Below are 56,509 nucleotides of genomic sequence, written 5' to 3' on the forward strand. Positions count from 1 at the left end.
CCTCGGTGCGCAGGCTGTCCGCCGAAAGCGGCGTCGACGCTTCCACCGTTCCGGGCTCGGGCAAGGATGGCCGCGTGACCAAGGGCGACATGCTGGCTGCGATCGAGAAGGCCGCCTCGGCGCCGACCCCGGTCAACCAGCCGGCCGCCGCAGTGCAGGTTCGCGCGCCGTCGCCAGCTGACGACGCCGCACGCGAGGAGCGCGTGAAGATGACCCGGCTGCGCCAGACCATCGCGCGCCGCCTCAAGGACGTGCAGAACACCGCCGCGATGCTGACGACCTTCAACGAGGTCGACATGACCGAGGTGATGAAGCTGCGTGCCCTCTACAAGGACACATTCGAGAAGAAGCACGGCTCGAAGCTCGGCTTCATGGGCTTCTTCACCAAGGCGGTCGTGCAGGGGCTGAAGGACATTCCCGCCGTCAACGCCGAGATCGACGGCTCTGACCTGATCTACAAGAACTACTACCACATCGGCGTTGCGGTCGGCACCGACCGCGGCCTGGTGGTGCCCGTGGTGCGCGACTGCGACCACAAGTCGATCGCCGAGATCGAGAAGTCGATCGCCGATTACGGCCGCCGCGCCCGCGACGGCCAGCTCAAGATCGACGAGATGCAGGGCGGCACCTTCACCATCACCAATGGCGGCATCTACGGCTCGCTGATGTCGACACCGATCCTCAATGCGCCGCAGTCCGGCATCCTCGGCATGCACAAGATCCAGGAGCGGCCGATGGTGGTCGGCGGCAAGATCGAGGTTCGCCCGATGATGTATCTGGCGCTGTCCTACGATCACCGCGTCATCGACGGCAAGGAAGCGGTCACCTTCCTGGTTCGCGTCAAGGAGAGCCTGGAAGATCCGGCCCGCCTGGTGCTGGATCTCTGAGGTCATATCGCGCGCGGCGCCCGATCGGTTCGGGCGTCGCGATTCGTTGGGTGCTTACGTTTGGGGATCAATGTGACGGACAAGGTCGTTGTCATCACCGGCGGCAGCCGCGGCATCGGCCGCGCCACCGCACTTGCTGCTGCGGCGCGTGGCTACCGCATCGTGGTCGGGTATGCGTCCAACCAGGCTGCGGCCAACGAGGTCGTCGCCGCGATCGAGGCCAGGAATGGCAAGGCGATCGCGGTGAAGTGTGACGTCGGCAGCGAGCAGGACATCCTAGCGCTGTTCAAGGCGGCTGACGCGTTCGGCACGCTCGGCGCGCTCGTCAACAATGCCGGCATTGTCGGCAAGAGCGGCGTGCGCGTCGACGAGATGTCGGCCGAGCGCATCCAGCAGATGATGGCGGTCAATGTCACCGGCAGCATCTTGTGCGCGCGCGAGGCGGTGAAGCGGATGTCGACCAGGCACGGCGGCGAGGGCGGCGTCATCGTCAACCTCTCCTCGGTCGCGGCAAGGCTCGGCGCGCCCAACACCTATGTCGACTATGCCGCCTCCAAGGGCGCGATCGATTCTTTCACAATCGGACTCGGCTACGAAGTCGCGAATGAAGGCATCCGCGTCGCCGGCATCCGGCCAGGCCTGATCGACACCGATATCCATGCCGCGGGCGGCGAACCCGATCGCGCGCATCGGCTCGCCCATATGGTGCCAATGAAGCGCGTCGGCACCGCCGACGAAATCGCCAACGCCATCGTCTGGCTGATTTCGGACGAAGCCTCCTACGTCACCAGCGCGATCCTCGACGTCTCGGGCGGTCGCTAGAACACGATCAAGCGGGAAGCGGCCTTCCGATCGGATCGCGCGCGCCCAACTGCCACAGAGTTTAGCTACAGGACCTCTATCATGGCTTCTTACGATCTCGTTGTCATCGGCACCGGGCCCGGCGGATATGTCTGCGCGATCCGCGCGGCGCAACTCGGCATGAAGGTTGCCGTCGTCGAGAAGAACGCGACGCTGGGCGGCACCTGCCTCAATGTCGGCTGTATGCCGTCGAAGGCGCTGCTGCATGCCTCCGAGATGTTCGAGGAAGCCGCGCACTCCTTCGCCAAGATGGGCGTCAGCGTCCCCACGCCGAAGCTCGATCTGCCCGCGATGATGGAATTCAAGCAGCAGGGCATCGACGGCAACGTCAAGGGCGTCGAGTTCCTGATGAAGAAGAACAAGATCGACGTCCTCAAGGGCACCGGCAAGATCCTCGGTGCCGGCAAGGTCGAGGTCTCCGGCGACGGCAAGTCCGAGATCGTCGAGACCAAGAACATCGTGATCGCCACCGGCTCCGACATCGCGCGGCTGAAGGGCATCGACATCGACGAGAAGCGCATCGTGTCGTCGACCGGCGCGCTGTCGCTGGAGAAGGTGCCTTCGAGTCTTCTGATCGTCGGCGCCGGCGTGATCGGGCTCGAGCTCGGCTCGGTCTGGCATCGCCTCGGTGCAAAGGTCACCGTGGTGGAATTCCTCGACCGCATCCTGCCCGGCATGGACGGCGAGGTGGCGAAGCAATTCCAGCGCCTGCTGGAAAAGCAGGGTTTTGCCTTTAAGCTCGGCGCCAAGGTCACCTCGGTGGATGCCTCGGGCAAGACGCTGCAGGCCAAGATCGAGCCGGCCGCCGGCGGCGCTGCGGAGACCATCGAAGCCGACGTCGTGCTCGTGTGCATCGGCCGCGTGCCCTACACCGAGGGCCTCGGGCTGAAGGAAGCCGGCGTTGCGCTCGACAATCGCGGCCGCGTCGAGATCGACGCGCACTTCTCGACCAATGTGAAGGGCATCTACGCGATCGGCGACGTCGTGGCTGGGCCGATGCTGGCGCACAAGGCGGAAGACGAGGGTGTTGCCTGCGCGGAGATCATCGCGGGCCAGGCCGGCCATGTGAACTACGACGTCATTCCAGGTGTTGTGTATACCACGCCGGAAGTGTCGTCGGTCGGCAAGACCGAGGAAGATCTCAAGCAAGCCGGCGTCGCTTATACCGTCGGCAAATTCCCGTTCACCGCGAACGGCCGCTCCAAGGTCAATCAGACCACCGACGGTTTCGTGAAGGTTCTCGCAGATGCGAAGACCGATCGGGTGCTCGGCGTGCACATTGTCGGCCGGGAAGCCGGCGAAATGATCCACGAAGCCTGCGTCCTGATGGAATTCGGCGGTTCGGCCGAGGATCTGGCGCGCACCTGCCACGCACATCCGACCCGCTCCGAAGCGATCAAGGAAGCCGCGCTTGCGGTGGGCAAGCGCGCCATCCATATGTGATCGAACATCCCGCGCGCGAGCCGGGTAGAGATCATAGTGATGTTGCGCCGTCTGCTTCAGCCGTTCTGGGTCCTGCTTGCGATCATCTTCCTGATCGAGGCTTGGCTATGGGATCACGTCGAGCCGATCGTGGCCCGGGTGGTGGCGTGGATTCCGCTGCGCGCGCTCAAGCAATGGCTTGCCGAACGGGTCGATTCGCTGTCGCCGGCGATGACGCTGATCGTCTTCGTCGTGCCGCTGATCCCGCTGTTTCCGCTCAAGCTGGTCGGACTCTGGCTGTTGGCGAACCAATACTGGTTCAGCGCGGTCTCGCTGATCCTGTTCGCCAAGATCGTCGGCGTCGGCGTCACCGCTTTCCTGTTCGACGTGACGCGATCGAAACTGCTGGAGATGCCCTGGTTCGAGGCGCTCTATAATTTCGTGATGGCGCTGCGCGCCAAGGCCACCGAGCTGGTCGAGCCGGTCAAGCGGCGTATCCTCGAGATGATCAGTGGCGACGGTGACGGCTGGACCGCGCGCACGCTGCGCCTGATCGCGCGCTTCCGCAAAAGCGTTCACCAGACCAGCAAGGTTCTTTGAACAGGACTCTCAGTCCCGTCATCCTGAGGAGCGCGCCCTTGCGCGCGTCTCGAAGGATGCACGGCCCCGCCGGTGGCCGTCGATCCTTCGAGACGCCGCTACGCGGCTCCTCAGGATGACGGTCGCGCAGGGGAATCGTGCGCCTCAATGCAGATGCAGCAGATGCGGCTGGAACAGGCCGAGCAAGGTCATCACGACGCCGGCGAGCGTCACCAGGCCGGACACCCAGGCCAGCGCGGCGATGCCGGTGATGATGGTCGCGGACGCCAGCACGATGGCGATCTGGAAGGCGGCGGAGGCAAGCTCGAAGTGATGATATTTCGCGGTGGCCTCGTCGCGCTCATGCTCGGAGTGCTTGGCGCGTTCGGAGAGTTGCTCTGAACCTTCGCCGGTCTCCGGCTCCGAGCGGTAGCGTGCCGCGGTCTTCTGCCAGTCGTCGATCTGCTTCTGCAGCGCGGCCTTGGCCGCCTCGTCGGTGGTGGTCGCGAGGTTCAGCTTGCCCTGTTCGGCTGCGGTCTGCACCGCGGTGCGGCGGATGCTCTTGGCCTGGAAGAAGGCCCAGAGGTTGGAGGCTTCGACGTTCTTGCTGATCGATTCGGTCTGGGCGCCCTTGCCGAGCGTTTCGGACAGCGCCAGGCAGAGCGCGATCACGGCGATCAGGAGGGCGATCTTCTTGTTTTCGCTCGACGCATGCTCGGCATGCTCCGCGTGCTCCATACTTTCTTGTGCGCTCATGATTCCCCCTCCGGATGAGACCGCGCCACGATTGCTGAATGCGGCGCACAAGGCAAGTGCCGAGCGATTTGTGGCAGCCGTATGAATATGAACGGCGCAAGATGAACGGCGCATTGATGCCGGCCCCGCGCCGTATTTTGAACCCAGGTCCGGGTGCTCAGCCGCGCGGGTGCGCGGAGCGATAGACTTCCAGCAGGCGCTCACTGTCGATGCCGGTGTAGATCTGCGTGGTCGACAGCGATGCGTGGCCGAGCAATTCCTGGATCGCGCGCAAATCGCCGCCGCGGCTGAGCAGATGGGTGGCGAAGGAGTGCCGCAACGCATGCGGCGTCGCGCTGTCAGGCAGGCCGAGCGCGCCGCGCAGTCGCTCCATGGTGAGCTGGATGATGCGCGGGCTTAAGGGTCCACCGCGCGCACCGACGAACATCGGCCCGGTCGGGCTGAGCTGATGCGGACAGATCGCCGCATAGTCCGCGATCAATTGCAGGACGTTTTGCAGCACCGGCACCATGCGGGTCTTGTTGCCCTTGCCGGTGACGACAAGCACGTCGCCTTCGCCCGGCTTCGGCACGTCGCGCCGCTTCAGACCTAATGCCTCGGAGATACGCAGACCCGAACCATAGAGCAGCGCCATCACGGCGGCGTCACGCATCAGGATCCAGGTCTCGCGGGTTTCGCCGGCGCGCTCGTCGGCATCGGCAAAGCGTTTCGCCGCTTCCATATGGATCGGCTTCGGCAGGCTCTTCGCCACCTTGGGCGCGCGGATCGCCGAGAGCGCGCCGACTTTGCCCTTGCCTTCGCGTTCCAGGAAACGTCCGAACGAGCGCAGGCCGGCCAGCGCCCGCATCAGCGATCGCCCGCCGATTTCGTCGGCGCGGCGCATCGCCATGAAGGCGCGGACATCACTGGCCTCGAGCGCGGAAAATGCCGCAAGCGTCACGCGCGCGCCCCAGTGCCCGGCCAGGAAGGTCAGGCATTGACGCACATCGCGGGCGTAGGCCTCGAGCGTCTTCGGCGACAGCCGCCGCTCGGCGCGCAGATGCGACAGCCAGCGCGTCATCTCCTGCGTGACCGACACGTCGGCGCAGTCGAGCTCGAGCGGTGGCGTGGGCTGATCGGTCCGGGCCATGTCTTGAGCGGGCATGTTTTGAGCGGGCACGTCCTTAAGGGCTATTGGCGCTGCTAATCTCCTGATTATATCGCACTGCCTTCGTTTACCGTTCGCTAAGACCGCGCAGCGGTGCTAGCCCGGCGCAAAGCTCTGATTCAATGGACCACACCACACGCCCCAGCCCAGCCTCCGCATCGACGACCCGCGTCGTCGACGTGCTGGTGCCTGTCGCGCTGAACCAGACCTATTCCTACCGCGTGCCGCGCGGCATGGAGCTTGCGCCCGGCGACGTGATCTGTGTTCCGCTCGGGCCGCGCGAGGTCGTTGCGGTGGTGTGGGCCGAGAATGCCAAGCCGGATCCGCGGCTGCACAACCGGCTCAAGGACGTCAGCGAGAAGCTCGCTGTTCCGCCGCTCAGGGCCGAGCTGCGCCAGCTCGTCGACTGGGTCTCCACTTACACTTTGTCGGCGCGCGGCATGGTGCTGCGGATGACGCTGCGGATGGGCGAGAACCTTGGCCCGGAGCGGATGCGGCTCGGGGTCCGCCTGGTGGGCGAGCCGCCACGGCGACTGACACCGGCGCGCCGGCGGCTGATCGAGGTGCTGTCGGATGGCTTGCTGCACGGCAAGTCCGAGGCGGCGCGGGAGGCCGGCGTCAGCTCGGGCGTAGTCGACGGCCTGGTCGACGAGGGCACGCTGACGGTCGAGGCGATGCCGCCGCCCGCACCCCCACCCATTCCCGATCCGTCCTACGCGCAGCCGGATTTCTCGCGCGAGCAGCGCAGTGCGGTCGATATGATGCGGACGCTGGCGGCGAGCGGCAGCTTTCACGTCGCATTGCTCGACGGCGTCACCGGTTCCGGCAAGACCGAGGTCTATTTCGAGGCGATCGCGGAGAATATCCGCCGCGGCAAGCAGACCCTGATCCTGATGCCCGAAATCGCGCTGACCGGCCAGTTCCTCGACCGTTTCGCGCAGCGCTTCGGCGTGCGGCCGCTGGAATGGCATTCGGAGCTTACGCCGCGCACACGGGCACGAAACTGGGCCGCGATCTCCGAGGGCAAGGCGCCGGTCGTGGTCGGCGCCCGCTCCGCGCTGTTCCTGCCTTACGCCGATCTCGGTCTCATCATCGTCGATGAGGAGCACGACCAGGCCTACAAGCAGGACGAGGGCGCGCATTATCACGCGCGCGACATGGCGGTGGTCCGCGCCCATATCGCCAAGATCCCGATCGTGCTGGCGTCGGCCACGCCATCGGTGGAGAGCGAGGTCAACGCGCGCAAGGGGCGCTACCAGCGCGTGGCACTGCCGTCGCGGTTCGGCGGCCAGCACATGCCGCATATCGAGGCGATCGACATGCGCCGCGCGCCGCCGCCGCGCGGGCGCTTCATCTCGCCTGTTCTGGCCGAGCAGATTCGCCATGCGATCGAGCGCCGCGAGCAGGCGCTGTTGTTCCTCAACCGTCGCGGCTATGCGCCGCTGACGCTCTGCCGCGCCTGCGGCCACCGCTTCGCCTGCACGATTTGTGATGCATGGCTGGTCGATCACCGGTTCCGGCAGCGGCTGGTTTGCCATCACTGCGGCTTCTCGATGCCACGCCCGAACATCTGCCCGCATTGCGCGGCCGAGGAATCGCTGGCCGCCGTCGGTCCCGGCGTCGAGCGTCTGCAGGAGGAGGCAGCTCACATTTTTCCCGAGGCCCGCACCATGGTGTTGTCGAGTGATCTCATCACCTCGATCGAGACCATGCGCAGCGAGCTCAACGAGATTGCAGAGGGCCGCGTCGACATCATCATCGGTACCCAGCTGGTGGCCAAGGGACACAACTTCCCGCGGCTCAATCTGGTCGGGGTCATCGATGCCGATCTCGGCTTGAGCAACGGCGATCCGCGCGCCGCCGAGCGGACGTTCCAGTTGCTGAACCAGGTGGTCGGCCGTGCCGGCCGCGAGCAGGGCCGTGGCGTCGGCTATCTGCAGACCCATCAGCCGGAACATCCGGTCATCAAGGCCTTGATCGCGAACGATCGCGAGGCGTTCTACGCCAGCGAGATCGATATCCGTGAGCGCACTGGCTATCCGCCGTTCGGCCGGCTGGCGAGCCTGATCGTCTCCGCCGGCGACCGTCCGACAGCAGAAGGATTTGCGCGCAAGCTCGCCACGATGGCGCCGCTCGATGAGCGGATCCAGGTGCTCGGCCCCGCCGAGGCGCCGCTTGCCGTCATCAAGGGCCGCTACCGCTTCCGCCTGCTGGTGAAGTCGCTGCGCAATGTCGACCTGTCGCAATATCTGCGCGAATGGCTGGAGGCCGGTCCGAAGACCAAGGGCAATCTGAAGCTCGAGGTCGACGTCGATCCGCAGAGCTTCTTGTAATTTCCACACCTGTCATTCCGGGACGCGCCCCTTGGCGCGGGCCCGGAATCCATACTCACGATCGTGGTTATGGATTCCGGGCTCGTCGCTTCGCTCCGCCCCGGAATGACGAGAGGGGGCAAAGAAAAAGCCTGCCGTCATTCGCGACGGCAGGCCCTTTTGGCGCGAGGCAGGCCTCGCGGCCGTTACGCAACGCAACGCTTACTGAAGCGCTTACGAGACGACCTCGGCGGTGACGCGGCCGACGCCGGCACCGGTCAGGCCGATGGCGCGGGCTGCGCCGGTCGAGAGGTCGAGCACGCGGCCGCGGATGAAGGGGCCGCGATCGTTGATGGTGACGACGACGCTGCGGCCGCTATGGGTGACGCGGAGTTTGGTGCCGAACGGCAGCGAGCGGTGGGCCGCGGTCATGGCATTCTGGTTGAAGCGCTGGCCGGAAGCGGTGCGGCTGCCCGATTCATTGCCGTAGAACGAGGCCATCCCCGAGAACGCGTGGCCGCCGGACGGCTGGATCGATGCATTGGCGTCGCGCCAGGACGAACCTTCGGCGCGGGCCTGGTGATAATGGTGGTGGCGATGATGATGGTGCCTGGACTTCGCGGACGCCTCCGTCACGCTGCCCCCGACCAGGATAGTTGCGGCTACAAATGCAAGCGCCGTACGCGAGCGGGTTACATTGCCCGCCGGCTTCTTGATATTCAGCATTGATAAGACCCTCAGACAGTATTGCCACTAACGCGGCAAGTGGAACCCCCGTCCCTTCGTTGACCAAAGCCGTTTGGTTTCGCAATGAGGCACGAATTGGGCAGTAAATCCCGATTGTCTCGGGCTGAAATATCTTGTTACCGCTTTGGGCTACTCAATCGAGGTTCCGTAATCTTGGCCTTTAACTAATTTTTAACCATTAATATACTTACGAATATTGATTAATGGGCCAGCGGTAAGTTTTCAGTAAGTAATCGCCAAATGAAGCGGCGGCGCATTTCGGGTTCCTTGCGCGCTCGGCCTTAGGCCCATGCAAATTTCGCTGGAACAAATCCGCGGTGGCGCGAATCGGAGCCCGCGCGCCGAATTTCCGCGCGCCGAATTTTTCTGATTCGAGCGCCGGATGCGGTCGCCAAAAACCGCATGCGACAAGGCGGCTCGCACGATGCCGTCATGTTGCACCTGCGCGATTGCTATGTTAGCAAAGCCGCGATTTTAACGATCCCGGCACGTCCTGTGCCGGTCGAAAATCGAAGTCCCGCTTGAATTCCAAGGGCTTGGATCGCTAGGCGCTGCTTTGGTGGCGACGGTTTTTCCCTTGCGAATTTGACAGCAAAAAAGAGCGAGCTCGTGGCTGCTGAAGATCCGTCCGTTTCGGGAGTGTCCGGTCGTTACGCAACGGCCCTGTTCGAGTTGGCGCGGGACGAGCAGTCCGTCGATCAAGTCCGGGCCGACCTCGACAAATTCGAGGCCATGCTCGACGAGAGCGCCGATCTCAAGCGCCTCGTCCGCAGCCCGGTGTTTGCCGCCGACGCCCAGCTGAAGGCACTGGCCGCGGTGCTCGACAAGGCCGGCATCGCCGGCACGTCGGCAAAATTCCTCAAGGTGCTCACCGGCAATCGCCGGCTGTTTGCCGTGGCCGATGTGATCCGCGCCTATCGCGCGCTGGTGGCGAAGTTCAAGGGCGAGGCGACTGCGGAAGTCACCGTCGCCGAGCAGCTCAGTGACAAGAATCTCGACGGGCTGAAGGCCGCACTGAAATCAGTGACGGGCAAGGACGTCGCGCTCAACGTGAAGGTCGATCCCTCCATTATTGGTGGCCTGGTGGTCAAGCTCGGCAGCCGCATGGTGGATAGTTCGCTTCGCACCAAACTCAATTCGATCAAGAACGCGATGAAAGAGGCAGGCTGATGGACATCCGCGCCGCAGAAATTTCTGCGATCCTCAAGGACCAGATCAAGAATTTCGGCCAGGAAGCCGAAGTCACCGAAGTTGGCCAGGTGCTGTCGGTCGGCGACGGTATCGCTCGCGTCTACGGTCTCGACAACGTCCAGGCCGGTGAAATGGTCGAGTTCGAGAACGGCACGCGCGGCATGGCGCTCAACCTCGAAACCGACAACGTCGGTATCGTGATTTTCGGCGCCGACCGCGAGATCAAGGAAGGCCAGACCGTCAAGCGCACCCGCGCGATCGTGGACGCGCCGATCGGCAAGGGCCTGCTCGGCCGCGTCGTCGACGCACTCGGCAACCCGATCGACGGCAAGGGCCCGATCCAGGCCACCGAACGCAAGCGCGTCGACGTCAAGGCGCCCGGCATCATTCCGCGCAAGTCGGTGAACGAGCCGATGGCCACCGGCCTGAAGGCGATCGATGCGCTGATTCCGATCGGTCGCGGCCAGCGCGAGCTGATCATCGGTGACCGTCAGACCGGCAAGACCGCGATCGCGCTCGACACCATCCTGAACCAGAAGCCGCTGAACGCCCAGCCGGACGAGAACCTCAAGCTGTATTGCGTCTACGTCGCGATCGGCCAGAAGCGCTCCACCGTCGCGCAGTTCGTCAAGGTGCTCGAAGAGCAGGGCGCGCTGGAATACTCGATCATCGTCGCGGCCACCGCGTCCGATCCGGCGCCGATGCAGTACATCGCGCCGTTCACCGCCTGCACCATGGGCGAGTACTTCCGCGACAACGGCATGCACGCCGTGATCATCTATGACGACTTGTCCAAGCAGGCCGTCGCTTATCGCCAGATGTCGCTGCTGCTGCGCCGCCCGCCGGGCCGCGAGGCCTATCCGGGCGACGTGTTCTACCTGCATTCCCGCCTGCTCGAGCGCGCCGCCAAGCTCAACAAGGAGCATGGTTTGGGCTCGCTGACGGCGCTGCCGGTCATCGAAACCCAGGCCAACGACGTGTCGGCCTACATTCCGACCAACGTGATTTCGATCACCGACGGCCAGATCTTCCTGGAAACCGACCTGTTCTTCCAGGGTATCCGTCCCGCGGTGAACGTCGGTCTGTCGGTGTCGCGCGTCGGTTCGTCGGCGCAGACCAAGGCAACCAAGAAGGTCGCCGGCAAGATCAAGGGCGAGCTCGCGCAGTACCGCGAAATGGCGGCGTTCGCGCAGTTCGGCTCCGACCTCGACGCCTCGACCCAGCGCCTGCTCAACCGCGGCTCACGCCTGACCGAACTCCTGAAGCAGCCGCAGTTCTCGCCGCTGAAGATGGAAGAGCAGGTCTGCGTGATCTGGGCCGGCACCAACGGTTACCTCGATCCGCTGCCGCTCAACAAGGTGAAGGCGTTCGAGGACGGCCTGCTCTCGCTGCTGCGCGGCAAGAACGTCGAGATCCTCGACGCGATCCGCACCAGCCGCGATCTGTCCGACGACACCGCAGCCAAGCTCAAGACGGTGGTCGAGGGCTTCGCCAAGACGTTTGCGTAACAAGACGTTTGCGTAACAAGACGTTTGCGTAGGAAGACCTTCGCATAAGGGCATCGCCTGGCCGTTGGCCGGGCGATAGGAACAGAGAGGCTTGCGATCTGACCGTTGCGGTCGGATTGCCGGGGTGGACGAAGAATGGCGTCACTGAAAGACATGCGGGTCCGCATCGCCTCGACCAAGGCGACGCAGAAGATCACCAAGGCCATGCAGATGGTCGCGGCCTCGAAGCTGCGCCGCGCGCAGAACGCAGCCGAGGCGGCGCGGCCCTATGCCACCAAGATGGACGCGGTGATTTCCAACATCGCCGCCGCGACCAACGGCTCACCCGGTGCGCCGGCGCTGCTGGCCGGCACCGGCAACGACCAGGTGCACCTGCTTCTGGTCTGCACCGGCGAGCGCGGCCTGTCCGGCGCTTTCAACTCAGCCATCGTGCGTCTGGCGCGCGAGCGGGCGAACGCGCTGCTCGCGCAAGGCAAGGAAGTCAAATTCTTCTGCGTCGGCCGCAAGGGCTATGAGCAGCTGCGTCGGACGTTCGAGAAGCGGATTGTCGAGCACCTCGACCTGCGTTCGGTGCGGCAGATCGGTTTCGTCAACGCCGAGGACATCGCCAACAAGGTGCTGGCACGGTTCGAGGCCGGCGAATTCGATGTCTGCACGCTGTTCTATTCGCGCTTCCAGTCGGTGATCGCGCAGATCCCGACCGCGCAGCAGATCATCCCGCTCGAGGTGGCTACACCCGCGGCCAGCGTGGCTCCCGCGACCTCGTACGAATACGAGCCGGAAGAGGACCAGATTCTCGGCAGCCTGCTGCCGCGCAACCTCGCGGTGCAGGTCTTCCGTGCGCTGCTGGAGAACAACGCCTCGTTCTACGGCGCGCAGATGAGCGCGATGGACAGCGCGACGCGCAACGCCGGCGAGATGATCCGTAAGCAAACCCTGATTTACAACCGAACCCGTCAGGCCCAGATCACGAAGGAGCTGATCGAGATCATCTCCGGCGCTGAGGCGGTCTAAGGCAGATTTTCGAAGGAGAATAGTCCATGGCTACAGCAGCCAATCAGATCGGTCGCGTTACCCAGGTCACGGGCGCCGTGGTCGACGTGCAGTTCGAAGGCCACCTTCCGGCGATTCTAAATGCGCTCGAGACCAAGAACGGCGGCAACCGCCTGGTGCTCGAAGTCGCGCAGCATCTCGGTGAATCGACCGTCCGCACCATCGCGATGGATATCACCGAAGGTCTGGTGCGCGGCCAGGAAGTCACCGACACCGGCGAGCCGATCCGGGTGCCGGTCGGCGAAGGCACGCTCGGCCGCATCATCAACGTCATCGGCGAGCCGATCGACGAAGCCGGTCCGATCAAGTCCGAAGGCCTGCGCGCCATCCACCAGGAAGCGCCGAGCTATACCGACCAGTCGACCGAAGCGGAAATCCTCGTCACCGGCATCAAGGTCGTCGACCTTCTTGCTCCGTACGCGAAGGGCGGCAAGATCGGCCTGTTCGGCGGCGCCGGCGTCGGCAAGACCGTGCTGATTCAGGAACTGATCAACAACGTCGCGAAGGCGCACGGTGGTTACTCCGTGTTCGCCGGCGTCGGCGAGCGGACCCGTGAAGGTAACGACCTCTATCACGAGTTCATCGAATCGAAGGTCAACGCCGATCCGCACAATCCGGATCCGAGCGTCAAGTCGAAGTGCGCGCTGGTGTTCGGCCAGATGAACGAACCGCCGGGCGCCCGCGCCCGCGTCGGTCTGACCGGTCTGACGGTCGCCGAGCACTTCCGCGACCAGGGCCAGGACGTGCTGTTCTTCGTCGACAACATCTTCCGCTTCACCCAGGCGGGCTCGGAAGTGTCGGCGCTGCTCGGCCGTATTCCCTCGGCGGTGGGTTATCAGCCGACGCTCGCGACCGACATGGGCGCGCTGCAGGAGCGCATCACCACCACCCAGAAGGGCTCGATCACCTCGGTGCAGGCGATCTACGTGCCGGCCGACGACTTGACCGACCCGGCGCCCGCCACCTCGTTCGCGCATTTGGACGCCACCACGGTGCTGTCGCGCGCGATCTCGGAAAAAGGCATCTATCCGGCGGTGGACCCGCTCGACTCGACCTCGCGCATGCTGTCGGCGCTGGTCGTCGGCGAGGAGCACTACAACACCGCGCGTATGGTCCAGCAGATCCTGCAGCGCTACAAGTCGCTGCAGGACATCATCGCCATTCTCGGCATGGACGAACTGTCGGAAGAGGACAAGCTGACGGTCGCCCGCGCCCGCAAGGTCGAGCGCTTCCTGTCGCAGCCGTTCCACGTCGCCGAAGTCTTCACCGGCTCGCCGGGCAAGTTCGTCGACCTCGCCGACACCATCAAGGGCTTCCGCGATCTCTGCCAGGGCAAGTACGACCATCTGCCGGAAGCGGCGTTCTACATGGTCGGCACCATCGAAGAAGCCGTCGAGAAGGGCAAGAAGCTCGCCGCCGAAGCGGCCTAAGCTTTGGGATGTCGTCATCGCCGGACTTGATCCGGCGATCCATCGAACGAGAAGTATTTTGACTGATGGACCCGCGGGTCGAGCCCGCGGGTGACAGCGCAAAGAACGGAAAGACCATGGCCACCTTCCACTTCGATCTCGTCTCTCCCGAAAAGCTCGCCTTCTCCGGCGAGGTGGATCAGGTTGACGTCCCCGGTGTGGAGGGTGATTTCGGTGTGCTCGCCGGACACGCTCCCGTCGTCGCCACGATTCGTCCGGGTATCCTGACGATCACGACTGCGGGCAAGCGCGAGAAGGTGATCGTGCTCGGCGGCCTCGCCGAGGTGTCGGACAAGGGCCTCACCGTGCTCGCCGACGTCGCGACCGCGATTGCGGAGCTCGATCGCGCGAAGTTTGCCGAGACGATCAACGAGATGCAGGAGAAGCTCGCCGAGAAGGAGGGCTCCGAGCTCGACCACGCGATCGAGCGGCTCGACCACTTCAAGAGCATCCAGCACGAGCTCAACGCGACGGCTATGCACTGAGGCGCGATTACTGACCAGCGATCGCGCCATAGCGTCGAGTGAGCCGGCTTCTTTGTGAAATCGCTCACACCTTTCCAGTCATTGTCTGCCAGGACTTGAAGCATTCAACGCTCGCCGTATCCCGGCGGGCGTTGAATGCTTGTTGCGCCCGGAAGCGTCTGGCGGCATTCTGCCCGGCGTATTTGGGTTCCGGGGCTGGCACTCATGAAGCGCAAGATCGCAGCGATCTTTGCGGCCGATATTGCAGGCTATAGTCGATTGGTTGCCGAGGATGAGGAGGAGACGCTGCGGCGGCTCGCCTCCTATCGTCAGGTCACCGACGATTTCATTGCCAAATGCGGCGGCCGCATCTTCAACACCGCAGGCGATGCGGTGCTCGCGGAATTTCCCAGCGCCGTCGAAGCCGTGCGTTGCGCGATCGACATCCAGGAAAGCCTGCGCACGCGCAACATGGCCTATCCGCCGAGCCGGCAGATGTCGTTCCGGATCGGCATCACCATCGGCGACGTGGTCGAGCGCGACGGCGATCTGCTTGGTGATGGCGTCAATATCGCAGCAAGGCTCGAGGGCCTCGCCGAGGTCGGCGGCATCTGCGTGTCGCGCGCCGTGCACGAGCAGGTCGCCAACAAGCTGTCGGTGCAATTCGCCGATATCGGCGCGCAGGAAGTGAAGAACATCCCGACCCCCGTGCACGCCTACATGGTGGCGATGCCGCGCGAGGACGGCACCTACGCGACGCCGCAGCTCAAGAAGCCGATCAAGACCGCGGCCGCGGGCGCACCGGCCTGGATGTGGCCCGCTGCCATCACCGTGGTGCTGCTGGCCGCGATCGGTGTCGGCGGCTTCCTCTACTACACCAAGCTGGAAACGTCGGCGACGAAGCCTGCAGCCGTGGCCAGTTCTCCTCCGGCACCCACGCCCTTGGTATCAGCTTCACCGGCACCGTTGATCGCACCGTCGCCGCCGGCATCGAGCGTGCCGTCTGCGAAGCCCGCACCGCCTGTGCCGGCTGCACCGGCATCCTCGCTGCCGCCTCCGATCGCATCAGGCGACAAGCTCGCCACCGACATTGTTCCGTTCGTCAGCGACCGCACCCGCATCGCGCTCGCGACCGAGTATTTGCCGGCGGGCAACTCCAAGGCGATTGCCCTCAACATCAACGGCTTCGTCGGCTGGAGCGTGGCGCAGCCGAGCGAGGACGCGGCGAAGTCGGCGGCACTCGATCTGTGCCAGAAGCGCGCCGATAATGCAGGCTCGCCGCGCAAGTGCGAACTGTACGCGGTCGGCAATGCCATCGTGTATGCCCATGGCCAGCCTCCAGTGCCGCCCTTGCCGTGGGTCAAGCGTGATGCGCTGGTCGAGAAGCCGTACGCGACCAAGGACGTTCCGCTGCTGCGCGAGGCGGCCAGGACCCGGCTCGACAACCTGTTTGTGCCGGGGCGCAAGACGCGAACCATCGCGCTCGGTCCGGGCGGTCACCACTTCTTCAATTCGGGTATCGATTCGCTCGAGGAATCGGCGCGGCGCAATCTGCAGGCCTGCGGCGCGGTGGCGGGCGTGCCCTGCACGATCGTCGTGGTCGACGATGTCTTCGTGGTGCCGATTCCGGCCAGTTTGCGCGTGACCGGTTTCTTCAAGGCCGCGGACAGTCGGTCATCACGCCGGGCGAGCGGAGCGACGTCGCGCGGAAGCTTGCCGATGCGACGGCCGGCTGGAATGCGGTTGCGGTCGGGACGCAGGGGCGGCCGGGACTGGGATTGAAGGCGGAGAACGAGCAGAGCGCGGTCAACGCCGCGCTCGGTGACTGCGCCAGGCGCGACAGCGATTGCCATGTCATCGCGGTTGGTCCGTTCACGGTCGGCCCGAACTAGAGCATGATCCGGGAAATGTGAAGCAGCTTACAGCGGGGATCGTGCACCAATGACAAGCTGCGGCGCGATGACGAATTGGCCCAATCGCATCGTGATGCGACTTCGGATGTAACGGACAAGATGCTGTGCTGAATTTCTCCACCGATGCTCTCCGCCCGCAGGACCGTTTCGAGCACTGGTGCGACGTGCGCGGCAAAAACCTGTTCGGGGTCACGATCGAGCTCGAGCGCGACAGACGGCCCGATTTCCATGGACGCTTTTCCGCGACGCCGGTCGGCGATGCCGTGCTGGCGGAAATGTCGGCGTCGTCCTACCGCGTCAGCCGGACGTCATCCGACATCGGACGTGTTCCGAGCAACAGCCTGCATCTCGGCTGGCAGGTGCGCGGCCCGGGCCACCTGAATATCGGCCGCGATCGCATCCAATGGGTCGGCAACGGAGATATGGTGTTCGGCCATTCCAATCTTCCGTTTGCGTCGACGCCCGAACGGACCGACGGCTTTCGCTTCTTCAGCCTCAAGATTCCCGTCACCGACGAACTCGTGCTCGGTGCGCGGATCGAGGACGTGCCGCTGGTCGCGCTGGCACGTGATGCGAGCCTGACCCGGCTTGTCGGCGCCATGTTCCGCGCCATCGCGCGCGATCCGTCGCAAGCCGGGCAGTTCGCCGGCGAGGTCACGCATATGGTGCGGCTGGCGCTGCTTGCGCGCGGACGCTTGCGGCCACGCCAGGATGAGATCCGTGCCGCGCTGCATGCCGGCTACCTTCATGCCGCGCGCGAAATCCTGCTGCGCGATCTGCATCGCGCCTCGCTCACGCCGGCCGCGGTCGCCGTCGAGCTCGGCATTTCGCTCCGGCAATTGCATGCGCTGTTCGAGCCGACCGGCCTGTCATTCGCGCGAACGCTGACGGCAACAAGATTGAAGGAGGCGAGGCGGCTTCTCTCATCGATGCAGGAACGCGGCATCGATGAGATCGCGTTCTCGTGCGGCTTCGACAGCATCGCGACGTTCTATCGCGTGTTCCGCGCGACCTACGGCATGACGCCGGGTGATGCACGGCGCCTTCCGCCGCAGGATCAGCCGCCGAATTCCGCGAACCGGATCGCGACCGCGCGATAGACCTCGCGGCGGAACGGCACAACGAGATCGGCGACGCGATCGAGACGCTCCCAGCGCCATTGATCGAACTCGGCGGGTTGGCCGTTGCGCGGCGTCAATGGATCGATCTCCTCGTCGCGCCCCGTGAAGCGCAGCGCAAACCATTTCTGCCGCTGGCCGCGGAATTTGGCCAGCCGATGCGATGCCGGCCCGTCATAGTCCGGGAATTCGTAGGTCATCCAGTCGGTCTCACCGAGATAGTCGGCGTTGACCGCCCCGGTCTCTTCCCACAATTCGCGCATCACGGCCTGGCGCGGATCCTCGCCTTCGTCGATGCCGCCCTGCGGCATCTGCCATTCGAGGCCGGGCAGCACGATCTCCGGACCGTCGTCCTTTATCCGGTGGCCGATCAGCACGCGTCCGTCGCCGTTGAACAGCGCGATGCCCACATTGGGGCGATAGGGCTTATCTGATGACATCTCGACCGGTGCGCCGCGCGTTTGTCTGGCCGATCATATGGCCGTCTATTTGGCCGCCAGACCGGCGAATTCCTTCACGACGCGCTCATAGACCGGACGCTTGAACGGCACAATCAGCTCCGGCAGATTCTTCATCGGCTCCCAGCGCCAGGTGACAAACTCGGCCTTGTGACCGCCGCCGGGGTGGGCGACGTTGATCTCGTTCTCGTCGCCGGTGAAGCGCAGCGCGAACCACTTCTGCCGCTGGCCGCGATAGCGGCCCTTCCAGGCGCGGCCTGCGACGGTGCGCGGGATATCATAGATCAGCCAGTCCGAGACCTCGCCGAGCTTCTCCACCGACTTGACACTGGTCTCTTCATAGAGCTCGCGCCGTGCGGCCTGAAACGTATCCTCGCCGGGATCGACGCCGCCCTGCGGCATCTGCCAGACATGCGCGTCGTCGACATGCTCGATGCCGCCGGCGCGGCGTCCGATGAAGACCAGTCCCGCCGTATTCAGCAGCATGATGCCGACGCAGGTTCGATAGGGCAGGTCTTCATAACGTGCCATGCCGCCGCTACCTCGCACAGTTCCTGGCGCCGCCCGACCCGGCCCCCCGGCAAGGTCTTAGGTTGCACCAACAGATTGATCTCTAGCCCGATTTTGATTTCAGCATCGCCGTTGTCAATGGCACAAGCATGATGCCCTTGGAGTCCAGTGTCTTGAGCCAGGCGCCGAGCCGCTCGATCGAGACCGGCAGCGCCGAGGCGACGCCCACGGCCGTGCCGCGTTCCTTGGCGATCGTTTCCAGCTTGACCAGCGCGCGGTCGATTTCCGCCGATGTCGGCACCACGTCGATGGCGAAATCGGCCTTGGCGAACGGCAGCGATTGGCCGGCCGAGAGGCTCTGCGCGACGCTGCGAGGAGTGGAACCGTCGTCGAAAAAGCTCAGGCCGCGCTTGGCCGCCTCGCGCACGATGGGCTGCATCACGGGATCGGTCGCGACGAACCGGGCTCCCATGAAATTGGCGATCCCGGCATATCCCTGCAGGCGGCTGAGGTGCCAATAGAGACGGTCGAGGTTCTGCTCGCTGCTCAATGTGGTCAGCAGGGTCTGCGGGCCCGGATCGTTGTCGGGATAGTCGAACGGCTCCATCGGGATCTGCAGCAGGATCTCGTGGCGCTGCGTCCGGGCGCGTTCCGCGAGCTTGCCGGGGTCGGCGCCGTAGGGCGTGAAGGCCAGCGTCACGGCCGGCGGCAGCTTCATGATGGCGTTCGCGGTCTTGGCGGCGCCGACGCCGAGGCCGGCGACCACGATGGCGACCACAGGCATCCGGGCCGCCTTGGCGCGGTCGGCTTCGGCCGCATAGACCGTGAACGGCTTCAGGCCGTCGGCGACCACCGGGATCATGCCGTAGCGCGATTTTTCCAGCAGGCGCGGGTCGATCCCGGTCATCGCGACCGGCGGCGCATCGCCATCCGTCGTCTTTTCGGTCGGATCGCCGGCGCCGATCACCACGTCCTGGCGCTTGCCGCTGGAGCCGTCGATGATGGTGACGGTCTTGGAATCGCTGGCTGGGGCCGGGGCTTTGGCGGCGGATTTGACCACCGGTTCGGCCGGGGCGTGTTTATCGTCGGCGGCTGCGGGCGGGGGATTACGGAGCGTGATGCGGGCAATCGGTTCGCCGCCGAGCGGGTTGTCGTTGAACAGGGCGACGCCGGCGAAGCCGACCAGCACGAGGCCCAGCAGCACGGCGAGCGCCTGCATCGCCGTGAATGGCAAGCGGACACGGCGCGTCCTGCCCATGGTGTTCTGCCCAAGCGGCGTGCTCAGTTCGTCGGCCGCTTCTGCCATGACCCTCCCCGAATCAACAGCGCGAACGATAGCACGATGCGGTGCATTCCCGCGCGCCGGCCTCCCCGTCAAAGCACGGCTGGCGGTGGACGGCGAAAGCAGAAAGGGCGGCCCGAGGGCCGCCCTGTTCGCCTAAACCATTGGATGAGATCAGTTCGCGGCCTTGTTGCCGGGCTTGTCGACCGCGGCCTTGTCGCCGGGCGCGGCCGGTGCCGGCGTCGCGCTCGAGGTCGACTTGATGCCGTGCAGCAGGTCGTCCGCCATCTTCAGCGCCTTGTCGTCCTTGGCGTCCGGCGGGACGTAGGACTGCGAGCCGGTCTTCTCGTCGCCGTCGTTCTTCAGATGGCCGCGCAGCGAGGCCTCGCCCTTGGTGTCGGTGCGCGCCTTCAGCTCGTCCGGCACGTCCTGCAGCACCTCGATGTCGGGCACGATGCCCTTGGCCTGGATCGACTTGCCCGACGGCGTGTAGTAGCGCGCGGTGGTCAGGCGCAGCGCGCCGTTGCCAGAGCCGAGCGGGATGATGGTCTGCACCGAGCCCTTGCCGAACGAGCGGGTGCCGACCAGCGTCGCGCGCTTGTGGTCCTGCAGCGCGCCGGCGACGATTTCGGAGGCCGATGCCGAGCCGCCGTTGATCAGCACGATGACCGGCTTGCCCTTGGTCAGGTCGCCGGGGTGAGCGGCGCGGCGCTGGGTTTCCTCGGCATTGCGTCCGCGGGTCGAGACGATCTCGCCGCGCTCCAGGAAGGAGTCGGACACGGTGACGGCTTCTTCGAGCAGGCCGCCGGGGTTGTTTCTGAGATCGATGATGTAGCCCTTCAGCTTGTCGCCGATCTGGCTCTGCAGATTGGCAACCTCCTTCTTCAGGCCTTCGGTGGTCTGCTCGTTGAAGGTGGTGATGCGGATATAGGCGATGTCGTCGGCCTCGACGCGCGCACGCACCGAGCGGACGCGGATGTTGTCGCGCACCAGCGTGACGTCGATCGGATTGTCCTGGCCCTTGCGGATGATCTTGAGCTTGATCTTGGTGTTGACCGGACCGCGCATCTTCTCGACGGCCTGGTTCAGCGTCAGGCCCTGCACGGCTTCGTCGTCGAGATTGGTGATGATGTCGTTGGCCATGATGCCGGCCTTCGAGGCCGGGGTGTCGTCGATCGGCGAGACGACCTTGATCAGGCCGTCTTCCATCGTGACCTCGATGCCGAGGCCGCCGAACTCGCCGCGGGTCTGCACCTGCATGTCGCGGAAGCTCTTGGCATCCATGTAGCTCGAGTGCGGGTCGAGGCCGGACAGCATGCCCGAGATCGCGGACTCGACGAGCTTGCTGTCATCCGGCTTCTCGACATAGTCGCTGCGCACCCGTTCGAACACGTCGCCGAACAGATTGAGCTGGCGGTAGGTGTCCGACGTCGCGGCGCGCGCGCTCGATCCCATCAGCACAGCGCGGGGCTGCGTGACGAAAAGCGTCAGGGCCGCGCCGGTGGCGGCGCTAAGGAGAATTACCGAAGTCTTGCGCATCATCCGCGAACCTTTTCGCCTTCATTTGCGGCCCACCATGGACCTGGATCGATTGGAGTGCCGTCTTTCCGGAACTCGACATACAGCACTGGCTGGCTCGCATTGGTCGCGAGAATGGATGCAACCTGGGACGTCGACCCCATGGTCGCAACCGGCTCCCCCGTTAGCACAAACTGGCCGATGTTTACCGAAATACGCTCCATCCCGGCGATCAGGACATGATACCCGCCCCCGGCATTGAGGATCAAGAGTTGTCCGTAGCTGCGGAAAGGACCAGCGTAAACAACCCAGCCGTCACACGGGGTTGTGACCTGCGCGCCCGGTTTGGCGGCCAAAGAAATGCCCTTTTGTACACCCCCCGCGCCGTCGGAACCGCCAAATTCGCGAATCTTGGTGCCATTCACGGGATAGGAGAACAGGCCTTTGGCCGAGGCGAAGGCGACCGCCGGGCTCATGCGGGCCGGGTCCTTGAGCGCCCCCAGATTGGGCTTGCCGTTAACGGTCGCCGGGGCCCCCTGGAGGCTGGCCGTGGCGGCGGCCTTGGCCGCGCTCTTGAGATCCTGCTCCATCTTGGCGATCAGGCTCTGCAGATCGGCGGACTGCTTCGACAGCGCGATGGCGCGGGCGCCTTCGGCCTCCATGTCCTTTTCGGCCGCGCTTTGCTGGCGCTGCCGTTCGTCGACAAGTGCGGCGAGGCGGGTCTGGTCTTCCCTGAGTTTGTCGCGGTCGCCCGCCAGCGCATCGCGCTCGGTCGAGATGGTCTTGCGCAGCGCGACCAGTTCGCCGAGATCGGCCGCAAGCTTCTCGGCGCGGACGCGCAATTCCGGCACCACCGCGCCGAGCAGCATCGCGGTGCGCAGCGATTGCAGCGCGTCCTCGGGCCGCACCAGCAGCGCCGGCGGCGTGCGCCGCCCGGCGCGCTGCAACGCGGCCAGCACCTCGATCACTTCGGAGCGGCGTGAATCGAGCGAGCCGCGGATTTCGCGCTCGCGGCCGTCGAGCGGCTGCAAGCGTGCCTCGGCGTCGGCGATCCGCGTCTCGACGCCGCGCACCTGGCCGGCAATGTCGATCAGCTGCTGATTGAGCTTGCTGCGGTCCTGGCCGATCGTGGCGATGTCGGACTTCAGCTTCTCCTGCAACTCGGTCGCCTTGCGCTGCTGTTCGCGTGCGGCCTCGAGCTCCTGCTCGCGCTGCTTGATGGCGTCGGGCGACGTCTCCGCTGTCGCGGCCTGCTGTGCCGGCGGGGCGGACTGTTCCGCGGGTGGTGTCGCCTGCGCATGCGCCGCGGTCAGCAGATACGCGGCGAGCATAGCGATCGACAGAGGCAGGGATGCCGGCAACCAGCGGCGGAGCGCGGTGCCGCGATGCGAATCCGAAGCTGTGTCCCGCTTGTGTTGCATTCGCGTGCGTTCAGCGCTTTCGACTGTCCGTCACCGCGCCTCAGGCGCGATGGTAGGGGTGGCCGGCCAAAATGGTCGCGGCCCGATAAATCTGTTCCAGAAGCATGACGCGGACCATTTGGTGCGGCCAGGTCGCGGAGCCGAATGCAATACGCAACGAAGCCTTGCGCTGCAATTCAGGCGAAAGTCCGTCCGCGCCGCCGATCACGAAGACAGTATGCGCTGCCCCCTCGTCGCGCCAGCGGCCGAGCTGCTGCGCAAAGCTTGCGCTGTCGATGCTCTTGCCGCGTTCGTCGAGCGCGACCAGCATGTGCTTTTCCGGTAGCAGCGCCGCGATCGCCGCGGCCTCCTCGGCGATGCGCGCGGGCGTATCGCGCGCGCGGCTCTCCGCAATCTCATGGATGTCGAGGCCGCGAAAGCCGAGCTTGCGGCCGATATCTTCGAAGCGCTCGCGGTAACGCTCGGCGAGCTCCCGTTCAGGGCCCTGTTTCAGACGGCCGATGCAGATCACGACGAGACGCATCAACGCAGACTAGCTGCGCTGCAGCCGATTCGCATCGGCTTCGATACGCCTTAGACCGCCGCGACCGCCGGGTTCCGAGTCCACAACCGCTCGAGGTTGTAGAACTCGCGCACCTCAGGCCTGAACACGTGCACGATCACCTCGCCGGAATCGATCAGCACCCAGTCGCAATTGGGCAAGCCCTCGACATGGATGTTCTTGACCCCGTTTTCCTTGAGGCTCTTCGTCACATTTTCCGCGATCGCGCCAACGTGCCGGTTAACCCGGCCGGTGGTGACGATCATGTAATCGGAATATGCGGATTTGCCGCGAAGGTCGATGGTGACCGTCTCTTCCGCTTTCATGTCGTCGAGGCGGGAGAGGATCAGGCTCAGCGTCTTGTTGGCATCCGGTTTGTCGGCATCCGGTTGCGCCTGCAAGGCCGCGGTTTTCGTCGATGTTTTACGCGCAGTCTTGGGAACCTTGGGTAAAACAGACTTGGACAATACAGATGTGGCCAGGGACCATTCCTTTCACTGTATCGCGGGTGCCGAATCCTCGGCCCCACGCACCATATTACGCATGTGGGGTTAATGGTTTCAATATTCCAGTAACCCTTTTGCGCCTCACGCCGTTCTCCAGCTCCCGTCCGGGTTCCGCAGTCCGGTCGAAGACAAATTGGATTTCATTCCTGTCAGGAACACCCAGGCCGGCGCCTGCTGATCGGCCAGCCGTGTCGCCTGATTTTCAGGCAAGCGATAGCGCATGAGCGCCTGCGCCGCCGGTGCGGCAAGGGCGCGGAAACTCTGGGGCGGACGGTCGATCACGGCAATCGGCACATCGGACGCGATGCGCCGCCAATCTTTCCAGCGATGAAATTGCGCGAGATTGTCAGCGCCCATGATCCAGACGAAGTGCACGCCGGAGACACGGCGGCGCAAGTGGATGATCGTGTCGACAGTGTAGCGGACACCGATGACAGCTTCGAGACAAGAGATGTCGATGCGCGGATCGTCGGCAACGCGACGCGCGGCCGCAGCGCGCTCGTTGAGCGCATGCAGGCCGTCATGGTTCTTCAGCGGATTGCCCGGCGTCAGCAGCCACCACACGCGGTCGAGCTGCAAACGCTTGAGCGCAAACTGGCTGATGGCGCGATGCGCGGCGTGCGGCGGATTGAACGAGCCACCGAGCAGCCCGATGCGCATGCCGTTGGTATAGAACGGAAGCGCCTGGGCTGGGGATAACGGCACGGTGGAAGCTTGTTGCAATGGTTTACCGTGCGCGTGCGACAATGATCACGGCCGTGTCTGCCCGGTGCCGTGGACGCGGTACTTGAAGCTCGTCAGCTGCTCGGCGCCGACCGGCCCGCGGGCGTGGAATTTGCCGGTGGCAATTCCGATCTCGGCGCCGAAGCCGAACTCGCCGCCGTCGGCGAACTGGGTCGAGGCGTTGTGCAGCACGATCGCCGAATCGACTTCGTTGAGAAATCTCTGCGCGGCGGTGGCATCCTCCGTCACGATCGCATCGGTGTGATGCGAGCCGTGATCTTGAATATGCGCGATCGCTTCATCGAGACTGCCGACGATCTTCGCCGAGATGATCGCATCCTCATATTCGGTGTTCCAGTCCTCGTCGGACGCGGGCTTCACCCTGGCATCGGCGCCTTGCACGATGTCGTCGCCGCGTACCTCGCAACCGGCATCGATCAACAACTCGACCAGCGGTTTCAGCTTCGTTGCGGCAGCGTTGCGATCGATCAGCAGGGTCTCGACGGCGCCGCAGACACCGGGACGGCGCATCTTGGCGTTCAGCACGACCTCCTTGGCCATGTCGAGCCTGGCGCTGGCATCGACATAGATGTGGTTGACGCCTTCCAGATGCGCGAACACCGGAACGCGCGCCTCCGCCTCGACGCGCGCGACCAGGCTCTTGCCGCCGCGCGGCACGATCACGTCGATGCCGCCGTTCAATCCCGTCAGCATCAGGCCGACGGCCGTGCGGTCACGGGTCGGCACCAAGGTGATCGCGGCCTCGGGCAGACCGGCTTCACGCAGGCCCTGCACCAGGCAATCATGGATCGCGCGGCAGGATCGGAAGCTGTCGGAGCCACCGCGCAGGATCACGGCGTTACCGGACTTCAGGCACAGCACGCCGGCGTCGGCGGCGACGTTGGGGCGGCTTTCGAAGATCACGCCGATCACGCCGAGCGGCACGCGGACGCGCTCGATGGTCATGCCGTTCGGCCGCTGCCAGCGTTCGGTGACGGCGCCGACCGGATCGACAATCTCGCGCACGGTCGCCACGCCATCGGCCATGCCGGCGACGCGCGCCTGCGTCAGTGTCAGGCGGTCGACGAAGGCAGCGGTCATGCCGGCAGCGCGCGCCTCCGCGACATCCTCGGCATTGGCGGCGAGAATGGCCTCGGCATGCTCGCGGATCGCGCGTTCGATTGCGGCGAGCGCCCGATTCTTCTGCTCCGGCGGCGCCAGCGCCAGCACGCGCGCGGCGGCGCGCGCCTTGGCGGCGAGGTCGGTCATCAGGGCGGCGAGATCGGCGTTGCCGTCGATCGCCTTCAGGGGCGCGCTCATGGAAGTCCCAGTCTTGGATTAAGGCCATGTTCTAGCATGGCAATTGAGGGGTGGCGAGGCGCGGAACCGGCATGGCAGGTGGGCGGCCGCGCCCCGAGCCGTCGGCCGGGTAGGCTATCTGGGCCTACTTGGCCGGGATCGCCCCGGCCGGGCCGATCACGAGGTCGTCGCGGTGGATCATCTCGGAGCGGCCGCTGATGCCCAGAATGGCCATCACGTCGGGCGAGGAGCGGCCCTTGATCTTCTCGGCATTCTCGGCGTCGTAGGCGACCAGGCCGCGGCCGATCTCATGGGTGTCGGGGCCGCGCACCACCACAGCGTCGCCGCGGGCGAACTGGCCGTCGACCCTGACGACGCCGGCCGGCAGCAGGCTCTTGCCGGCGCGCAGCGCCGCCACCGCGCCGGCATCGATGGTCAGCGTGCCCTTCGGCTCGAGCGAGCCCGCGATCCAGCGCTTTCGCGCGGTGACGGGATTGGCCGGGGTCAGAAACCAGGTGCAACGGCCGCCATCGGCGATCGCCTGCAAGGGATGCTCGATCTTGCCGGAGGCGATCAGCATGTGCGTGCCGGCGGTGGTCGCGATTTTCGCGGCCTCGATCTTGGTGGTCATGCCGCCGCGCGACAGTTCGGAGCCGGCCGAGCCGGCCATCCCCTCGATCTCCGAGGTGATGCTTTCGACCACCGGGATTAGCTTTGCGTCAGGATCGACCGCGGGCGGCGCGGTGTAGAGGCCGTCGATATCGGAGAGCAAGATCAACAGATCCGCGCTCGCCATGGTGGCGACGCGGGCGGCGAGGCGATCATTGTCGCCATAGCGGATCTCGGTGGTGGCGACCGTGTCGTTCTCGTTGATGACGGGCACCGCGCGCCATTCCAGCAGCTTGGCGATGGTCGAGCGCGCATTGAGATAGCGGCGGCGCTCCTCGGTATCCTGCAACGTCACGAGGATCTGCCCGGCGCCGATGCCGTGATGGCCGAGCACCTCCGACCAGATCCGCGCCAGCGCGATCTGGCCGACCGCGGCGGCAGCCTGGCTCTCCTCGAGCTTCAGTGGACCGCGCGGCAGCTTCAGGCGGCTGCGGCCGAGGGCGATCGAGCCCGACGACACCACCATGACCTCGCAGCCTCGCTTGTGCAGCTTCGCGATATCGTCGACCAGCGCGGCGAGCCAGGATGCGCGGACTTCTCCGGCCTGCGAGTCGACCAGCAGCGACGAGCCGACCTTGACGACGATGCGGCGAAAGTTCTTGAGCGCGGGGCGTTTCATGGGTTTGGTCTGGCAGGAAAGTGGAAGCAAGAGGCGCCACGAAGTGGCTTAAGAAGTCGAGATGCCGCTCAACCCTGCGGCAGCGGCGTCGCCCACGGTTCCGACTGAGCCTTGGCCTTGTTGGACACCGGCGCTTCGCCGATCACCTCGACCAGCGCGCGGAGCGCGTCCTGCACGCCTTCGCCCGTCACGCCTGAGACCAGCAGCGGCGTCTTCTTCGCCGCCCGCTTGAGGCGATCCTTCTGCTTCTTCAACTCGTCCGGCCCCACCGCGTCGATCTTGTTGAGCGCGACGATCTCGACCTTGTCGGCGAGCTGGCCTTCATAAGCCTCGAGCTCGGTGCGTACGGTCTTGTAAGCCTTGCCGGCATGCTCGCAGGTCGCATCGACCAGATGCAGCAGCACGCGGCACCGCTCGACATGGCCGAGGAAGCGGTCGCCGAGGCCTGCGCCCTCATGGGCGCCTTCGATCAGGCCGGGGATGTCGGCGAGCACGAATTCGCGGCCGCCGACATTCACCACACCGAGCTGCGGATGCAGCGTGGTGAAGGGATAGTCGGCGATCTTCGGCCGCGCCGCGCTGACCACCGACAGGAAGGTCGATTTGCCGGCGTTGGGCAGGCCGACCAGCCCGGCATCGGCGATCAGCTTCAGCCGCAGCCAGATCCAGCGTTCCTCACCGGTCTGGCCCGGATTGGCATTGCGCGGCGTGCGGTTGGTGGAGGATTTGAAGTGCGCGTTGCCGAAGCCGCCATTGCCGCCTTCAGCGAGCACGAATTTCTCGCCGAGTTCGGTGAAATCGTGCAGCAGCGTCTCGCGATCCTCGTCGAATACCTGAGTGCCCACGGGCACCTTCAGCACGATGGGCTTGCCGTTGGCACCATGGCGGTCCTTGCCCATGCCATTGGTGCCCTTCGGAGCCTTGAAGTGCTGCTGGTAGCGGTAATCGATCAGCGTGTTCAAGCCATCGACGGCCTCGATGACGACGTCGCCGCCGCGGCCGCCATTGCCGCCGGAGGGACCGCCGAACTCGATGAACTTCTCGCGCCGGAACGCGACGCAGCCGTTGCCGCCGTCGCCGGAACGAATATAGACCTTTGCTTCATCGAGGAATTTCATGATCCGTACTAGTTAGGGCAGGGTTGCCGCGGCGGCAACCCGGAAAGGCCCTGACTTCGGCGAAAAGCCTTAATTTTCGGGCCTTTTTACGGCCCAAGTAACTAGGCGGGTCTGCGCCGGACCAGGAATTTCTGCATCCCCTCCAGCACCAGCTCGCGGCGCTGGTTGTGCACGGTCGAGCGCAGTGTCACGACGCCCGTGGTTCGGCTGGGTGACAGCTCGATCACCTCCAGCGCGGGGTAGATGGTATCGCCGGCATAGACCGGTTTCAGGAACTTGCTCGACTGTTCCAGGAAGCCGATCAGCGACTCCTCCACGACATAGGGAAACAGCCCGGCGCCGGGCGCGGTGTGCACCAGGGTTTGGAAGCCGTGCGCAAGCAGGTCCGGCATGCCCCGCGTGCGGCAATATTCGACGTCGTAATGGATCGGATGGGTGTCGCCGCTGGCGGTCTGGAACGCCGCGAACACGGCCGAGGTCTGGGTCCGGCTCGGAATCACGAAGCGCTCGCCGAGCACGAAATCCTCAAACCACCGCTGCGCGGGGACCATGCGATGCTGGGTGGGGTCGAATTCGCTCATGGGGCGTTTCCTGCTCTGCTTCTTGAATGGCTGCCCTACCGGTAGCGCAGGCGCCGCACTGCGACAATTGGTTCGATCTGCAGCGGCCGGGGTTGTCCTGCGCAACGACGTCGGTAAAACCGGCGACAGACCGGCCCGACTCAGAGGCGGCGACAACAAGAGAACAATGAGCCTGTTCGCAAAACTGTCCTCCTACGACGATCGATCGGCGCGGCTCGCCGGCATCGGGTTGATGCTGCTGTCGATCTTCATGTTCTCGTTCGGCGATGCGATGGGCAAATTCATCGTCGCCACCTATTCGGTCGGGCAATTGCTGTGGCTGCGCGCCTGCGCGGCGCTGCTGGTGCTGCTGCCGATCGTGTGGAAGCGGCGCGCGGATTTCCTGCACCTGGAGCGCCCGTGGCTGCAATTGCTGCGCGTCACGCTGTCGACGCTGGAAGTCGCGGCGTTCTTCCTGGCGACCGTCTATCTGCCGCTCGCCGACGTCATCACCTATTATCTGGCGGGACCGATCTTCGTCACCGCGATGTCGGGCCTCGTGCTCGGCGAACATATCGGCTGGCGGCGCTGGACCGCGATCCTGGTCGGCTTTTGCGGGGTGTTGATCGCGCTGCGGCCATCGGCGCAGACCATCAGCTGGCCGGCGATGATCGCGCTTGGCGGCAGCCTGTCGTTTGCGGTGTTGATGCTGATCACCCGCTCGTTGCGCGCGACGCCCGATATCGTGCTGGCGACATCGCAATTCGGCGGCACGTTCGTCCTGGGCCTCGTGCTCTCGCCGTTCGGCTGGGTGACGCCATCAGCCGGCAGCCTCGTGCTGTTCTTCACCGCCGGCATCATCTCGGTCGCGGCGCTGCTTTGCGTGAACCGGTCGCTGAAGCTCGCACCGGCGAGCGTGGTGGTGCCGTACCAGTATTCGATGATCGTCTGGGCGGTGATCTTCGGCTTCGTGGTGTTCGGTGACGTGCCGTCCTGGGCCACGATCATCGGCGCCGCGATCATCATCGCGGCCGGCCTCTACATCTTCGTGCGCGAACAGCAGCTCGGGCGCACGGATTCCGCGATCAATCCGCCGGCGTAACGGTGCGGGGTGGGCAAAGGCGCACCCGCATAACAGCTGTCGTCCCTGCCTAGTGCGCAATTGCGCACGGGAGCAGGGACCCATAACCACCGTTGCTTGTCGTCACCTACGCTGGAGCCACAGCTCGTCCGAGCAACGACCATTTGTGGTTATTGGTCCCCGCGTTCGCGGGGACGACCACCATAGTTACGGAGCGGTCGAGCCTCAGCTCTCCCGCCGGGTCGAGTTGTTCCAGCTCTTCAGCGAGGCCCAGACGCCGCGCGACAGCCGGAAGGCGTCCACCGGGCTCGATGAGCCCAGCGCCTCGAAGCGGTGCAGCTCGACGCCGCTCCACTGGAAGCCGCACTTCTCGAGGATGTTGCGCGACGACGGGTTGACGACGCGGGCGCCGCGATCAGCTGGTCGAGATCGAATTCCTCGAAGAAGTAATCGATCACCGCGCGCGCGGCCTCGGTGCCGAAACCCTGGCCCCAATGGTCGACGCCGAGCCAGTAGCCGAGTTCGGCCGCGGTCTCCTCGCGCCAGTCGATGCCGACCATGCCGATCGGCGTGTGATTGTTCTCGATCACGAAGACGGTTTCGCGTCCGCCGGCGCCGAGCGCGCGCACGAAGTCGATGGCGTCGTCCTGGGTATAGGGATGCGGCAGGCGGCGGGTGTTCTCCGCGATGCGGCGGTCATTGGCGAGGCGTGCAATTGCTTTTACGTCCGCGAGCGTCGGCTTGCGCAATGTCAGCCGTTCGGTCTCGAGGACGCAAGCTCTTGCTTCGCGCAAGGTCGGCGTCGGGATGTCCTGCAACATGTCGAGCTCCTGTGATGCGACAATCGGTACGCAACGCTTGGAACGTTGCGCGCGGTCGAACCGGATCGCGCGCAACAAAAAGGGGAGGCCGGTCATCCCGCCTCCCCTTGGAGCCCTTTGCGACTCCGCCGGTTCAACAGGACCCGGCGGACTCATGTGTGTCCACCGTCTACTCGGCCGCCTCTGCCATCGGAATAACCGATATGAATGTGCGGCCATTGGCTTTGGCACGGAACTCGACATGACCCTCGACCTTGGCGAAGAGAGTATGATCGGTGCCCATGCCGACATTAAGGCCAGGATGCCAGGTGGTGCCGCGCTGGCGCGCGATGATGTTTCCGGGGATCACGCGCTCGCCACCGAACGCCTTGATGCCAAGGCGCTTGCCCTTGGAATCACGTCCGTTGCGCGATGAACCGCCTGCTTTTTTATGAGCCATAGCTCGTCTCCGACTTCGCTTTGATCTCTAGATCAATTCCTTGACGGAATCATTTCACGTTTTGTCACGCTTCAAATCTGAAAGCGCGACGATCACTTCTTCTCGCTCTTGGCTGCGGCCTTCTTGGCCGGAGCCTTTTTCGCGGCCGGCGCCTTTGCGGGCGCCTTCTTCTTGGCCGCCTTCGGTGCTGCGTCCTCGCCATCGGCGGGCGCTGCGACCTTTTCCTTCTTCGGCCGCGGGCCGACGGTCGGCTTGGCGTTATCGGCGAGGATCTCGGTGATGCGAAGCACCGTGAGCTCGTCGCGATAGCCGCGCTTGCGGCGTGAATTCTTGCGGCGACGCTTCTTGAACGCGATCACCTTGGCGCCGCGCTTGTGCTGCAGCACTTCGGCCGCAACGGTGGCGCCTGCCACGGTGGGCGTTCCCAGCACCGGCGTGTCACCGCCGAGCACCAGAACTTCGCCTAGCTGCACGATCGTGCCGACATCGCCGGCGATCTTGCCAATCTCGAGTACATCATTCGGAACGACACGGTACTGCCGGCCGCCGGTTTTGATGACTGCGAACATCGTTTGATTCCTTCGTGTTCGGTTCCGGCCTCGGACGGTTAGCCCGGGTCGGCTTTTTGTTCAGTCGCTATGGGTTATGTGTTTCGCGCGAAGGGAATGAATTCCCAAACTGGATCGCACAAAAACAATCGGCGCGAGAAAACTCCGCGCCGGATGGGCGGACTTATAGCTGCTGACGGCGCGGAGTCAAGGTAAAGCAGGGCAAAAACCGGCCAAAAATGAAGGGTTTGGCGTGATTTTGGGCCGGATTGGTCGTCAAGCCGCGGTCTGCGCCGTAGCCCGCGCGTGCCGGCGGATGGTCTGCGGCGGCTGGCCCAGCACCCGTAAGAACGCCCGCCGCATCCGTTCCCGCTCGGCAAAGCCGGTCTCTACCGCAATTTCGTCCATCGAATGGCGGCCATCGCCGATCAATTCTCTGGCAGCCTCGACCCGGAGCTGTTCGATCGCCTTGGCCGGCGACTGGCCGGTCTCGGCGCGGAAGGCGCGGCTGAACTGGCGCGGGCTGAGCCGTGCCACCTCTGCCAATTCCTCGACCGAGAGCTCGTTGCGCAGATGCGCCTTGGCATAGTTGAGGGCGTTCTGGACGCGGTCGGATTTCGGGTCGAGTTCGAGCAGCGCCGAGAACTGCGACTGTCCGCCGGTGCGGCGATGATAGACCACGAGCTTGCGGGCCACCGAACGGGCGACCTCGATGCCCAAATCATGCTCGATCATCGCCAGCGCCAGATCGATCGTCGCGGTCATGCCGGCCGAGGTCCAGATCGGCCCGTCGACGATGTAGATGCGGTCCTGCTCGACCTTGAGCCCGGGAAATCGGGCCTGCAATTCCGGGGCGAATTGCCAGTGCGTAGAGACGCGCCGGCCGTCGAGCAGGCCGGCTTCAGCCAGTGAGAAGGCGCCGATGCAGGGCGCGGCGATGCGCTGCGATGTCGTCATGGCGCGTCGCATATAGTCGATCAACTTCGGGGATGCCGGATGAAGCTCGTGGCCGGCGCCGATGAACAGCGTGTCGAAGCCGCGCTCGCCAAAGGCTTCGGTTTCGACATTGAAGCCGGCCGAGGATCGCACCGGGCCGCCATTCTCCGACAGCAGCGTGACTTCATAGAAGGGCGCGCCTGCGATCAGGTTGGCGACCTCGAAGGCGGTGATGGCGGTGAAGCCCATCACTTGGAAATCCCTGAAGATGACGAAGCCGATCTCCTGCACGGAACCCTCCGACCGAGTCTATGTCCTAAAAAGGTGTATATATGACATTTGAGACATGCAAGGGGGCCTGTAAAACCTGAGCAGCGGCCAAATTCGGCCGTCCAAGGTCAAACAGGAGACCAACATGACCAAGTCAGCCAAAGGAACGGCGCTCGTTACCGGTGCGTCGTCCGGAATCGGTGCCATCTATGCGGACCGGCTCGCACGGCGTGGCTACGATCTGATCCTCGTTGCACGTAACCGCGAGCGCCTCGATGGGCTCGCCAAGCGTCTTTCGCAGGAGACAGGCCGATCGATCGAGATCGTTGCCGCCGACCTTGCCAAGCGCGGCGATGTATCGCGGGTCGAATCCATTCTGCGCAGCAATACCGGTATCAACGTGCTGGTGAACAACGCCGGCGTCGGCGCCACCGCACCGCTGCTCGCATCCGATGTCGATAAGATGAGCGACATGATCGCGCTCAATGTCGATGCGCTGATGCGACTGACCTATGCGGCGGTGCCGGGATTCGTCGCGCGCGGCGGCGGCACCATCATCAATATCGCCTCGGTCGTCGGCGTCCAGCCGGAACTGCTCAACGGTGTCTACGGAGGCAGCAAGGCCTTCGTGTTGGCGCTGACCCACTCGCTGCAGCACGAGCTGAAGGACAAGAACATTCGCATCCAGGCCGTGCTGCCGGGGGCTACGGCCACCGAGTTCTGGGACATCGCCGGCACGCCGGTCGAGCATCTGCCGGGCGAGATCGTGATGAAGGCCGAGGACATGGTGAACGCTGCGCTGGCCGGCCTCGACCAGGGCGAGGTCTTCACCGTGCCGTCGCTGCCGGAGGCGGCGGATTGGCAGGCCTATGAGGCGGCCCGCCAGAAGCTGATGCCGAACCTGTCACGTCGCGCGCCCGCGGCGCGTTACGGGGTCAAGGCCGCCTGAGACCATTCCGAGGCCTTTGCGAAATTGCGTCCCGCGCCGGCCAGGTGCCGCAGCGCGGGAGCAACCATTTGAGTTCCCGGCCGTTAGTGGTGGGAATCTCGAGCGGGCAGGCAAGGCGAATGGCCGAAGACACTGGACTGACCACGGGCATCGCGCACCACGGTGCCGTGCGGCTGCCATCCGTCGACATCGACAGCTTCAACATCGAGCTGAAGGATGACGAGGGCTTTCTCGGCGATCGCGCCTCCAAGGGTGCTTTCCGCAAGATCTTCGACCGCTGGCGCAAGCCGCTGCGTAAATCCGGCGAGGACCCGTTCGGCGACGAGCCGTCGGACAAGATCAGCAAGAAGACCCTGGATGAGATACTCGTCGGTGACGACACCGAGGCCTCCGCGGTCGTGCACAGCGCGATCGAGGAGTTCGCGCAGGAGCTCGCCTATGTGACGCGGCGCTTCCTCAGGACCAAGGACTGGGCCAAGACCGAACGCATCGTGGTCGGCGGCGGCTTCCGCGACTCCAGGCTCGGCGAGCTCGCGATCGCGCGCACCGACATCATCCTGAAGTCGGAGGATTTCAAGGTCGACATGGTGCCGATCCGTTTTCACCCCGACGACGCCGGGCTGATCGGCACGCTGCATCTGGCCCCGTCGTGGATCTTCGAGGCCCATGACGGCGTGCTCGCCGTCGACATCGGCGGCACCAACATCCGCTGCGGAGTGGTCGAGACGCGCTGGAAGAAGGCGCCCGATCTCTCCAAGGCGGCGGTCTGGAAATCGGAGCTGTGGCGCCATGCCGATGACGAGCCGACGCGCGAAGGCGCGGTGATGCGGCTGGTGAAAATGCTGAAGGACCTGATCGCCGCCGCCGAGAAGGAGAATCTGAGGCTCGCGCCGTTCATCGGCGTCGCCTGTCCCGGCGTCATCAACGAGGACGGCTCGATCGAGAAAGGGGCGCAGAACCTGCCGGGCAATTGGGAGAGCAGCAAATTCAACCTGCCGGCGAGCCTGGTCGAGGCGATCCCGGAGATCGGCGGCCATGACACCGCGATCGTGATGCACAATGACGGCGTGGTGCAGGGACTGGCCGCGGTCCCGTTCATGCAGGATGTTGCGCGCTGGGGCGTGCTGACGATCGGAACCGGGCTTGGCAACGCCCGCTACACCAATCGCAAGAAAGACAACGGCAAGGACGACAAGAAAGCCGAGAAAAGGGACAAGGACGACGAGGGCGACAAGGGCGAGAAAAAGGCCAAGAAAGCCAGGAAGGCCGACGCCTGAGTCGTCGGGATTCAGCGATCGCGCGGTAAGGTTGATCGGTTAGGTTAAGATCGGGTTCGCGTTGCCGTTTGGGCGCCGGCCGCTACCGTGGCCGCTGTCGCTCCCGCCGACCGGCGAAGCCGCACTTCCCGGCCAGCAATATTGAGAAGCGGCACGGGACCGCCAGTTTTTGTCGCGTCCTGGCGGTCCCACCACTTTCTACTTCCAATTGATCCGCGCGAAGAAGCCGGCGATCTCGGCGGCGGCGCGGTCGGGGTCCTCGCGATGCGGGAAATGCCCGACATCGGGGAACATCTTCAGGTCCAGATTGGAGAAGGTCTCGCCCAGTCGGTCGGTCCAGGCATAGGGAAACAGCGGGTCATGCTCGGCCCAGCGGATGCAGGTCGGCACCGTGATCGGCGGCAGCGCAGGCGCTTCGCCCTGCATCATCTTGACGCGCCCCGCATGCGACGCGCGATAATGCGCGAAGCCGCCGGCGAGGTTGCCGGGCTTGAAGAAGTTGTCGGCGAAGTCCTCGATCACATCGTCGAACGCGGCCTTGCGATGGGTCCAGTCGTGCAGGAAATGGCCGATATACGTGCGGCAGGTCTCGCGGCTGGCGCCGACCAGCGCGGGCGCCATCTCCATCTGGTGGAACGACTGGTACCAGATGTGATTCAGCCGGTCGGGCGCGGCCATTCGCGGGCCGACGCCGGGATAGACGAAATCGAAGAAAAACAGCCCGGCGATGCGCGCGGGCGCCTTGCGGGCGAGCGGCTGCATCACCGCGCCGCCGACGTCGTGGCCGACCACGCCGGCCTCCTCGATCTGAAGCGCGTCCAGCAGCGCCAGCATGTCGTCGGTATGCTGATCGGGGCCAAATGAGCCTTGCGGCTTGTCGCTGTCGCCGAAGCCGCGCAGGTCGGGCGCGATCAGGGTGTAGCGGTCGGCGAGGCGCGCCATCACGGGCTTCCAGGTCAGCCAGAATTCCGGCCAGCCGTGCAACAGCAGCAGCGGCCTGCCGCTCCCGGTCCGCGCGACGTGGAACGCCGCGCCGTTGGCTCGAATCGTCACATGCTCCATCGGCCGCTCCTGCTTCTTTTGCTTCACCCGCACGCCGCTCGAGCCCGAACCGCGCCGCTAGCGCGTTGTTTCCGCGCGCTTTCTTGCGCCGTCCCGGTGCTTTCGTGGCGCGCGGCGACGGCGACGGAAATATTATTGCAGCGCCTTGTCTGTCCCGCCATCCTCGCCTAGAACTCGCCCCGACCGCGGGTGGCGCAAATCACCCGGGCCATCGGAGAGGTGGCAGAGTGGTTGAATGCACCGCACTCGAAATGCGGCATAGGTGCAAGCCTATCGGGGGTTCGAATCCCTCCCTCTCCGCCAAATACGAATAGATCCGAGCCCGCCAAAGTCATCCGGCTGTGCCGGACCAGGAGAACGCGACTGGCCGTGCCCCCGGTCGGCCGCGCGTGACGACCAGCCAATGACCCCTGACATTCCAGCGATCAGAACCGCTCGCCTGGCACTCCGTCCACAAGCGTTCGACGACTTTTCCGCCTATCACGCGTTCCTGGCCTCCCCCGGTCCACCGGCATGGGCGGGCCGTTCGATACCCGCGCGGCGTGGGGGATGTTCTGCCACGACCTGGCGTGCTGGCGGTTGTTCGGCCATGGCGCGCCGATGATCGAGCTCACAGCCTCAAAGCAGTGCGTCGGCCAGGTCGGCATCAAGCATGGGCCGCTGTTTCCGGAGAAGGAGCTCGGCTGGCTGCTCTATGACGGATATGAGGGATGCGGCTACGTCACGGAAGCGGCGCTGGCATTGCGCGACTGGGCTTTTGCGACGCTGAAGCTGTCTTCGCTCGTCAGCTACATGGCGCCTGACAATGCGATGTCCGCCGCAATGTGGAGAGCTTGTCGCCGGCGTGTGCCCCCGAATTGGTGAAGCCGGCCGCGAGCTTGTCCTTCCACCGATAGCCTTTGGACATCACTGCACTTGAAGTTGATTCCTGAAAGGCTTTGAAGGCCGCGGACGCGGCGCCCATGTAGGTGGGCGTGCCGAAGATCAAGGCTTCCGCACTCATCAGTCTGTCCCAGTTCTGCTCCACGCTCTCGACAGGCACCAGAAGCGCCTCCGCGCCATCGACATCTCCAACGCCGGACCTGACGGCCTCCGCCTGACGCCGGGTGTGGCCGTAGACGCTATGATAGACGATCGCGATCAGGATGCGATCGCCGCCAGTTCCGATATGATGCATGGTGTCCTCTGCTGCTGCCATTGCAGAAGCTAAGACAAGGCAGCACGTCGAAGCGTGACATGCCCCCCGAACCTTCGTCCGGAGGATGTTGCTCCAATTGACCCCCACTCAGGCTGGAGCGGTGGCTGCCGGCTACTTTGCATGGGGTTGTTTTCGATGTTTTGGTGGAAGCCGCGCTCTTCGGGGCCGCGCCGGTAACCTTAATTTTCCGTTTCGATTGTCGATAAAGTTTTATTGATTATCCTTGTGACAGTTGAGCGGCGTGACGAACCGCACGATGAGAGGCAACAGCCGAGTGGCTTGACGACCTCTCTGGAATCGAAGGGTGGGCAGAGCGCAGTGCCAGCCACCTTTCGGGCTGTCCGGCGGCGGCCGGCGGGGCAAATCAATTTCTGAAGTGCATCGATTGCCAGGTTGCGGCGCATATCGCGCCGCATGATGCTTCTCAATTGGGATGTTCCAAGATGGCGTACCCGCATGTTTTGATCGCGGTCGGTGGCGGCTTTTTGCTGCTGGCAGGCTTCGTCGCATTTGCCCTTTGGAGAAACGCACTCCATTCGACGGCGCGGATTTAGCAACAGGCGAGATTTAGTTCCGACGGCCTCGCTCATGGGGGTGAGCGTGGCTGGCGGATGGCCGCACCGCCGCGCGGCCTGACAGCCGAGCACCGCGCCTACAACCTGCCCCAAGGCGACGCGTGCTCGGCTGTTCACTTCCTGACCAAGCTTCGTCGTTCGAAACATTGATCGTGACGGCAATTCCTCCAAACCTCCGCATCACCTTCACGAAGCAAGATCCAACCTGCGGGTGATTGCGATCGCCTCGAGGAAGGTTTCATCATGGCTCACAACCAGCAGCGCGCCGTCATAGGCGCGCAGTCCGGCCTCGACCGCTTCCATCGATTCGATGTCGAGATGGTTGGTGGGCTCGTCGAGGATCAGGAGCGGCGGCGGGTTCACACCACCCAGAACGCAGGCGAGGCCAGCGCGGAGCAACTGGCCGCCGCTGAGACTCGCGACCATTTGCAGGGCTGCATCGGCGCGAAACATGAACCGCGCTAGCGCGGCGCGACAGGCGTTCTCGCTGGCATCCGGATTGATGCGCCGGAAATTATCCAGGATGGAGACTGAGGCATCGAGCAGGCTGACCGCCTGATCGAACATGGCAAAGCGGGTCATCACCTCGACGGTGCCGCGCGCCGCGGTCAGATCGCCGCTGACGAGCTTGAGCAGCGTCGTCTTGCCGGCGCCGTTAGGACCGACAATCGCGACGCGCTCCGGACCCGACATGGAGAAGGTGAGATCACGCAGGATGGGCGCGTCCGCGGTGTAGCCGGCATCGGCGGCTTCGATCCGCAGCACCATCCGGCTCGCAGGCAGCTGCGTTGACGGCAGTTGCACCGAGAACGGTTGCAGCACCTCGATGCGCCGGCGCGCCGCGGTGGCCAATTCGAGCGCCTGCGTCCGCCGCCGCTCGGCGAGGCGGGCGTTCTCGCCCCCGGTGTCCTCGCTGCGATCCTTGCGCAGCCCGGCGGCGATGCGCGGCAGATCGCCCTTGGCGCGCTTCGTCGCGCCGGCGCCATCCTTGCGCGCTTGCCGTTCAGACGTTTCCGTTGCCTTGCGGTCGATCTCGGCGACGCGCTTCTCGGCATCGGCCAGATCGTGTCGTGCTGCCGACAGATCGATGGCCTTGCGCGCATGGTACTGGCTCCAATTGCCGCCGTAGCGTCGGGCTTCCAGCGAGGTCAGCTCGACGATCGCATCCATGGTCTCGAGCAGCTCGCGGTCATGGCTGACGATGATGGCGCCATGCCGCCAGTCCGCGAGCAGGTCGATCACCACCTGGCGTCCCGCGCGGTCGAGATTGTTGGTGGGCTCATCCAGCAGCAGAAAGTCCGGTTGCGCGAAGGTCAGTGCGGCGAGGCGCGCCCTGCTGGCCTGTCCGCCGGACAGCGTCGCCAGCGGGGCGTCGAGTACATCATTCAGTCCGACTCGCGCGAGCGCGGATGCGATGCGCGTATCGAGCATCCAGTCGATATCCGCAAGCTCTTCAGTGCTCGCAAGGCCCTGTTCGGCCCGGCGCAACGCAGCCAGCGCACCGCGTGCGCCGAACAGATCGACGACGCATTCGTCCGGCGTCACCTGAACGGACTGATGCAGCATCGCGACGCGTCCCTGAGCAGCGACCGTGCCGGATTGCGGCGCGCGCGTGCCTGCGATCAGGCCGAGCAGCGTCGTCTTGCCGACGCCGTTCCTGCCGACAAGGCCGGTCCGTTCAGGGCCGAAATTGAGGTCGATATTGGAAAGGAGAACCCGGCCGTCAGGCGCGGACAGGGTCAGATGGGAGAGCGTGATCGATGCAGGCATGACGATGGATATCCCGGTAGGCAAGGCTGATGGGCGTTGCGGTCCGGATGAAATCCATGGCTGTCGGCATCCTCTCGAATTGATGTTGAACTGATGTAGCCGCGTATTTGGCCGGGATCAAGGCGCGAAGCGAATCGTCACGCAGCTTCGGCGAAGGTCCAACGGTCGGGATCAGGCGTATGGCCGATCAAGGCGAGACCATAGGCGATCGATTCGAACTGGTCCGCCGAGGTCAGCCGCGCTTCGCCGAAACGCTCGGCAAACAGGCGCTGCACGGCCGGCACGAACGAGGTGCCGCCGGTCAGGAACACCTTCTCCACGTCGCGTGCGGTGATACCCGACTTTGCCAGCGCCTCGTCCACAGTTGCGCCGAGCCGCTCGATGTCGTCGGCGATCCAGGATTCGAAATCGTCGCGCGTCACGGTCGCGCCGATATCGATGCCTTGCCGGGCAAAGCGGAACTCGACGCGGTCGCGGCTCGACAGCGCGACCTTGGTGTCGGATACGGCGCGGTACAGCGCAAAGCCGAGATCATGGTCGACAATGGTGATGAAATCGTGCAGCGGCGCCGGATCGATCGCGGTGCGCGCGAGCTGCTGCAACTCGCGCAAATCGCCATTGCCCCTCATCATCGCGAGCTGATGCCAGCGCGCGAGGCTCGAATAATAGTGATTGGGGATTGGCAGCACCTTGTCGAACGAGCGGTAGTTGGTGCCCTTGCCGAGCCGCGGCGAGACGATGTGGTCGACGATGCGGTAGTCGAAGGTGTCGCCGGCGATGCCGATGCCGGAATGTCCCAGCGGCTCGGCGCGCAGCACGCCGCCCTTGCGGGAGAAGCGCATCACGGAGAAGTCGCTGGTGCCGCCGCCGAAATCGGCGACCAGCACGGTCGCATCGTGATCGAGGCTGCGCGCGAAGGAGAACGCCGCGCCGACCGGCTCGTAGACATAGCGCGCATGGCCGGCGCCGAGCCGCTCGAACGCGGCCCGATAGCGCTGCATCGCGAGCTCGTCGTTGGGATTGCCGCCGGCAAACTTCACCGGGCGGCCGACCATGATGGTCGGCGCGCCGAGGTCGAAGCCTTCGCCGGCATGGCGCGTCAGGGTGCGCAGGAACGCCGCGAGCAAATCCTCGAACTTGTAGCGCTGCCGGAAGATCTGGGTGGTGTTGAACGCCGAGCTTGCCGCGAAGGTCTTGAACGACTGGATGAAGCGATGGATCGTGCGGCCCTCGAGGAATTGCTCGATCGCCCACGGGCCGCCCTCGGCGCGCGGATGCAGGCCGGCGCCTGGCCGGTCCTCCCAGAAGCACAGCGCGGAGACATAGACGCTATGCGTGCGGCCGCCATGGTCGAAGCGAACAGCCTCGACACGGCCGTCGGCATCGGACAGCGCGACCACGGTGTTGCTGGTGCCAAAATCGACGCCAATCGAGACGGCGGGCGGGGCGCTCGTCATGTCATGCTCGGATTGTCTGTGAAAGGGGGCGGACCTTTAGCGGCTTTGGCCGGATTTGCCAACCCTTCCGGACGTCGCAAAGTTCACGATCCAGCGAATGACAACGGCGTCATGTGCGGTGTCAGAAATTCGCGACCGTCTTCAGGCCGAACACCAATGCGTTTGCGTTCCTGCTGGTCCCGCCGGGGTCGATCACGTACTGGATGTTCGGTCGCACCTGCAGGCCGGCGAGTGGCCGGTAGGTGTAGTAGAGTTCCATGACGTATTCATTGCCCTGGACGGCGACGGGACCGAGGCCGGCCAGATTCTGCAGCTCTTCCGACCAGGCGATGCGGCTGTTGACATGGGTGGTGCCGACCGCAAATCCGATATCGTCCTCGGGTCGCAACTGGAAGGGTCCGGTATAGGTCAGGCCGCCCGCGATTTGATAATCGGTGGTGGCCGTGCGGCGGTCGGCCATGGTCGCATTGAAGAACAGGCTGAGCATGCCCGCGGAACTCACTTGCGATGGCCGGATCACCTGCTGAACGAAGCTGACATACGCACCGTAACGCCCGCGGCTCTGCAACAGTGGTTGCCCGCTGAGGACGGCCGGGTTGCCGTTGACGTCGGTGACCACATCGGGGGCGGTCGACGTGTCGTACCAGCCGCCGAACTTGTAACTCCCCTGCAGGTTGCCGAACTTCGGCAGCCAGGCGAGCTCGGCCGGGATGAGCAGGCCGGTAGATCCCGAGTAGAATACCGGAAGCGCCGACTGCGACACCTTCAGATAATTGGGATTGGCGTCATAGACGCCGAACTGAAAATAGCCGAAGCCCGGCAAATTGAATTTCAGCCGAGTGGCCCATTGGCTGACGGGCCAGTTGTAGATGTAGTTGCCGACGAGGTTCCCGGGCTGCGCGCCGCAGAAGGTCAGGTTCTGGAAGTCGCACGCGAAGGATGCGAAATCCTCGCCGAAGGTGATGCGTCCGATCTTCCAGTCGACCAGGCCGTCGATGAATTTCTGGTCGTACCAGAACTGCGTGAGCCGCAGCGTCTGGCCGCGTCCGAACAGCTCCTGCACCTGCTGCAGCGTGCCGAGGCGCGCGTCGTCGCTCAGATTGCTGCCGTTGCGGTCGGTCCACGTGACCTGGATCGTGCCGCCGGGCACGACACCGAGCTTTGCAAGATCGAACGTGGTGCCGAAGGTCCATTGATCGGTGTAGGCGACCTGCTGCCGCTGGCCGCCCGTTGCATTGCCGGCAAGCTCGCTGGTGTAGCCGAACTGAAAATCGATGCCGGCATTCAACAGCCGGGTTCGCGCGCCGTCCCAATCGCCGAGCAGCCAGGGAATCGGTGCCGGCACCGGATTGGGCGCTGCGCCTTGAGCCGTCAGGTCGGCGGCATGTGCGACCTCACCGCCAGCGCAGACCAACATCGCCGCGAAACCCAGCCCGAGACAGAGCGCTGTCGGATGCTTCGTTCGGTCGCCGGATGACGCAAGCATGACGACGCTCCCGGATTCAATGCTTTAACGACTTCAATCCTTCAACGCGTAGGCGATCACATAGTCACCGCGCTTGGTGCCGAACGAGCCGTGGCCGCCGGCCGCGGTGACGACGTACTGCTTGCCGCCGGCCTCGTAGCTCATCGGCGTCGATTGCGCGCCGGCGGGCAAGCGATCTTCCCAGAGCACCTTGCCGTCGCGCACGTCATAGGCGCGGATCGTGTACTCATAGGTCCCGGTGTAGAATGCGACGCCGCCGGCGGTGGTGATCGGCCCGCCGAGCATCGGCACACCCATCTTGAACGGGAGCGGCAGCGGCGTGGTGTCCCTGATCGTGCCGTTGGGATGCTGCCAGACGATCTTCATCGTCCTAAGATCGATGGCGGCCATCGAGCCCCATGGCGGCCGGTAGCACGGCACAGATAGCGGCGACAGGAAGCTCGAGATATCCACCCCGAACGGCGTGCCGTACATCGGCTGGGTCCCGACCTCGCTGCCGACCGGCTTCTCGGCCGTCGGCGCCGGAGGGTTTTGCGGGCCGCGCGGAATGAGCCTTGAGGCGAACGGCAGCGACATCGGATTGGCGATGGCGATCTGCCTGACAGGATCGACCGCGATGCCGCCCCACTCGAACATGCCGAGATTGCCCGGGAAGACCAGCGTGCCCTGCAACGACGGCGGCGTGAACGTGCCCTCGTAGCGCAAGCGGTGGAACATGATCCGGCACAGCAGCTGGTCGAAGATCGTGCCGCCCCACATGTCGGCACCGGTCAGCTTTGCCTCCGGTCGGAACGTCAGTTCGGAAAACGGCTGGGTCGGTGCGGAGCGGTCGCCGGGCGCAGGGCCCTGCGGCACCGGACGTTCCGGCGCCGGCACGATCAATTCGCCGGTCCTGCGGTCGACCACGAAGATGTTGCCCACCTTGGTCGGCTGGATGATCGCGGGAACGACGCCCTTCGCCGTCGTCACATCGACCAGGCTCGGTTGCGAGGGAACGTCCATGTCCCAGAGATCGTGATGCACGGTCTGGTACGACCAGACGCGCTTGCCGGTGTTGACATCCAGCGCGACGATGGAGCTGGAATAGCGCTCGACCAATGCATCGCGATTGCCGCCCCAAATGTCGGGTCCGTTGTTGCCGGTCGGGATGTAGACCAGATTCAATTTCGGATCGAACGAGGCCGTGATCCAGGAATTCGGTGACCCGTTGGTGTAATGGCGCGTCGGCGACGGCAGTGCGTTCTCGTCGGCTGCGGCGGAGTCCCAGGCCCAGACCAGCTTGCCGGTGTAGACATCGAAGCCGCGGATCACGCCCGAAGGCACTTCGACGGCGTAATTGTCGATCACCGCAGCGGCAACGACCAGGATCCTGTCGCTGACGACCGGCGGTGAGGTCGGCTCGAAGAACCCTGCGGTCTTGATCCCCATCCCTTGCTGCAGGTCGAGGATGCCGTGATCGGCAAAGCCGTCGCAGAGCTTGCCGCTGTCGGCATCGAGCGCGATCATTCGGCCATCGTTGACGGGCAGAAAAATCCTGCGCGGGCATTCGGCGGGCGCAGGACCGCCGCTGCTGTCGACGGCACCAGCCGCGGTCTCGTGATAGGAGACGCCGCGGCAGGTCATGTGCTGGAACGTCTTGTTGTGCACAAGCTTGGGGTCGTATCGCCAGCGCTCGGTGCCGGTCGTGGCGTCGAGCGCGAACAGCACCTGGTGCTGCGAGCAGAGATAGAGCGTGTCGCGAACCTTGATCGGGGTGACCTCGAAGGTGGTCTCGCCGGAATCCTCCGGTGTCGGCACGTCGCCGGTGCGGAAGATCCAGGCGACCTTGAGGTTGCGGACATTGTCGGGGGTAATCTGCTTCAGCGGCGAATAGCGCTGACCGAATTGCGTGCGGCCATAGGCGCGCCAATCGCCATCGGGTTGCGGGTCGGCCTCGCTCTGCTGCACGGCAGGACCGGCTTCGGCAATCGTGCCATTGATGTCGTGATAGCTCGACAGCAGCCCGGCCACGAGAACAGCCGCAGCCGCCACGACGCCGACCCAGAGTGGCGCGGTAGCGCGCGTGTAGGACACCGGCTCGTTTCGGGCCAGCCCGCGAACCATCACCGGTGTCAGCAGCCAGAGCGCCATCGGGAAGATGATGTCGCCGCGCGCCGCGAGCGGCCACCAGTCGAATTGCACCTCGTAGACGGCCCAGGCCAGCGTGCCGACCAATACGATCGCAAACAGCCAGAGCGCGGAACGTCGCTGCGCCAGCAAGAGCGCAGCCGTGGCGAGAATGCCGACGCCGATCACAATGTAGGAGATTGAGCCACCCAGTGCGGCGAGCCAGATGCCGCCGCTCGCGAGGACCAAACCGATCAAGGCGTAGACGATACCCGTGACAAAGACGGCCCTGGATCGCGGCATGGCTGCACCAGTGCGGAAGAGGCACCGGGCTTGTCCTGCGCAAGCGCAACAGACCGCGTCCGCTTTCAAGAACTGTGGTTCAATCAACAGCAACTTGCAACCGGGAACTGCGGCGACGATGCAACACAAGCGTGCAAAGTTGCGATATCAATTCTTGCCGAAGCAGGATCATTCAAACTGCGCGCACTTTGTTCAACAAGGAGCAACGCCAGGTGCTTGGCGCTGACGCAGAGGTGGCGGGTCCTCAGCGAATCTTGACTCCACGCGCTCTTCCAGTTCTGCGCCGGCGCTGCTTTATACCGTTCCGCAGATCTGATCGCAGATGCCCGTCTCGCAGGAGAAGCACGAATGACATTGAACCCTACGGCCAGGAATTATCGTGTCGCGGTCGCCGCCTACGAGGCGGGCCGGCCTAGCTATCCGGCGGAGATCGTCGCCGCGCTGCCGCTGCAGGCCGCACGCTGTGTCGTCGATCTCGGAGCCGGTACCGGCAAGTTCACCCGCCTGCTGCTCCCGCATTTGTCCGAGACGGCGCGTCTGGTCGCGATCGAGCCGGTCGCCGAGATGTCGGCGAAACTCGCGAGCGAAGCAGGGATCGAGGTCACCAACACCCGCGCCGATGCGATCGGCCTCGAAACCGGCAGCGTCGATCTCGTGACCTGCGCGCAGGCGTTCCACTGGTTCGACAACGAGCCGTCGGTCGCCGAGATCGCGCGCCTCCTGCGTCCCGGCGGTACGCTTGCGCTGGTCTGGAACAACAGGGATGACCGCGCGCCATGGGTCGACGCGTTGTCGGTCATGATTGAGAAATACGCGGGAGACACACCGCGGCAACGCTCCGGGCACTGGCGCTGGATCTTGCAGGATCCCCGCTTCGTGCTCGAGAAGGAAATCGTGCAGAACCATCCGCATCGGATGCCGCGCCAGGGTGTCTATGAGCGCGTGGTGTCGACGAGCTATGTCGCCAATCTTCCCGACGCCGAAAAGGCGGCCCTTCGCGACAAGACCGACGCCATTCTGCGTGAGGCTGGCCTCGGTGATTCCGACGAGGTGGTGTTTCCTTATGTCACGCAGCTCTTCTTGCTGAAGCGGACCTAGAGCGCTTTCGAGACCTCGCTATAGCGCGGCGCGTCCCTGCTCGACGGCCTGCTTCAGGCGCGGCAGCGCCATGCGCCAATAGAATGCAACATGCTTCGCGCCGGAGTCGGCGCCGATTTCCCACCCGTTCCCGCGGCGGACCGGCGACGGCGGCACCTGCTGGATCACGGTCAGCACCGTCTCGCCGCCGCTAGTCGCGAGCGTCATCGTGACCGTTGCATAGGATTGCGGAACATCCGGCAGGCCGGAGACCTGCGACCAGTAGGAATATTCGAGCCGTGACGGCGGCTCGACATGGATGGTACGACCTTTGTCGCGATAGCGCTTCGCGCCGATCTCGGCCTCGATCTCGATCGATGCGCCAATCTGCCAATCGGTGTTGAAATGCGCGTTGCGCCATGTCTCGCCCGCTTTGGGATCCGTGATCGCGTCCCACACCTGCATTGGCTGCGCGGTGATCCGGATCGATTCGGTGACAGTCTGCAAGACCGAGGTTTCGTTCGTCATCAAATGCTCACTTGTCGCTTACGACTTTCCATTTCCCATCCGCACCACGCCGCAATGCCGGATCGCCGATGCGGATGTGTTGCGCGAGAAAGTCGATGAAGGCGCGCACCCGCGCCGGCAGCGGGCCGGCATGGCCGACATAGACCGCGTGGATGTCCTCGCGATCGCCGGGATTGAGGTTTTGCAGCACCGGCACCAAACGTCCGGCCTCGATGTCGGGACCGATATGGAACAGCGCCAGCCGTCCGAGCCCGATGCCGCCGAGCGTGAGTTGGCGCGCGGCTTCGCCGTCGCTGACGCGGGCGACCGGCGGCGGCAACGCCTCCTCGATTTTTTCGGCGCGGCGGAACGGCCAGCCGCGGATGCTGCGCGGAAAGGTCCAGCCGATGCCGCGATGGGCGGCGAGGTCCGCCGGGGTCTTCGGCGTGCCGAAGCGTGCGAGATAGGACGGCGCGGCGACCACCACCATGCGGCTGGTGCCGAGCTTGCGTGCGATCAGCCGCGAGGCGCCGAGCGGGCCGGCGCGGATCGCGACGTCGGCGCGCGCCTGCATCAAATCGACCAGCGTGTCGGTCAGCACGATGTCGAGCGTGATGTCCGGATGTTCGCGCATGAAGCGCGGCAGCAGCGGCATCACATGCAGCATGCCGAACGGGATGTTGCTGTTCACGGTGAGGTGGCCGCGCGGCACGCATGAGGCGGCCTCGCGTTCGGCCTCGTCGATGTCGGCGAGGATGCGTTGGGCGCGCTGATAGAAGGCCTGGCCCTCCTCGGTGAGCTGCAGCTTGCGGGTGGTGCGGTTGACCAGTCGCGTGCCGAGCCGCGTCTCGAGCCGGGAAACCAGCTTGCTGACGCCCGACGGCGTCTGGCGCAGGCTGTTCGCCGCAGCCGTGAAGCCGCCGAGATCGACGACGCGGACGAACACGTCCATCTCGCCGGAGCGGTTGGTGTCTGTTCGGGGCATCTTGAATTCACGTCACAAATGATTGGATTGCGGTCATTCTAATCCTTATCGGTCCGGACCGCTATGTCGCATTGCGGAATCCTTCCATCCGGAGCGACACATGCCCGCTGCAGTCCTTGCCTTGACCGCCGGTGCCTTTGGCATCGGCACCACCGAATTCCTCATCATGGGGCTGTTGCTGCAGGTCGCCGCCGACATGCAGGTGTCGGTCTCCGCGGCGGGCCTGTTGATCTCCGGCTACGCGCTCGGCGTGTTCGTCGGTGCGCCGATCCTGACGCTGGCCACGCGGCGGATGCCGCGCAAGGCGGTGCTGCTGGCGCTGATGGCGATCTTCACGCTCGGCAACGCGGCCTGCGCGCTGGCGCCGAACTACGAGTTGCTGATGGCGGCGCGCATTTTGACCTCGCTGGCGCACGGCACCTTCTTCGGCGTCGGCTCGGTGGTCGCGACAAGCCTCGTGCCGGAGGACAAGCGCGCGTCGGCGATCGCCACGATGTTCATCGGCCTGACGGTCGCGACCTTGCTCGGCGTTCCCTTCGGCGCATGGTTCGGCCTGATGCTCGGCTGGCGCGCGGCGTTCTGGGCCGTGGCGGTGATCGGCGTGATCGCGTTCATCGTGCTGGCCGTGCTGGTCCCCGGCCATGTCGGAGCCAACGACAAGCCCGTGCAACTGCGCGAGGAGCTTGCCGTGCTCGGCCGCCCGCAGGTCCTGCTCGGGCTTGCCATGACGGTGTTCGGCTTCGGCGGGCTGTTCGCGGTCTTCACCTATGTGCAGCCGATCCTGACCTGGCTCACCGGATTTTCCGACGCCGCGGTGTCGCCGATCCTGCTGGTGTTCGGTGCCGGGCTTGCGATCGGCAATGTCGCGGGCGGACGGCTCGCCGACAAGGGAGTTGCGCGTGCGCTGCTGGTGTCGCTCGGTGGCCTCGCCGCCGTCCTCGTCGCGCTGGCGGTGGTGATCTCGATCAAGGCGTTGGCGGTCGCACTGTTGTTCGTGCTCGGCATCGCCGCGTTCGCGACCGTCGCGCCGCTGCAGCTCCGCGTGCTCGAAGCCGCCGGCGTGGAAGGGCGGACGCTGGCTTCCAGCCTGAACATCGCGGCCTTCAATCTCGGCAACGCGCTCGGCGCTTGGGTCGGCGGCGTCACCATCGATCGCGGTCTTGGTCTCGGCGCGCTGCCGCTGGTGGCCGCCGTCATCACCGCGGTCGGGCTGCTGCTCGCGCTGTGGAGCCTGCGCCTCGACCGGCCAGTCGTCCTCGCCACGCAGTGCCCTGCCGAATGAGCCGGATCAAAGGAGTATGACCATGGAATATCGCAATCTCGGTGCGTCCGGCCTCAAGGTCCCGGTGCTCAGCTTCGGCACCGGCACGTTCGGCGGCCAGGGACCGTTGTTCTCGGCCTGGGGCCGCAGCGGCGTCGACGAAGCGCGACGGCTGATCGACATCTGCCTCGAGGCCGGCGTCAATTTGTTCGACACCGCCGATGTCTATTCGAACGGTGCGTCGGAGGAGATCCTCGGCGCCGCGCTCAAGGGCCGCCGCGACAAGGTCTTGATCTCGACCAAGACCGGCCTGCCGATGGGCGACGGTCCGCTCGATGCCGGCACGTCGCGATACCGCCTCGTCGCTTCGGTCGACGCAGCGCTGAAGCGGCTCAACACCGACTATATCGACCTCCTGCAGCTGCATGCCTTCGATGCCTTCACGCCGATCGACGAGGTGCTATCGACCCTCGATGCGCTGGTGCGCGCCGGCAAGCTGCGCTATGTCGGCGCCTCGAATTTCTCCGGCTGGCATTTGATGAAATCGCTCGGCATCGCCGAGCGGCACGGCTGGCCGCGCTATGTGGCGCACCAGATCTATTATTCGCTGGTCGGCCGCGACTATGAATCCGAGCTGATGCCGCTCGCGCTCGACCAGGGCGTCGGCGCGCTGGTCTGGAGTCCGCTCGGATGGGGCCGGCTCACCGGCAAGATCAGGCGCGGGCAGCCCTTGCCGAAGAACAGCCGCCTGCACGAGACCGCGCAGTTCGGGCCGCCGGTCGACGACGAGAAGCTTTACGCGATCGTCGACGCGCTGGACGTCGTCGCCACCGAGACCGGCCGCAGCGTGCCGCAGGTTGCGATTGCCTGGCTGCTGGCTCGGCCGAGTGTCTCGTCCGTGATCATCGGCGCGCGCGACGAGACGCAGCTTCGCGACAATCTCGGCGCAGTCGGGTGGTCGCTCTCGGCGGACCAGATCGCGCGTCTCGACAAGGCAAGCGCGGTGATGCCGGCTTATCCCTACTACCCTTACCGAATCCAGGAAGGTTTTGCGCGGCTGAACCCGCCGCCGGTGTGAGCCGGCCGCGGGCCTACCGGCGTCACGGTCTCACGCTTGTGTGGAATGTTCGCAGACCTGCCGGCGATATTCCGCCGGCGTGACGTTCATGTGCTGTCGGAACACGCGATTGAGGTGGCTTTGATCGGCAAAGCCGCTCAGCAGCGCGATCTCCTTCAGCGCAACGCGGTCCTTGCGCAGATGCTGGCACGCGTGCTCCACCTTGCGCCGCAGGACATAGGCATGCGGCCGCGTGCCGTAATGCACGCGGAACTTGCGGGCGAACTGGATCGGCGTGCAATTGCAGATGTTCGCGAGCTCTTCCAGCGTGATGTTCCGGAAGATGTTCTGCTCGATATAGTCCTCGATCAGCCGGGCGTGCGCCGGGCGAAAGCGTCCTTGCGCGCACGGCGTCTTGAATTCGATCGCCGCATACTTCCGCAGGATGTGCACGCTCGCCTGCAGCGCCAGCGCGTCATAGCAGAGGCGTCCGCCCGGACCGCCTGCGGCAACCTCCTGAACCATCTGGTCGTTGATCCAGGTCAGCATCGGGTCTTCGGCCTTGAGCAGGTCGTGAAGCTCGATCGCCTCGGCGTCGCGGTCGAAGGCATCGCTCGCGGTCTTCATCATGAGCGCTGGAGCGATATAGAAATGGGTGACTTCGATGTCGTTCTTCCAGTGCCAGCTTGATGGCTCGGCACGGGTCAGCAATGACGTGACGCCGCGACCGACGTGATCTTGCTTCCACGCGCCGGTGACGCGGCGGTTCATCGACGTCACGCCGTCTCGATAGAGTACGAGCAGGAAGTTTTCCGACGGGGGAACCCAGATATCCGATGGTTCATAGCGAAAAATCCGCAGCCGGAAGTCGCTCCTCCCGACTGAGGCGCTGTCCAGCTTCAGCTCACCGGGCGCATAGCGCGGCAGTTCCTCGACCGTGATCAATTGGCCCATCGCGCGAGCCTCCTCCGTGGAATCTGTGGCGCGGTTGACCGCATCTTCTTGGCCGAACGTCTGAGCGCAGGATAGGCCGCTTTCGCCGTTTGCCAAGGCGACCAACGGCCGATGGCTCGATTGCACGGCCGCGTTCCAGAGATTGTCGGTTTCATCCAAGCCGCTCGGTCGCACGGCACGTAGCCTGCTCTGCGTCCCGGCGACAGCGCCAGCGGCCGAGATCCAATTGACGCAACGCACCATCACCCGGCGACACGGCGGGTATGAGCGCGTGCGAAGCAACACAACAGGAGGAAACGATGACCGAGACCGTCACAAGGTCGAGTGGAAGCAATGGTGCGCGCGCAACGACCAAGCTCGACGCCGTGGTCGTCGGCGCCGGCGTCGCCGGTCTTTACCAACTGTTCCGTCTGCGCGAGCAGGGGCTGAGCGTGAAGGCGATCGATGCCGGTTCAAGCGTCGGCGGCACCTGGTACTGGAACCGCTACCCCGGCGCACGCTTCGATTCCGAAGGCCACACCTATCAGTACCTGTTCTCCGAAGAACTCTACAAGGGTTGGAGCTGGAGCGAGCGGTTCCCGGGCCAGCCGGAGATCGAGCGCTGGCTGAACTACGTCGCCGACCGCCTCGACCTCAGGAACGACATCCAGTTCGGCACCACGGTCAAGAGCGCGCATTTCAATGAGGCGACGCAACGCTGGCTCGTGACGACCGACCAGGGCGACGTGGTCGATACCCAATTCCTGGTCACCTGCTGTGGCATGCTCTCGGCGCCGCACGTATCCTTTCCGGGACAGGAGACATTCAAGGGCGAGCTGTTCCACACCGCGCGCTGGCCCAAGGGACCGATCGAGCTCGCAGGAAAGCGTGTCGGCGTGGTCGGCAACGGCGCGACCGGGATCCAGGTGATCCAGTCGATTGCCGGCGAGGTCGGCCATCTCAAGGTCTTCATCCGCACCCCGCAATACATCATTCCGATGAAGAACCCGAAATGGGATGCGACGGATGCCGAGGCCTACAAGTCGAAATTCAAGTTCCTTACCGAACGGCTGCCGAAGACGTTCACCGGATTCGAGTTCGACTTCGAGCACGTCTGGGCTGACCTGACGCCGCAGCAGCGCCGCCAGGTGATCGAGGACTGCTGGAATGACGGATCGCTCAAACTGTGGGTTTCGTCCTTCGCCGAACTGTTCTTCGACGAAGCCATCAACGCCGAGATCACCGAGTTCGTGCGCGAAAAGATGCGGGAGCGGATCAAGGACCCCAAGCTGTGCGAGCAGCTGATTCCGTCCGATTACGGTTTCGGCACGCACCGGGTGCCGCTGGAGAGCAATTTCCTCGAGGCCTTCCACCGGCCCAATGTCGAGATCGTCAGCGTCAAGGACAATCCGATCGCCCGCATCACACCCGAAGGCATCCAGACCGCCGACGGCACGGTGCACGCGTTCGACGTCATCATTCTGGCCACCGGCTTCGACGCCGGAACGGGGGCGTTGACGCGCATCGACATCCGCGGTCGCGAGGGGCGATCGCTGAAGGACGATTGGGGCAGGGACATCCGCACCACGATGGGCTTGCAGGTCCACGGCTATCCGAACCTGTTCACGACAGCGGTGCCGCTCGCGCCCTCGGCCGCGCTGTGCAACATGACCACCTGCCTGCAGCAGCAGGTCGAGTGGATCGCCGATTGCATCAAGTATCTGCGCGGCAAGAACCTTAACGTCATCGAGCCGACCAGGGATGCCGAGGATCAGTGGGTGGCGCATCACGACGAGACCGCCAACGCAACGCTGATCGCCAAGACCAACTCCTGGTACCTCGGCTCGAATGTCGAGGGCAAGCCGCGCCGGGTGCTGTCCTATTGCGGCGGCGTCGGCACCTACCGCCAGAAATGCGACGAGGTCGCCGCGAACGGCTATCAGGGCTTTGCCATGCAATAGCGCCTGATCGCGATCCGGCGCCGCGGTCTTCGCTGACCGCGCCGCCGCTCACGATTGATCACATCACAAAGCAGTATATGGGAGGACGACAATGAGCATGAATTTTGGTGCGGCGGCTGATGCGATTCTCGACGGCGTCGTGACATCCAACCCGCGCGTTCCCGGCGTCGTTGCCATAGTGACCGACCGCCATCGCAACATCTACGAAGGCGCCGCCGGCAAGCGCCGTCTCGACCAGGCCGCGGATATGACCACCGACAGCGTGTTCGCCATCTTCTCGACCACCAAGGCGATCACCGGGACGGCGGTCCTGCAACTCGTCGAGGAGGGCAAGCTCGATCTCGACGCGCCGGCCAAGACCTATGCCCCCGACCTCGGCAAGCTCCAGGTCATCGAGGGTTTCGACGACAAAGGCGAACCACGGCTGCGTGCACCGAAGCGCGACATCACCACGCGTATGCTGATGGTTCACAGCGCAGGCCTGGGCTACGACTTCATCAATCACACCTACAATCGCCTCGCGCAGGAGAAGGGGCAGCCCAGCGTGATCACGGCGTCCAAGGCTTCGTTGATGACGCCGCTGCTGTTCGATCCCGGCGAGCGATGGGAATACGGCACCAACCTGGATTGGTGCGGCCAGATCGTCGAGACGATCGCCGGCCGTCGGCTCGGCGAGGTGTTCAAGACACGGATCTTCGAGCCGCTCGGAATCCAGGACACGGCATTTGAGCTCACCGACGCGATGCGCCGCCGGCTCGCCGGCATTCACGCCCGCAACGCCGACGGCTCGCTCACGCCGATGGATTTCGAGCTGCCGGCCAATCCGGAGATCCATATGGGCGGCCACGGGCTTTACGGCACCATCGGCGACTACATGCGCTTCATCCGGATGTGGCTGAACGACGGCGCCGGCGAGCATGGCCGGATCCTGAAGGCCGAAACCGTGCGGATGGCGGAGAAGAACCATCTCGGCAACAACAAGGTCACCGCCATCACCGGCGTGATCACCTCGCTCGCCAACGACGCCGAGTTCTTCCCCGGCCAGTCGAAATCCTGGGCGCTCAGCTTCATGATCAATGACGAGCAGGCTCCGACCGGCCGCCCCGCCGGCGCGCTCGGCTGGGCCGGCCTCGCCAACCTGTTCTACTGGATCGATCGCCAGAACGGGTTCGGCGGATTCTGGGCGACGCAGATCCTGCCGTTTGGTGATCCGACATCCTTTATCGGCTACATCAATCTCGAGACCGCATTCTACGAGGCCCTGAAACTGCGCAAGGCGGGCTAGAACATTTTTGAACGGCCTGGACGCAGCTTCGCGTAAAGAAAACGCGCCAAAGCAAGAAACGAGAGCGCCGTTCCGATTCCATCGGAGCGGGCTCTTGCTTCGCGGCGCGCCGCGGCTAGTTCCGGTCGATCAGCACGCCGGCTGAGCCTTCGGAAACACCATGCGCATGCAGGCGCCGCCGGACGGCGTCTGATCGACCTCGATCCGGCCGCCGTGCAGACGCATGATGCTCTGCACCAGATCGAGGCCGAGGCCGGCGCCGCGCCCGCCCGGATGCAGCCGGCGGAACGGCTCGAAGATCTGCTCGCGCTCGTCGGGCGGAATGCCGTCGCCGTCGTCGCAGACCTCGATGCAACCGATTGTCGTCACCCGAACCAGGATCGTGCCACGCCGCTGTCCATGGTCGATGGCGTTCTGCACGAGATTGGTGAGGGCACGTTCGAGTGAGGTCTGGTCGCCGCTCACCACAATCGTCCCGTCCTTCTGCTCAAAGGACATTTCATATCCTGCCGCGAAGGCGAGTGGCGCGAGGTCGAGCACGACCTGTCGGGCAACGCCGATGAGATCGACGGCGGTGAACACGTCGGTCTGCTGATCGAGCCGTTGCAGGTCGAGCAGCTGGCCGGCCATGACGCTGAGGCGAGTCGCGTCCTCGAGCAGATAGGTCTTCTCCGGGCCCGCCTGCAGTGAGGCGACTCGTGTTGAAAGAATCGCGATCGGAGTCCGGAGCTCGTGTGCGGCATCGGCGAGGAAACGCCGGTGGCGCTCGTAACCCTTGTCGAGGCGTTCGAGCGCGGCGTTGATGGCCTTGACCAGCGGGGCAATCTCGATCGGCACCTCGTCGAGCGGCAACTGCGCGCCGCGCCGATCGATGTCGATGCGTTCGGCCTGCGCGGCGACTTGGCCAAGTCCCTTCATTGCCCGGCGTACCACGAATGGGGTCGCGACCAACGTCGCCAGCGTCATCAGCACGACGATCGGCAGGATCATGTTGAGGAACAGCTGCGGTGTGATCTCCAGCGCTCGCCACATCGAGAGCTCGCCGTATGTTCCGGTCAGGATCTGGATCCGTCCAGCCGACGTGTCGACCGATTTGACGAGACCACCGGGGCGCGGGGCCTCGGCGGCGTCCCACTTGAGTACCGCCTCGCTGACATGTTCGAGGGCCGATGCGATCGGTGCGAACTGCGCGGGCACCGTGCCCTCGGAGATTTGGTGACCGTCAGCGTCGCGGATGATGAACCAGAGATCGGCGTGCTCGGCGCGCAGGGCGGCCAATTCCGGTGTCTGGCGCAGCGTCAGTCCGCCCGCTTCATCGCGGGTGACGGCGTCCCTCAGCGTATCGAGGGTGCTGCCTTGGTACTCGCCGATCAGCAGCCCTGCCCACAGCAGCCCGATCGCGGCGGCCCCGATCAGCAGAATCAGGAGGGTCAACGCAACGGCCTGCAGACCCGCGAGGCGTCCGACCAGGCGCCAGGTGAGGGATCGCGGTCGCAGCACGCTCACGGTGTCTCTCGCAACACATAGCCGAGGCCACGAACGCCGTTGATGGTGACGCTGGCGTCGGCCTCGGTGAGCCTGCGGCGCAAACGCGACACATGGGTGTCGAGCGCATTGGGCTGCACCTCGTCGTCGAGGCCGTAGACCGCCTCCATCAGCGCGGAGCGCTGCACCATGCGTCCCATCCGATGCAGCAGCGTTTCGAGCACCAGCCGCTCGCGACGCGGCATCTCGAGGGGACGTCCGTCGACGCTGGCCTCGCGATGGGTGAAGTCGAACGACAGGCGGCCGATCCGCGCGGCATGCTCCTGCACGCTCGCGGGCCGGCGCAACAGCGCCCGCAATCGTGCCAGCAGCTCCTCGAACGCAAACGGCTTGCCGAGATAGTCGTCGGCACCGCTGTCGAGGCCCGAGACCCGGTCCGCGAGCTCGCCGCGGGCGGTCAGCACCAGCACCGGCACGGTGTTGCCGCTCGCGCGCAATTTCGGAATCAGCGACAGCCCGTCGCCGTCAGGCAACTGGCGATCCAGCACGATGGCGTCGTAACTTCCCGCAGCGGCAATCGCCTCGGCTTCCAAAAGATCAGGCGCGTGATCGACCAGCATGTCGTGGCGCGCGAGTGCCGCACGCAGCGCCGCGACCATGTCCGGCTGGTCTTCCACCAACAGCACGCGCATTCGTTGTCCTTATCCCTGCATTGGTTCGCCATTCGATCCGCCGGCTTTATGCCCGATTCATTGCGGCAACCTTGCGGTTTTCTCCGTGCGAATGCGTCGCGGACCGAAATTTCGCACACGCGCGCATTCGCGACATGCTGACGCAAGCTTCGCATGAGACAGAGGCGTGCATCGGGACGGTCGAATCGTCTCGACACCGACCGACACTGCTCAACCGGCGGGAGCCTGCCACACAAGATGGTGGGCACCCGCAATGCGAAAGACACGCGAATGGCCTTGTTAATGAATCCGTGGCGCCAGACCGATTGCGCGCTTATCGTGCGGGAGCTCCGGCATG

At 64.8% G+C, this 56,509-nt stretch carries 50 protein-coding genes, 1 tRNA gene and 3 pseudogenes (1 of these 54 cut by a window edge); 23 read left to right on the forward strand and 31 right to left on the reverse strand.

The window, feature by feature from the left end:
- The 4 genes from odhB to H8B02_RS08370 all read left to right on the forward strand — a co-directional run.
- On the forward strand, positions 1-887 hold an 887-nt coding region (gene odhB, locus H8B02_RS08355; RefSeq protein ID WP_229165764.1), incomplete at its 5' end, for a 2-oxoglutarate dehydrogenase complex dihydrolipoyllysine-residue succinyltransferase.
- Positions 888-959: 72 nt separating this feature from the next.
- Positions 960-1,709, forward strand: coding sequence for an SDR family oxidoreductase (locus H8B02_RS08360; RefSeq protein WP_229165765.1), 750 nt, complete (start codon positions 960-962; stop codon positions 1,707-1,709).
- 81 nt (positions 1,710-1,790) lie between these two features.
- Positions 1,791-3,191: a dihydrolipoyl dehydrogenase gene (gene lpdA / locus H8B02_RS08365; protein ID WP_229165766.1), complete on the forward strand. Its 1,401-nt coding sequence runs from the start codon at positions 1,791-1,793 to the stop codon at positions 3,189-3,191.
- A gap of 39 nt (positions 3,192-3,230) precedes the next feature.
- Positions 3,231-3,770: a hypothetical protein gene (locus H8B02_RS08370; protein WP_229165767.1), complete on the forward strand. Its 540-nt coding sequence runs from the start codon at positions 3,231-3,233 to the stop codon at positions 3,768-3,770.
- A 144-nt stretch (positions 3,771-3,914) separates the two neighbouring features.
- Here H8B02_RS08370 and H8B02_RS08375 read toward each other — a convergent pair whose 3' ends face one another.
- Both H8B02_RS08375 and H8B02_RS08380 read right to left on the reverse strand, forming a co-directional pair.
- Positions 3,915-4,505: a DUF4337 domain-containing protein gene (locus H8B02_RS08375; protein ID WP_229165768.1), complete on the reverse strand. Its 591-nt coding sequence runs from the start codon at positions 4,503-4,505 to the stop codon at positions 3,915-3,917.
- 157 nt (positions 4,506-4,662) lie between these two features.
- Positions 4,663-5,634, reverse strand: coding sequence for a tyrosine recombinase XerC (locus tag H8B02_RS08380; RefSeq protein ID WP_229165769.1), 972 nt, complete (start codon positions 5,632-5,634; stop codon positions 4,663-4,665).
- 140 nt (positions 5,635-5,774) lie between these two features.
- Between H8B02_RS08380 and H8B02_RS08385 the strand changes: the two genes are divergently transcribed.
- Positions 5,775-7,985 carry a primosomal protein N' gene (locus H8B02_RS08385; RefSeq protein WP_229165770.1) on the forward strand — a complete coding sequence of 737 codons (2,211 nt, stop codon included), beginning with the start codon at positions 5,775-5,777 and terminating at the stop codon, positions 7,983-7,985.
- 213 nt (positions 7,986-8,198) lie between these two features.
- Here H8B02_RS08385 and H8B02_RS08390 read toward each other — a convergent pair whose 3' ends face one another.
- On the reverse strand, positions 8,199-8,690 hold the full coding sequence (locus H8B02_RS08390) for a septal ring lytic transglycosylase RlpA family protein (RefSeq protein WP_229165771.1): 492 nt from the start codon (positions 8,688-8,690) through the stop codon (positions 8,199-8,201).
- Positions 8,691-9,320: 630 nt separating this feature from the next.
- On the opposite strand from H8B02_RS08390, the gene H8B02_RS08395 reads away from it, so the two are divergent.
- The 7 genes and pseudogenes from H8B02_RS08395 to H8B02_RS08425 all read left to right on the forward strand — a co-directional run bounded on the left by H8B02_RS08395 (position 9,321) and on the right by H8B02_RS08425 (position 17,409).
- Positions 9,321-9,881, forward strand: coding sequence for a F0F1 ATP synthase subunit delta (locus H8B02_RS08395; protein ID WP_229165772.1), 561 nt, complete (start codon positions 9,321-9,323; stop codon positions 9,879-9,881).
- Positions 9,881-11,410, forward strand: a complete 1,530-nt coding sequence (gene atpA, locus H8B02_RS08400) for a F0F1 ATP synthase subunit alpha (protein ID WP_092121635.1) — start codon at positions 9,881-9,883, stop codon at positions 11,408-11,410. Before H8B02_RS08395 ends, atpA begins: the two co-directional genes overlap by 1 nt.
- 135 nt (positions 11,411-11,545) lie before the next feature.
- A complete protein-coding gene (locus tag H8B02_RS08405; RefSeq protein WP_229165773.1) occupies positions 11,546-12,424 on the forward strand; it encodes a F0F1 ATP synthase subunit gamma in 879 nt (292 codons plus the stop codon).
- 26 nt (positions 12,425-12,450) lie between these two features.
- Positions 12,451-13,893, forward strand: a complete 1,443-nt coding sequence (atpD, locus tag H8B02_RS08410) for a F0F1 ATP synthase subunit beta (protein ID WP_092121637.1) — start codon at positions 12,451-12,453, stop codon at positions 13,891-13,893.
- A 116-nt stretch (positions 13,894-14,009) separates the two neighbouring features.
- A complete protein-coding gene (locus H8B02_RS08415; RefSeq protein ID WP_229165774.1) occupies positions 14,010-14,417 on the forward strand; it encodes a F0F1 ATP synthase subunit epsilon in 408 nt (135 codons plus the stop codon).
- A 204-nt stretch (positions 14,418-14,621) separates the two neighbouring features.
- Positions 14,622-16,288: pseudogene (locus tag H8B02_RS08420) on the forward strand (adenylate/guanylate cyclase domain-containing protein).
- Between the two features lie 125 nt (positions 16,289-16,413).
- Positions 16,414-17,409, forward strand: coding sequence for a helix-turn-helix transcriptional regulator (locus H8B02_RS08425; RefSeq protein ID WP_229165775.1), 996 nt, complete (start codon positions 16,414-16,416; stop codon positions 17,407-17,409).
- Here H8B02_RS08425 and H8B02_RS08430 read toward each other — a convergent pair.
- From H8B02_RS08430 to H8B02_RS08485, 12 genes are all read right to left on the reverse strand, one after another.
- Positions 17,367-17,867 (reverse strand): RNA pyrophosphohydrolase, encoded by a 501-nt coding sequence (locus tag H8B02_RS08430; RefSeq protein WP_229165776.1) that lies wholly within the window; start codon positions 17,865-17,867, stop codon positions 17,367-17,369. The genes H8B02_RS08425 and H8B02_RS08430 overlap by 43 nt on opposite strands.
- Before the next feature lie 45 nt (positions 17,868-17,912).
- The gene (locus H8B02_RS08435; protein WP_097675902.1) at positions 17,913-18,416 is read right to left on the reverse strand and encodes an RNA pyrophosphohydrolase; all 504 of its coding nucleotides are present in this window, start codon (positions 18,414-18,416) and stop codon (positions 17,913-17,915) included.
- An 82-nt stretch (positions 18,417-18,498) separates the two neighbouring features.
- Positions 18,499-19,701 (reverse strand): divergent polysaccharide deacetylase family protein, encoded by a 1,203-nt coding sequence (locus H8B02_RS08440; protein ID WP_229165777.1) that lies wholly within the window; start codon positions 19,699-19,701, stop codon positions 18,499-18,501.
- Positions 19,702-19,851: 150 nt separating this feature from the next.
- Complete coding sequence (locus H8B02_RS08445) at positions 19,852-21,219, reverse strand: S41 family peptidase (protein WP_229165778.1); 1,368 nt, start codon at positions 21,217-21,219, stop codon at positions 19,852-19,854.
- Positions 21,216-22,616, reverse strand: coding sequence for a murein hydrolase activator EnvC family protein (locus H8B02_RS08450; protein WP_376711622.1), 1,401 nt, complete (start codon positions 22,614-22,616; stop codon positions 21,216-21,218). The genes H8B02_RS08445 and H8B02_RS08450 overlap by 4 nt, the downstream gene beginning before the upstream one ends.
- 40 nt (positions 22,617-22,656) lie before the next feature.
- Positions 22,657-23,139 carry a 23S rRNA (pseudouridine(1915)-N(3))-methyltransferase RlmH gene (gene rlmH / locus H8B02_RS08455; RefSeq protein WP_229165809.1) on the reverse strand — a complete coding sequence of 161 codons (483 nt, stop codon included), beginning with the start codon at positions 23,137-23,139 and terminating at the stop codon, positions 22,657-22,659.
- A gap of 50 nt (positions 23,140-23,189) precedes the next feature.
- The gene (gene rsfS / locus H8B02_RS08460; RefSeq protein ID WP_229165779.1) at positions 23,190-23,558 is read right to left on the reverse strand and encodes a ribosome silencing factor; all 369 of its coding nucleotides are present in this window, start codon (positions 23,556-23,558) and stop codon (positions 23,190-23,192) included.
- Between the two features lie 186 nt (positions 23,559-23,744).
- The gene (locus H8B02_RS08465) at positions 23,745-24,368 is read right to left on the reverse strand and encodes a nicotinate-nucleotide adenylyltransferase (protein WP_176534335.1); all 624 of its coding nucleotides are present in this window, start codon (positions 24,366-24,368) and stop codon (positions 23,745-23,747) included.
- Positions 24,369-24,413: 45 nt separating this feature from the next.
- Positions 24,414-25,706 (reverse strand): glutamate-5-semialdehyde dehydrogenase, encoded by a 1,293-nt coding sequence (locus H8B02_RS08470; protein ID WP_229165780.1) that lies wholly within the window; start codon positions 25,704-25,706, stop codon positions 24,414-24,416.
- Between the two features lie 124 nt (positions 25,707-25,830).
- Positions 25,831-26,973, reverse strand: a complete 1,143-nt coding sequence (gene proB / locus H8B02_RS08475; RefSeq protein WP_229165781.1) for a glutamate 5-kinase — start codon at positions 26,971-26,973, stop codon at positions 25,831-25,833.
- A 68-nt stretch (positions 26,974-27,041) separates the two neighbouring features.
- Positions 27,042-28,091 carry a GTPase ObgE gene (gene obgE, locus H8B02_RS08480; protein ID WP_229165782.1) on the reverse strand — a complete coding sequence of 350 codons (1,050 nt, stop codon included), beginning with the start codon at positions 28,089-28,091 and terminating at the stop codon, positions 27,042-27,044.
- A gap of 101 nt (positions 28,092-28,192) precedes the next feature.
- Positions 28,193-28,672: a MaoC family dehydratase gene (locus H8B02_RS08485; protein WP_229165783.1), complete on the reverse strand. Its 480-nt coding sequence runs from the start codon at positions 28,670-28,672 to the stop codon at positions 28,193-28,195.
- A 166-nt stretch (positions 28,673-28,838) separates the two neighbouring features.
- On the opposite strand from H8B02_RS08485, the gene H8B02_RS08490 reads away from it, so the two are divergent.
- Positions 28,839-29,753 carry a DMT family transporter gene (locus tag H8B02_RS08490; protein ID WP_229165784.1) on the forward strand — a complete coding sequence of 305 codons (915 nt, stop codon included), beginning with the start codon at positions 28,839-28,841 and terminating at the stop codon, positions 29,751-29,753.
- A 204-nt stretch (positions 29,754-29,957) separates the two neighbouring features.
- On the opposite strand, the pseudogene H8B02_RS08495 reads toward H8B02_RS08490, so the two are convergent.
- The 4 genes and pseudogenes from H8B02_RS08495 to H8B02_RS08510 form a co-directional block, all read right to left on the reverse strand.
- Positions 29,958-30,553, reverse strand: a pseudogene (locus tag H8B02_RS08495) (GNAT family N-acetyltransferase).
- A 169-nt stretch (positions 30,554-30,722) separates the two neighbouring features.
- The gene (rpmA, locus tag H8B02_RS08500; RefSeq protein WP_024583287.1) at positions 30,723-30,992 is read right to left on the reverse strand and encodes a 50S ribosomal protein L27; all 270 of its coding nucleotides are present in this window, start codon (positions 30,990-30,992) and stop codon (positions 30,723-30,725) included.
- Between the two features lie 92 nt (positions 30,993-31,084).
- On the reverse strand, positions 31,085-31,561 hold the full coding sequence (gene rplU / locus H8B02_RS08505) for a 50S ribosomal protein L21 (RefSeq protein WP_229165785.1): 477 nt from the start codon (positions 31,559-31,561) through the stop codon (positions 31,085-31,087).
- A 255-nt stretch (positions 31,562-31,816) separates the two neighbouring features.
- Complete coding sequence (locus H8B02_RS08510; RefSeq protein WP_229165786.1) at positions 31,817-32,767, reverse strand: GlxA family transcriptional regulator; 951 nt, start codon at positions 32,765-32,767, stop codon at positions 31,817-31,819.
- A gap of 124 nt (positions 32,768-32,891) precedes the next feature.
- Between H8B02_RS08510 and H8B02_RS08515 the strand changes: the two genes are divergently transcribed.
- Complete coding sequence (locus H8B02_RS08515) at positions 32,892-33,695, forward strand: SDR family NAD(P)-dependent oxidoreductase (protein ID WP_229165787.1); 804 nt, start codon at positions 32,892-32,894, stop codon at positions 33,693-33,695.
- A 119-nt stretch (positions 33,696-33,814) separates the two neighbouring features.
- Complete coding sequence (locus tag H8B02_RS08520) at positions 33,815-34,972, forward strand: ROK family protein (RefSeq protein ID WP_229165788.1); 1,158 nt, start codon at positions 33,815-33,817, stop codon at positions 34,970-34,972.
- Between the two features lie 198 nt (positions 34,973-35,170).
- Here the strand turns inward: H8B02_RS08520 and H8B02_RS08525 are convergent, their stop codons facing one another.
- Positions 35,171-36,034, reverse strand: coding sequence for an alpha/beta fold hydrolase (locus tag H8B02_RS08525; RefSeq protein WP_229165789.1), 864 nt, complete (start codon positions 36,032-36,034; stop codon positions 35,171-35,173).
- Between the two features lie 213 nt (positions 36,035-36,247).
- Between H8B02_RS08525 and H8B02_RS08530 the strand changes: the two genes are divergently transcribed.
- Positions 36,248-36,337, forward strand: a tRNA-Ser gene (locus H8B02_RS08530).
- A 100-nt stretch (positions 36,338-36,437) separates the two neighbouring features.
- A pseudogene (locus H8B02_RS08535) lies at positions 36,438-36,898 on the forward strand (GNAT family N-acetyltransferase).
- Here the strand turns inward: H8B02_RS08535 and H8B02_RS08540 are convergent.
- From H8B02_RS08540 to H8B02_RS08565, 6 genes are all read right to left on the reverse strand, one after another.
- Positions 36,819-37,211 (reverse strand): flavodoxin family protein, encoded by a 393-nt coding sequence (locus tag H8B02_RS08540; RefSeq protein WP_229165790.1) that lies wholly within the window; start codon positions 37,209-37,211, stop codon positions 36,819-36,821. The pseudogene H8B02_RS08535 and the gene H8B02_RS08540 sit on opposite strands and share 80 nt — an antisense overlap.
- A gap of 200 nt (positions 37,212-37,411) precedes the next feature.
- Complete coding sequence (locus tag H8B02_RS08545) at positions 37,412-37,822, reverse strand: hypothetical protein (protein ID WP_229165791.1); 411 nt, start codon at positions 37,820-37,822, stop codon at positions 37,412-37,414.
- Positions 37,823-37,993: 171 nt separating this feature from the next.
- A complete protein-coding gene (locus H8B02_RS08550; protein ID WP_229165792.1) occupies positions 37,994-39,577 on the reverse strand; it encodes an ABC-F family ATP-binding cassette domain-containing protein in 1,584 nt (527 codons plus the stop codon).
- 137 nt (positions 39,578-39,714) lie between these two features.
- Complete coding sequence (locus H8B02_RS08555; RefSeq protein WP_229165793.1) at positions 39,715-41,034, reverse strand: Hsp70 family protein; 1,320 nt, start codon at positions 41,032-41,034, stop codon at positions 39,715-39,717.
- A gap of 121 nt (positions 41,035-41,155) precedes the next feature.
- Positions 41,156-42,520, reverse strand: a complete 1,365-nt coding sequence (locus H8B02_RS08560) for a carbohydrate porin (RefSeq protein ID WP_229165794.1) — start codon at positions 42,518-42,520, stop codon at positions 41,156-41,158.
- A 33-nt stretch (positions 42,521-42,553) separates the two neighbouring features.
- Positions 42,554-44,929 (reverse strand): glucose/quinate/shikimate family membrane-bound PQQ-dependent dehydrogenase, encoded by a 2,376-nt coding sequence (locus H8B02_RS08565; RefSeq protein ID WP_229165795.1) that lies wholly within the window; start codon positions 44,927-44,929, stop codon positions 42,554-42,556.
- 348 nt (positions 44,930-45,277) lie between these two features.
- On the opposite strand from H8B02_RS08565, the gene H8B02_RS08570 reads away from it, so the two are divergent.
- Positions 45,278-46,027, forward strand: a complete 750-nt coding sequence (locus tag H8B02_RS08570; RefSeq protein WP_229165796.1) for a class I SAM-dependent methyltransferase — start codon at positions 45,278-45,280, stop codon at positions 46,025-46,027.
- Positions 46,028-46,045: 18 nt separating this feature from the next.
- Here H8B02_RS08570 and H8B02_RS08575 read toward each other — a convergent pair whose 3' ends face one another.
- Positions 46,046-46,534, reverse strand: a complete 489-nt coding sequence (locus H8B02_RS08575; protein ID WP_229165797.1) for an SRPBCC family protein — start codon at positions 46,532-46,534, stop codon at positions 46,046-46,048.
- A 7-nt stretch (positions 46,535-46,541) separates the two neighbouring features.
- On the reverse strand, positions 46,542-47,498 hold the full coding sequence (locus H8B02_RS08580; RefSeq protein ID WP_229165798.1) for a LysR family transcriptional regulator: 957 nt from the start codon (positions 47,496-47,498) through the stop codon (positions 46,542-46,544).
- 100 nt (positions 47,499-47,598) lie between these two features.
- On the opposite strand from H8B02_RS08580, the gene H8B02_RS08585 reads away from it, so the two are divergent.
- Both H8B02_RS08585 and H8B02_RS08590 read left to right on the forward strand, forming a co-directional pair.
- Positions 47,599-48,780, forward strand: coding sequence for an MFS transporter (locus H8B02_RS08585; protein ID WP_229165799.1), 1,182 nt, complete (start codon positions 47,599-47,601; stop codon positions 48,778-48,780).
- 22 nt (positions 48,781-48,802) lie between these two features.
- Entirely contained in the window at positions 48,803-49,837 is a 1,035-nt protein-coding gene (locus H8B02_RS08590; protein ID WP_229165800.1) for an aldo/keto reductase, read from the forward strand.
- Positions 49,838-49,867: 30 nt separating this feature from the next.
- On the opposite strand, the gene H8B02_RS08595 is transcribed toward H8B02_RS08590, so the two are convergent.
- The gene (locus H8B02_RS08595; protein ID WP_229165801.1) at positions 49,868-50,770 is read right to left on the reverse strand and encodes a helix-turn-helix transcriptional regulator; all 903 of its coding nucleotides are present in this window, start codon (positions 50,768-50,770) and stop codon (positions 49,868-49,870) included.
- 299 nt (positions 50,771-51,069) lie between these two features.
- Here H8B02_RS08595 and H8B02_RS08600 point away from each other — a divergent pair, with 299 nt between their 5' ends.
- Positions 51,070-52,710, forward strand: a complete 1,641-nt coding sequence (locus tag H8B02_RS08600) for a flavin-containing monooxygenase (RefSeq protein ID WP_229165802.1) — start codon at positions 51,070-51,072, stop codon at positions 52,708-52,710.
- A gap of 91 nt (positions 52,711-52,801) precedes the next feature.
- Positions 52,802-53,995, forward strand: a complete 1,194-nt coding sequence (gene acmB, locus H8B02_RS08605; RefSeq protein WP_229165803.1) for a methyl acetate hydrolase AcmB — start codon at positions 52,802-52,804, stop codon at positions 53,993-53,995.
- A 129-nt stretch (positions 53,996-54,124) separates the two neighbouring features.
- Here the strand turns inward: acmB and H8B02_RS08610 are convergent, their stop codons facing one another.
- Both H8B02_RS08610 and H8B02_RS08615 read right to left on the reverse strand, forming a co-directional pair.
- Positions 54,125-55,492 (reverse strand): sensor histidine kinase, encoded by a 1,368-nt coding sequence (locus tag H8B02_RS08610; RefSeq protein ID WP_229165811.1) that lies wholly within the window; start codon positions 55,490-55,492, stop codon positions 54,125-54,127.
- Positions 55,493-55,497: 5 nt separating this feature from the next.
- Entirely contained in the window at positions 55,498-56,172 is a 675-nt protein-coding gene (locus H8B02_RS08615; protein ID WP_229165804.1) for a response regulator transcription factor, read from the reverse strand.
- Between the two features lie 334 nt (positions 56,173-56,506).
- On the opposite strand from H8B02_RS08615, the gene H8B02_RS08620 reads away from it, so the two are divergent.
- Positions 56,507-56,509, forward strand: partial view of a class I SAM-dependent methyltransferase gene (locus H8B02_RS08620; protein WP_229165805.1) — the start only. Its footprint extends 576 nt past the window's final position; the window shows 3 of its 579 coding nt (coding positions 1-3); the start codon lies at positions 56,507-56,509; the stop codon falls past the right edge of the window.

Origin of the sequence: Bradyrhizobium altum (genome assembly GCF_020889705.1) — a bacterium.
Classification (GTDB): domain Bacteria; phylum Pseudomonadota; class Alphaproteobacteria; order Rhizobiales; family Xanthobacteraceae; genus Bradyrhizobium; species Bradyrhizobium altum.

What these genes read in the sequence shown, in the direction of transcription:
- rpmA (WP_024583287.1), bottom strand. Translation starts at nt 30,992, where the DNA reads ATGGCTCATAAAAAAGCAGGCGGTTCATCGCGCAACGGACGTGATTCC.
- rlmH (WP_229165809.1), bottom strand. Translation starts at nt 23,139, where the DNA reads ATGCGTCTCGTCGTGATCTGCATCGGCCGTCTGAAACAGGGCCCTGAA.
- atpD (WP_092121637.1), top strand. Translation starts at nt 12,451, where the DNA reads ATGGCTACAGCAGCCAATCAGATCGGTCGCGTTACCCAGGTCACGGGC.
- H8B02_RS08540 (WP_229165790.1), bottom strand. Translation starts at nt 37,211, where the DNA reads ATGCATCATATCGGAACTGGCGGCGATCGCATCCTGATCGCGATCGTC.
- H8B02_RS08595 (WP_229165801.1), bottom strand. Translation starts at nt 50,770, where the DNA reads ATGGGCCAATTGATCACGGTCGAGGAACTGCCGCGCTATGCGCCCGGT.
- H8B02_RS08450 (WP_376711622.1), bottom strand. Translation starts at nt 22,616, where the DNA reads ATGCAACACAAGCGGGACACAGCTTCGGATTCGCATCGCGGCACCGCG.
- H8B02_RS08490 (WP_229165784.1), top strand. Translation starts at nt 28,839, where the DNA reads ATGAGCCTGTTCGCAAAACTGTCCTCCTACGACGATCGATCGGCGCGG.
- H8B02_RS08615 (WP_229165804.1), bottom strand. Translation starts at nt 56,172, where the DNA reads ATGCGCGTGCTGTTGGTGGAAGACCAGCCGGACATGGTCGCGGCGCTG.
- H8B02_RS08370 (WP_229165767.1), top strand. Translation starts at nt 3,231, where the DNA reads ATGTTGCGCCGTCTGCTTCAGCCGTTCTGGGTCCTGCTTGCGATCATC.
- H8B02_RS08565 (WP_229165795.1), bottom strand. Translation starts at nt 44,929, where the DNA reads ATGCCGCGATCCAGGGCCGTCTTTGTCACGGGTATCGTCTACGCCTTG.
- H8B02_RS08600 (WP_229165802.1), top strand. Translation starts at nt 51,070, where the DNA reads ATGACCGAGACCGTCACAAGGTCGAGTGGAAGCAATGGTGCGCGCGCA.
- H8B02_RS08380 (WP_229165769.1), bottom strand. Translation starts at nt 5,634, where the DNA reads ATGGCCCGGACCGATCAGCCCACGCCACCGCTCGAGCTCGACTGCGCC.
- H8B02_RS08390 (WP_229165771.1), bottom strand. Translation starts at nt 8,690, where the DNA reads ATGCTGAATATCAAGAAGCCGGCGGGCAATGTAACCCGCTCGCGTACG.
- H8B02_RS08585 (WP_229165799.1), top strand. Translation starts at nt 47,599, where the DNA reads ATGCCCGCTGCAGTCCTTGCCTTGACCGCCGGTGCCTTTGGCATCGGC.
- H8B02_RS08435 (WP_097675902.1), bottom strand. Translation starts at nt 18,416, where the DNA reads ATGGCACGTTATGAAGACCTGCCCTATCGAACCTGCGTCGGCATCATG.
- proB (WP_229165781.1), bottom strand. Translation starts at nt 26,973, where the DNA reads ATGAAACGCCCCGCGCTCAAGAACTTTCGCCGCATCGTCGTCAAGGTC.
- H8B02_RS08555 (WP_229165793.1), bottom strand. Translation starts at nt 41,034, where the DNA reads ATGACGAGCGCCCCGCCCGCCGTCTCGATTGGCGTCGATTTTGGCACC.
- H8B02_RS08520 (WP_229165788.1), top strand. Translation starts at nt 33,815, where the DNA reads ATGGCCGAAGACACTGGACTGACCACGGGCATCGCGCACCACGGTGCC.
- H8B02_RS08385 (WP_229165770.1), top strand. Translation starts at nt 5,775, where the DNA reads ATGGACCACACCACACGCCCCAGCCCAGCCTCCGCATCGACGACCCGC.
- H8B02_RS08550 (WP_229165792.1), bottom strand. Translation starts at nt 39,577, where the DNA reads ATGCCTGCATCGATCACGCTCTCCCATCTGACCCTGTCCGCGCCTGAC.
- H8B02_RS08470 (WP_229165780.1), bottom strand. Translation starts at nt 25,706, where the DNA reads ATGAGCGCGCCCCTGAAGGCGATCGACGGCAACGCCGATCTCGCCGCC.
- H8B02_RS08545 (WP_229165791.1), bottom strand. Translation starts at nt 37,822, where the DNA reads ATGAGCGAGGCCGTCGGAACTAAATCTCGCCTGTTGCTAAATCCGCGC.
- H8B02_RS08580 (WP_229165798.1), bottom strand. Translation starts at nt 47,498, where the DNA reads ATGCCCCGAACAGACACCAACCGCTCCGGCGAGATGGACGTGTTCGTC.
- atpA (WP_092121635.1), top strand. Translation starts at nt 9,881, where the DNA reads ATGGACATCCGCGCCGCAGAAATTTCTGCGATCCTCAAGGACCAGATC.
- acmB (WP_229165803.1), top strand. Translation starts at nt 52,802, where the DNA reads ATGAGCATGAATTTTGGTGCGGCGGCTGATGCGATTCTCGACGGCGTC.
- H8B02_RS08445 (WP_229165778.1), bottom strand. Translation starts at nt 21,219, where the DNA reads ATGATGCGCAAGACTTCGGTAATTCTCCTTAGCGCCGCCACCGGCGCG.
- H8B02_RS08430 (WP_229165776.1), bottom strand. Translation starts at nt 17,867, where the DNA reads ATGTCATCAGATAAGCCCTATCGCCCCAATGTGGGCATCGCGCTGTTC.
- H8B02_RS08560 (WP_229165794.1), bottom strand. Translation starts at nt 42,520, where the DNA reads ATGCTTGCGTCATCCGGCGACCGAACGAAGCATCCGACAGCGCTCTGT.
- H8B02_RS08525 (WP_229165789.1), bottom strand. Translation starts at nt 36,034, where the DNA reads ATGGAGCATGTGACGATTCGAGCCAACGGCGCGGCGTTCCACGTCGCG.
- H8B02_RS08375 (WP_229165768.1), bottom strand. Translation starts at nt 4,505, where the DNA reads ATGAGCGCACAAGAAAGTATGGAGCACGCGGAGCATGCCGAGCATGCG.
- H8B02_RS08515 (WP_229165787.1), top strand. Translation starts at nt 32,892, where the DNA reads ATGACCAAGTCAGCCAAAGGAACGGCGCTCGTTACCGGTGCGTCGTCC.
- H8B02_RS08405 (WP_229165773.1), top strand. Translation starts at nt 11,546, where the DNA reads ATGGCGTCACTGAAAGACATGCGGGTCCGCATCGCCTCGACCAAGGCG.
- rplU (WP_229165785.1), bottom strand. Translation starts at nt 31,561, where the DNA reads ATGTTCGCAGTCATCAAAACCGGCGGCCGGCAGTACCGTGTCGTTCCG.
- H8B02_RS08440 (WP_229165777.1), bottom strand. Translation starts at nt 19,701, where the DNA reads ATGGCAGAAGCGGCCGACGAACTGAGCACGCCGCTTGGGCAGAACACC.
- lpdA (WP_229165766.1), top strand. Translation starts at nt 1,791, where the DNA reads ATGGCTTCTTACGATCTCGTTGTCATCGGCACCGGGCCCGGCGGATAT.
- obgE (WP_229165782.1), bottom strand. Translation starts at nt 28,091, where the DNA reads ATGAAATTCCTCGATGAAGCAAAGGTCTATATTCGTTCCGGCGACGGC.
- H8B02_RS08485 (WP_229165783.1), bottom strand. Translation starts at nt 28,672, where the DNA reads ATGAGCGAATTCGACCCCACCCAGCATCGCATGGTCCCCGCGCAGCGG.
- H8B02_RS08415 (WP_229165774.1), top strand. Translation starts at nt 14,010, where the DNA reads ATGGCCACCTTCCACTTCGATCTCGTCTCTCCCGAAAAGCTCGCCTTC.
- H8B02_RS08590 (WP_229165800.1), top strand. Translation starts at nt 48,803, where the DNA reads ATGGAATATCGCAATCTCGGTGCGTCCGGCCTCAAGGTCCCGGTGCTC.
- H8B02_RS08575 (WP_229165797.1), bottom strand. Translation starts at nt 46,534, where the DNA reads ATGACGAACGAAACCTCGGTCTTGCAGACTGTCACCGAATCGATCCGG.
- H8B02_RS08570 (WP_229165796.1), top strand. Translation starts at nt 45,278, where the DNA reads ATGACATTGAACCCTACGGCCAGGAATTATCGTGTCGCGGTCGCCGCC.